Raw genomic sequence first — 57,671 nt, 5'->3', positions numbered from 1 at the left:
CGACGGCGGCGATGCAGATCGCTGCCACGGTGTACATTACGAGCAGGGTGCGAATGCCGCCGAATCGGTCGGCCAGGGCGCCGCCCAAAGGACGCATCAAGCTGCCGCCGAACACGCAGGCAGCGGTGTAGTAACCGGCGGTGACCGGGCTCAAGCCATATTGGTCGTTGAAGTAGCCGGGCAGGGCGCTGGCCAGGCCGATGAAGCCGCCGAAGGTCACGCTGTAGAAAAACATGAACCACCAACTGTCGCGGTCACCCAGCGCCTTGAAGTAGTCAGCCATCGACTTGGCTTTTGGCCGCTCGGGCGCGTTCTTGGCCATCCAGGCGAACACGATCAGGGTCAAAATCAGCGGGATCACGGCGAAACCGAATACGTTGCTCCAGCCGAATGCGGCAGCCAGTACCGGCGCAATCAATGCAGCGAGCACGGTGCCCGAATTGCCGGCACCGGCGATGCCCATGGCTTTGCCTTGGTGCTGCGGCGGATACCATTGCGATGCCAGTGGCAGGGCCACGGCGAACGACGCGCCAGCCATGCCGAGGAACAACCCCAGCAGCAGCGCTTGCTCGTAGCTGTGAATGCCTAGTTTCCAGGCACCGAACAGTGCACAGATGACGATCACCTGGCCAATCAGGCCGGCAGTTTTCGGCGACAGGCGATCAGCCAGCATGCCCATGACAAAACGCAGAACGGCCCCGGCCAGGATCGGCGTGGCCACCACCAGCCCGCGTTGTTGGGTGGTCAGGTGCAGGTCGGCGGCGATCTGCACCGCCAAGGGGCCCAGCAGGTACCAAACCATGAAGCTCAGGTCGAAATAGAGGAAGGCCGCGAACAGGGTCGGGGTATGGCCGGATTTCCAGAAGCTTGAATTCATCGCGCACCTCAGCTGATAGGAGTCTCGAACGGGAGCCAAAACAAAAAAACGCCGCCACCTGATTCGCCTTGAGGCAAACGAGGTGAGCGACGTCTTTGTCGTAGATTGGGCAACCGCCGTTGGTTACCTGTGGTGATTACTTAGCCAGATTTGTGCCACATGCGGATTTTTGTGGCGCTGGGGAAAAGATCGCAGCCTTCGGCAGCTCCTACAGGGTGTACACATGCCAACGGTAGGAGCTGCCGAAGGCTGCGATCTTTTTGGGTCAACCCAGCAACTCGCTCATGGCAATAATCTGCTCCGCCACCTGGATCAGCTTCTGCTGACGGCTCATGGCCTGGCGGCGCATCAGGGTGTAGGCCTCTTCCTCGTTGCAGTCTTTCAGCTTCATCAGCAGCCCCTTGGCCAGCTCAATGCGCTTGCGTTCGGCCAGTTGCTGGTCGCGGGCATTCAATTGCGCACGCAGGGCCTGATCGCTTTCAAAGCGCGCCATGGCGACGTCGAGAATCGGCTGCAGGCGTTGTGCGTGAATGCCTTCGACGATGTAGGCACTGACCCCGGACTTGATCGCCTGGCGCATCACGACCGGGTCGTGTTCGTCGGTAAACATCACGATCGGTCGTGGCTGGTCGCGGCTGACCAGCACCACTTGTTCCATGACATCGCGGCTCGGTGACTCGGTATCGATCAAAATCACGTCCGGGCGCACCGTTTCGACGCGCTCGGGCAGGTCGATGGTCAGGCCCGATTCATCGATGACCTCAAACCCGGCTTCGGTGAGGGCCGCTTTCAGGCGTCCAACTTTCTTCGCGGTGTCGTTGATCAGCAGGATTCGCAACATGTTCGCAGTCTCCTGTCAGCGGCTGGCGAGAAGGGGCGAGTGATCGCTCATGGCGTGCAGCTTGAAGCTACGGGCATAGCCGGCCGGGTCTGAACCGTCCCAGACCTTGCCGTCGATCAACTGGCTGCTGCGCATTTCCTTGTCCGGGTACGCGACATCGACCGCGGTGGCAGCGTCCCGGTACAAATCCAGTTGCTGGACCTGACGGGCGACTGCCAGGTAGTCCGGGTCGTCGCGCAACAAACCCCAGCGACGGAACTGGGTCATGAACCACATGCCATCGGACAGGTACGGCACATTGACCAGCCCCTTGCCATGGAAACGCAGCGCGTGCGGGTCTTGCCACTGATTACCCTGTCCGTCGGTGTAGTCGCCGAGCAATCGCGGTTCGATGAAGTCCACCGGCGTGTCGAGATACTGCGGCGCGCTCAACAACTGCGCGGTACTGCGGCGGTTCTCGGTGCTGTCTTCGATAAAGCGGCTGGCTTGCAAAATCGCCATCACCAATGCCCGGGCGGTGTTGGGGTATTGCTCGACAAACGCGCGGGTGCAGCCGAGGACTTTTTCCGGATGATCGGGCCAGAGGGTCTGCGTCGTCGCCAGGGTAAAGCCCAGCCCCTGTTGAACGGCAGCGGCGGACCAAGGTTCGCCGACGCAAAAGCCATCGATGCGCCCGGCCTGCAGGTGCGCGACCATTTGCGGCGGTGGCACCACGACGCTGTCGACGTCCTGTAACGGATGAATTCCCTGACTGGCGAGCCAGTAATACAACCACATGGCATGGGTGCCGGTGGGAAAGGTCTGCGCGAAGGTCAGTTTTGGGCGAGTTTGGTGCACATGCCGTTCCAGTGCCTCAGGACCGGTCACGCCCAGCGCCTGCAAGCCATGGGAAAGGTTGATGCTCTGACCGTTCTGGTTCAGGCCCATCAGCACTGCCATGTCGGTCGCTGCGATACCGCCGATGCCCAGGTGCACGGCGTAGATCAAACCGTACAGGCTGTGGGCGGCATCCAGTTCGCCGCTGACCAGCTTGTCCCGCAGATTGGCCCACGACGACTGGCGTTTGAGGTTCAGGGTCAGGCCGTAGGGTTGAGCAAAGCCCTGAGTGGCGGCGACCACGACCGAGGCGCAATCGCTGAGGGCCATGAAGCCGAGATTGATTTCAGTCTTTTCCGGGGCGTCGCTGCCATTGACCCAGGCCAGAGGGTCGGCTGATGGTTCGTTCATCGATTTCGCACCTTCAAAAAAAGCGTCGTCCCCAGCCTCTACTGATAAGGCCGGGTGACGACGCCATTGTCCTTGCACGCATTCCGCCGTCGGCATGCGTGCTGATGGCTGAACCGGTGCAAGGCATATGCCATCCCCGTCTGATTTCACTGCGCGCCTCGCTTGCGACCCACATGCCCGGCTATAATCGCCTCCTCATTTCGCCGCCAATCGAGTCAACCCGCCCATGTACACCCTGGCCCGTCAGCTGTTGTTCAAACTTTCCCCGGAAACCTCCCACGATCTGTCCCTGGACTTGATCGGCGCAGGCGGGCGTCTGGGGCTCAACGGCTTGCTGTGCAAGGCGCCGGCGAAGGTGCCGGTGAATGTCATGGGCCTGGACTTCCCGAACCCGGTGGGTCTGGCCGCCGGTCTGGACAAGAACGGCGCGGCCATCGACGGTTTTGCTCAACTGGGTTTCGGCTTTGTCGAAATCGGTACCATCACCCCGCGTCCGCAGCCGGGCAACCCGAAACCACGCCTGTTCCGTCTGCCGGAAGCCGAGGCGATCATCAATCGCATGGGGTTCAACAACCTCGGCGTCGATCACCTGCTGGCTCGCGTGGCTGCGGCCAAGTACAAGGGCGTGCTGGGCATCAACATCGGCAAGAACTTCGATACACCGGTCGAGCGTGCGGTCGATGACTACCTGATTTGCCTGGACAAGGTTTACGCGCATGCCAGCTATGTGACGGTCAACGTCAGTTCGCCGAATACCCCGGGCCTGCGCAGCCTGCAGTTCGGCGATTCGCTCAAGCAGTTGCTGGCCGATCTGGCCGAGCGCCGGGCGGAACTGGCGCTGCGTCATGGCAAGCATGTGCCGCTGGCGATCAAGATCGCACCGGACATGACCGACGAAGAAACCGCGCAGGTTGCACAAGCGCTGATCGAAACCGGTATGGACGCGGTCATTGCCACCAACACCACCCTGAGCCGCGTGGGCGTCGAAGGCATGGAGCACGGTGACGAGGCGGGCGGTCTGTCCGGCGCACCGGTTCGCGACAAGAGCACCCACACGGTGAGCGTGCTGGCATCGGAACTGGGTGGTCGCCTGCCGATTATTGCGGCGGGCGGGATTACCGAAGGCAAACATGCGGCAGAGAAAATTACTGCGGGTGCGAGCCTGGTGCAGATCTACTCAGGCTTCATCTACAAAGGCCCGGCGCTGATTCGCGAGTCTGTCGACGCCATCGCGGCACTCCGTTGATCCCTGGTAGGCGCAGCCTTCGGCAGAATTGGGTTTCTGGCAGGCATAAAAAAGGGCTCCTTTAAAGGAGCCCCTGGGCCGGAGCCCGCCGTCCGGATGGGACGTGCGTGGTTAATTCAGTACAAATCAGATTGTCGTGTCGGAGTGTTGTGCCCTGTAATTAGCCGACGGCGTGAAGTTCGTTGAGTCTGTGGATTCCCGCAGTGCCGGTCATACCGTCCCAGTTGTCGCCGCGTCCTTCTCGCCAGCCGTTAATCCAGGCTTGACGTACCGACGGTAGAGTAAATGGGCAAAGCTCACGGGATTTGCCACCAACGCCATATTGATATCCGCGCAAAAATGCTCTTTCCAACGGATCACGCTTAAGTCTTCTCATAGGGTGTTGCCCTCACTTGTTGACTGTATGTATCGCGTCGACCTCTATCGAGGTCAGGCAGAAAAACTCTGCCGTTGGGGCTCGTTGCCGGCGTGACGAGCCAAGGTGTTGGCGTCATTGCGGCGCCAACCTGAGTTGAGTTCTAACCAATGCGTCACATCGAGGGAATGATCGTTTTGTCATAAGGACGTAACCGTTAATGTGGTATGGCACTAAGTAACACGATGTTTGTGCCATTTTTATTCGTCAAACCCCGGTATGATCGGCCCTGCGTTAGATGATTGAGTTAATCCTTCGGTGAGAATGCCTCCCGTTGTCGGGAAGGATTATTCGACGAAGGGTCGGTTTATGACATTTTGTTGCTTCAACTTTTTTATCTGTCCTTGCATCTAAGCTCATTTAACCCGGGCAGCAAGGGTGGAACGGCACACCTTCGTGCCACGCGGGCGCTCTTCGAGAAAAGCGCCTGATTGAAACCCGGACCGGCAATGCGTTGCCCGGTCACTCAGCTAAAGGTTCTGGAATTCCCATGTCCGATCGTTTCGAACTCTTCCTCACTTGCCCCAAAGGCCTTGAAGGCCTGCTCATCGAGGAAGCCGTCGGGCTTGGCCTTGAGGAGGCGCGTGAGCACACGTCTGCCGTGCGCGGCATGGCGACCATGGAAACCGCTTACCGCCTGTGCCTGTGGTCGCGTCTGGCCAACCGCGTGCTGCTGGTGCTCAAGCGTTTCCAGATGAAGGACGCCGAAGACCTCTATCACGGCGTGCTGGACATCGAGTGGCAAGACCACATGCTCAACGACGGCACCCTGGCCGTCGAATTCAGCGGCCACGGCTCTGGCATCGACAACACCCACTTCGGTGCGTTGAAGGTCAAGGATGCCATCGTCGACAAACTGCGCACCCCGCAGGGCGACCGTCCATCCATCGACAAGCTCAACCCGGACCTGCGCATTCACCTGCGTCTGGACCGTGGCGAAGCCATTCTCTCCCTCGACCTGTCCGGCCATAGCCTGCACCAGCGTGGCTATCGCCTGCAGCAAGGCGCGGCGCCACTGAAGGAAAACCTCGCGGCAGCGATCCTGATCCGTTCCGGCTGGCCTCGCATTGCGGCCGAAGGCGGTGCACTGGCCGACCCGATGTGCGGTGTCGGTACATTCCTGGTGGAAGCGGCGATGATCGCCGCCGATATCGCGCCAAACCTGCGCCGCGAGCAGTGGGGCTTCACCGCCTGGCTCGGTCACGTGCCAGCGCTGTGGAAGAAGCTGCACGAGGAAGCGTCCGAGCGCGCTGCCGCCGGTCTGGCCAAGCCACCGCTGTGGATTCGCGGTTACGAAGCCGACCCGCGCCTGATTCAACCGGGTCGCAACAACGTCGAGCGTGCCGGTCTGAGCGAGTGGATCAAGATCTACCAGGGCGAAGTCGCGACCTTCGAGCCGCGTCCGGACCAGAACCAGAAAGGCCTGGTGATCTGCAACCCTCCGTACGGCGAGCGTCTGGGCGATGAGGCGAGCCTGCTCTACCTCTATCAGAACCTCGGCGAGCGCCTGCGTCAGGCCTGCCTGAACTGGGAAGCGGCGGTGTTCACCGGCGCGCCGGACCTGGGCAAGCGCATGGGCATCCGCAGCCACAAGCAGTATTCGTTCTGGAACGGCGCGTTGCCGTGCAAGCTGCTGCTGATCAAGGTACTGCCGGATCAATTCGTCACGGGCGAGCGTCGCACGCCGGAACAGCGTCAGGCCGAGCGTGAACAGGCGGCTTACGATGAGGCACCGAGCGAGCCGCAAGAGCGCCAGTACAACAAAAACGGCAACCCGATCAAGCCGGCTCCAGCCCCGGCCCCGGTGATCGAGCAGCCGCGCCTGAGCGAAGGCGGGCAGATGTTTGCCAACCGCCTGCAAAAGAACCTCAAGGCGTTGGGCAAGTGGGTCAAGCGTGAGGGCATTGATTGCTATCGCGTCTACGATGCCGACATGCCGGAATACTCCATGGCCATCGACCTGTATCACGATTGGGTCCACGTCCAGGAATACGTCGCACCGAAATCCATCGATCCGGAAAAAGCCTCGGCGCGCATGTTCGATGCCCTGGCGGCGATTCCGCAGGCGTTGAACATCGACAAGAGCCGCGTGGTGGTCAAGCGCCGCGAGCGTCAGAGCGGCACCAAGCAGTACGAGCGCCAGGCGGCACAGGGCAAGTTCGTCGAGGTCAATGAGGGCGGGATCAAACTGCTAGTGAATCTCACCGACTACCTCGATACCGGTCTGTTCCTCGACCATCGTCCGATGCGCATGCGCATTCAGAAAGAGGCGGCCGGCAAGCGTTTCCTCAATCTGTACTGCTACACCGCCACTGCCAGCGTACATGCAGCCAAGGGCGGCGCGCGCAGCACCACCAGTGTCGACCTGTCGAAAACCTACCTGGACTGGGCACGTCGCAACCTGGCGCTGAACGGTTTCTCTGACAAGAACCGTCTGGAGCAGGGCGATGTGATGGCCTGGCTTGACGCCAGCCGTGACGAGTACGACCTGATCTTCATCGATCCGCCGACGTTCTCCAACTCCAAGCGCATGGAAGGCATCTTCGACGTGCAACGCGATCAGGTGCAGTTGATCGACCTGGCGATGGCACGACTGGCGCCAGGTGGGGTGTTGTACTTCTCCAACAACTTCCGCAAGTTCGAACTGGAGCCGAACCTCAGCGAGCGTTACGCCGTCGAGGAAATCACCGCCCAGACCATCGACCCGGATTTTGCGCGCAACGCCAAGATCCACCGTGCCTGGAAAATCATGGCACGTTGATACGCAGACGCTGTAGGCGCGAGCAGAGCTCGCGCCTACAGCGCTGGTCAAATTAGTGGCTAATAGCTATAACTCAACTCATGGCCAAAGGGCTTTCCCGCACCTGGCGTTGTGAGTTGCGTTTTATGTCGTTGCACGCCGTGCGTCCCAAGATCCTGGGCATTATCAGTGAAGACGTTTCGGCCTGGCTGGTCGCGATGCTGGTTTTGCTGATCGGCGGGATTCTCACGGGGTTGCTGGCGTGGTCGACGCAGAACCTGTTCCACCAACAATTGCGGCAACGTTTCCAACTGCTGGCCAGTGAACGTTACAGCCGTATCGAAGAACGTTTTGAAGATCAGGAACAGCGCCTCGATGGCCTGCGCCGATTTTTTTCCAACTCCGATTCGGTGTCCCGAGCGGAATTCGATGGCTACACCCAACCTTTATTGCATCGCACCCAGAGGTACTTCTACGCCGAGCGGGTCAGCCGTGCCGAGCGGTCCGCGTTCGAGCAGCGTGTAGGGGATGAGGGTTTGAGTCATTTCTCTGTGCGCGAACTCAATGCTGACGGCCAGTTGCAATTGGCGGCCGAGCGGGATGAGTACGTGGCGGTGCTTTACAGCCAGACCCAAAGCACGCTCGCTTCGCCCCTCGGTTACGATTTGCTGTCGGAGTCGATGCGTCGCGCGACGCTTGAACGGGCCGATCAACATGGCGGCATGGCGGTGTCGCAACCGATACATTTGGTGAACGTCGAAGCAGCTTATGCGCGAGGTGTGTTGCTGGTCGCACCGGTCACGCAGCGCAATCGCCGGGATACGGCAGCGACGAAACCTTATGGTTATGTGGTGGCGGTGATCAGCATGCGGCAATTGCTGGCGGACGGGTTGCCAGAGGCGAGCCGTGATTATCTCTCGGTCCGCATTCTCGATTTGTCGATCGACGATCAGCACGAAGTCCTGTTCGAATCGCCCAATCCACCGGCCGTCAGCGAGCTGTCGTCCACCCGTTTGCTGCGCCTTGCCGACCATGAATACCAGGTCGATATCCAGCCCAGCGATGCCTTCGTGCAGGCCAATCATTCGTCGGTGAGCAGTCTGGTGGTGCTGGGCGGTTTGCTCAGCGCGTTACTCAGCGTGTTGCTTTATGTGTTGGTGAGTCAGCGGCAACGGGCAGTGAAACTGGTCGAGCAGCGCACCCAGGAGTTGCGAGATCGCGAGCAGGAACTGCGCCGCACCCATGGTCAGTTGCGCAGCGTGCTGAACGCCGCGACTCAGGTGGCGATCATTGCTACCGACCTGCGCGGCGTCATCAGCACCTTCAACGCCGGCGCCGAGCAAATGCTCGGCTATGCCAGCGCCGAGGTGGTGGGCCGCATGACCCTGGAAAGCCTGCACCTGCCTCGGGAGTTGGTGGCCCGTTCGGCAGAACTGAGCGTGCGCTACGGTAAACCGGTGCCGACCTGTCAGGCGATGCTGGTGGAGGGCGAAGACGAAGGCGGACACGAGGCGCGGGAATGGACACTGGTTCGTGGCGATGGCAGCCATTTGACGGTCAACATGCTGGCCACGCCGGTGCTTGACGAACAGGGGCTGTGGGTCGGGCACCTGGCGGTTTGCATCGACATCACTGAGCGCAAACGGGTGCATGAGGCACTGGCCGCTCGGGACTTGCTGTTGAAGAAACTCAGCGCCCATGTGCCCGGTGGCATCTATCAGTTCAAGATGGAGTTCGACGGACGCTTCAGCGTGATTTATGCCAGCGACGGTATTCGCGAGATCTTCGAACTCGCCCCGGACGTTCTGTTGCTCGATGCCGAAGCGATTTTCAGCCGGATACATCCTCAGGACACCACCCGAGTCCGCGCTTCGATCCGGGCCTCGGCCGACACCCTCAGCCCTTGGCGCGAGGAGTATCGCGTGCAACTGCCTTCGCGTGGTCTGCGCTGGGTGCGCGGCGAAGCGACGCCGGAGGAACTGCCCGGTGGCGGCGTGCTCTGGCATGGCTACATCTCGGACATTTCCGACATGAAGCGCGTGGAAGAGGAATTGCGTGCGCTGTCGATCACCGACTCCTTGACCGGTATCCACAATCGCCGCTACTTCCAGGAGCGTCTCATCACTGAAATGGCGCGGGTGGAGCGTGGTGGAGGGGCGTTGTCGGTGATCATGCTCGAAATCGACCACTTCAAGCGCATCAACGACCAGCATGGTCATGCCGTCGGTGACCGTGTCTTGCAGGTGGTGTGTGAGCGGATCGGTCATCGGTTACGTCGCACGGACGTGTTCTGTCGTCTGGGCGGTGAAGAGTTCATGGTGCTGTGCCCGGACATCAGCGGCGAGCAAGCCTATATGTTGGCCCAGCAGTTATGGCAAGGGTTGCGCAGTTCACCGATCGACGGCGTCGGAACGGTCACCGCCAGTTTCGGCATTGCCAGTTGGCGGGTCGGGGAGGGCGTGGATGCCTTGCTGCTGCGCGCAGACTCGGGGGTTTACGCGGCGAAGCAGGCAGGAAGGGATCGGGTTGAGGCGGAGATAAACTAAGAATTGCCCGCAATCCCTGTAGGAGCGAGCTTGCTCGCGATAGCTGTTTTACATTCAACAGTGATGTTGACTGTCATACCGCTATCGCGAGCAAGCTTGCTCCTACGGAAGGCAATGCCGTGTTTAGAGCGTCGAAGCCGTCTGTGGCAGTTTCGGCTGGCGATACAGGTCCAGCAGCACCTGATCCAGCACTGACGAAGCGCCGAACGGAGCCTTGTCGTTGAGGATCGCCACCACCGCCCAGGTGTTGCCGTTGACGTCGCGGCTGAAACCGGCGATGGCGCGGACGGTGTTCAGGGTGCCGGTCTTGACGTGGGCTTCACCGCGCATCGCGGTGGTCTTCAGGCGTTTGCGCATGGTGCCGTCGGTCCCGGCAATCGGCATCGAGCTGATGTACTCGGCGGCATACGGGCTGTGCCATGCCGCTTCCAGCATCGAAGCCATTTCCCGGGCGCTGACGCGTTCGGCACGGGACAGGCCAGAGCCGTTCTCCATCACCAGATGCGGCGCCGTGATGCCTTTTTTCGCCAGCCACTGACGCACGACACGCTGGGCTGCCTTGGCGTCATCCCCATCGGCGTCGGTACGGAAACGTTGCCCAAGGCTCAAGAACAGCTGTTGGGCCATGGTGTTGTTACTGTATTTGTTGATGTCGCGGATGATTTCCGCCAGGTCTGGTGAAAAGGCCCGAGCCAGTACCTTGGCATTTTTAGGCGTTGGCGCCAGAACGTCCTTGCCCTGAATGCTGCCCCCCAGCTCCTTCCAGATGGCGCGCACGGCGCCGGCGGTGTAGGTCGCGTGGTCGAGCAGCGACAGGTAAGTCTGCGAGCTGCAACCTTCGGCCAATTGGCCGCCGACCGTCACGGTCACGCTGCCATCGGGCTGAGTCACCGGGTTGTAACGCACGCCACCGGTGCATTGCTTGCCGTTGATGGCCTTGACCTGGTTGTCGATGCGGATGCTGGCAATCGGCGGCTCTACCGATACCAGGACCTTGCCCGAGTCGTTGCGCGCGACAAAGCGCAGGGCCTTGAGGTTGACCAGCAGCGAATCGGGTTTGACCAGGAACGGTTTGTTATCGTCGTTGCCGTCGTCGTTGAACTCGGGCAGTTGCGGTTGCACGAAGAAGTTTTTATCCAGCACCAGGTCTCCGGTGACCTGGGTCACGCCGTTGGCGCGCAGGTCGCGCATCAGCAGCCAGAGTTTTTCCATGTTCAGCTTGGGATCGCCGCCGCCCTTGAGGTAGAGGTTGCCGTTGAGGATGCCGCCGCTGAGCGTGCCATCGGTGTAGAACTCGGTTTTCCACTGGTGATTGGGGCCGAGCATTTCCAGGGCCGCATACGTGGTGACCAGTTTCATGGTGGAGGCCGGGTTGACCGACACATCAGCGTTGTACACCGTCGCATTGCCGGGACCGGTGAGGGGAATCATCACCAGCGACAGGGCGTTGTCCTGCAACTTGCTGGCCTTGAGGGCCTTTTCGACATTGGGCGTGAGGGCGGTGTTGATGGTTGCAGCGGATACCGGGAAGGCCAGGGGCAGAAGAAGACCGGCCAGAAACAAGGAGCGCAAAGATTTGATCATCTGTAATAAAACCCTACAGCCGAGGGAAAATAAGGTGAGGGCATGAAGATAAATTCCCTCAATGGTCATGAAAGTGTCGGCATTATGCCCCAAGGTGTCATGACTTGTGCCGTGCCTTGGTCCTCTTACCCGCTATTTTTTTACCGACGGTAGACGTCGCGGCCCAGAGAGTCGGGCAATCGCCGGCTTAAAATGCTAAAGTGCGGCCCGTTATTACTTATGAGGATTGTTCCAATGGCGACTAACCGTTCCCAGCGTCTGCGCAAAAAATTGTGCGTCGATGAATTTCAAGAGCTGGGTTTCGAACTGAACCTGGATTTCAAGGAAGATTTGTCCGAAGAAGCCATTGACGCTTTCCTCGAAGCCTTCATCAAAGAAGCCATGGAAGCCAATGGTCTGGGTTATGTTGGCGGCGACGACTTCGGTCTGGTATGCCTGCAGAAGCGTGGCTCGGTCTCCGAAGAGCAGCGCGCTGCTGTTGAAGCCTGGCTGAAAAACCGTTCCGAGCTGACCAAGGCTGAAATCAGCCCGCTGCTGGACGTTTGGTATCCGGAAAAGCCGATCAACGCGGCTAAGTGATACTGAAAAAAACGGCGACCTTCGGGTCGCCGTTTTTTTTCGTGGATCAAAAGATCGCAGCCTTCGGGGCGGTGTAATCCTGTAGGAGCTGTCGAGTGGAACGAGGCTGCGATCTTTCAGGCTTTACGCCAATTCAAAATCAATAATGTAATAACCCCCGCGACAATTCCCCAGAACGCCGAACCGATGGAAAACAGCGTCAGCCCCGATGCCGTGACCATGAAGGTGATCAGCGCCGCTTCACGTTCCTTCGCCTCGCTCATGGCGACGCTCAAGCCGTTGATGATCGACCCGAACAACGCCAGTGCCGCTATCGACAGCACCAGTTCTTTGGGCAGCGCGGCAAACAACGCCGCGAGTGTTGCGCCGAACACCCCGGCGATCCCGTAGAAAACCCCGCACCACACCGCCGCCGTGTAGCGCTTGTTGCGATCCTCATGGGCGTGGGGCCCGGTGCAGATCGCCGCGCTGATGGCCGCCAGGTTGATCCCGTGGGAGCCGAACGGCGCCAGCAGCAACGACGCGATGCCGGTGGTGGTGATCAGCGGCGAGGCTGGCACGGTGTAGCCGTCGGCGCGCAATACGGCAATACCGGGCATGTTTTGCGAGGTCATGGCCACCACGAACAGCGGGATGCCGATGCTGATGGTCGCGGCCAGGGAGAAATGCGGCGTGGTCCAGACGGGCGTGGCCACTTCCAGGTGGAATCCGCTGAAGTCCAGCAGGCCCATGAGACCGGACAGGGCCGTGCCGATCAACAATGCCGCCAGCACGGCATAGCGTGGCGACAGGCGCTTGACCAACAGGTAAGTGAAGAACATACCCAGCACCAAGGCGGTGCGATGCTGAGCCGCGACGAAAATTTCGCTGCCGATCTTGAACAGAATCCCGGCCAGCAACGCGGCAGCCAATGAGGCCGGGATCTTTTTCACCAGGCGCTCGAAACTGCCGGTCAGGCCGCAGAGGGTTACCAGCACGGCGCAAGTGATGTAGGCGCCGATGGCTTCGCCATAAGTGACACCGCCCAGGCTGGTAATCAGCAACGCCGCGCCCGGGGTCGACCAGGCGATGGTGATGGGGGTGCGGTAACGCAGGGACAAGCCGATGGAACATACCGCCATGCCGATTGAAATCGCCCAGATCCACGAAGAAATCTGCCCGCTCGTCAGTCCGGCAGCTTGCCCGGCCTGGAACATCAGCACCAGGGAACTGGTATAGCCCGTCATCATGGCGATGAATCCGGCGACAATCGCGGAAGGCGAGGTATCGGCGAGTGGGCGCAATTGCGTGTGCGTGGCGTCATTCATGACGGCTATGTTCCTTAATACAGATGAAAATGTCTGCGATCCCCTGCGTAGGCGCAGCCTTCGGCAGCGCCTACAGAAATTGTGCGCAAATCACGGATTTCGGGTTTAAGCCTAAACTCAAAAGGAACTGGACGTTGCGATACAGCCAAGGCGACATTCAGCCGTACAGTCGTGTTGCCACCTTTCATTGTGTACAATCGCGGTGTTTTTTACGCGATACTTGCCAGCGACCCACTGTGCCGTATTACAGCCACCGCCAATTCGCCGCAGTTTTCCCGATTCGAGCGCCCATGAACGAACAGTTGCAACCCCTAAAGAAACAACCGCGAGCAGGCAAAGCAGGTCGCAGCGGTACTCAGGACGATATCGTCTACGCGCATATCTTCGAGGCTATCCTCGAACAGCGCCTGGCGCCCGGCACCAAGTTGAGCGAAGAAGCGCTGGGGGAAATTTTCGGGGTCAGTCGCACCATCATTCGCCGCGCCCTGTCGCGTCTTGCTCATGAAGGCGTGGTGTTGTTGCGTCCGAATCGTGGCGCGGTAGTCGCCAGCCCGAGCGTCGAAGAAGCCCGCCAGGTGTTCATGGCCCGGCGCCTGGTGGAGCGAGCGATCACCGAACTGGCCGTTGAGCACGCTACCGCCGAGCAGATCGCCGAGTTGCGCCAGATGGTCAACGATGAGCGCGACAGCTTCTCCCGTGGCGATCGCGGTGCCGGTATCCGTTTGTCGGGCGAATTCCACCTGAAATTGGCCGAGGCGGCGAAAAACACGCCGTTGATCAGTTTCCAGCGCAGCCTGGTATCCCAGACGTCGCTGATCATCGCCCAGTACGAAAGCGGCAACCGTTCTCACTGCTCTTACGACGAGCACACCCAGCTGATCGATGCCATCGAGGCTCGCAACGCTGAGTTGGCCGTGAATCTGATGATGCATCACATGGATCACATCGACAGCAAACTCAACCTCGACGAAGAAAGTGCGTCGGATGATTTGCACGCGGTGTTCTCGCACTTGTTGCAGACCAAGAAGCCTGGGCGTTCGACTGCCAAGCTCTGAAAGATCACGTCGCGCCCCATCGCTGGCAAGCCAGCTCCTACAAGAGCGGCGTGAATCATTGTAGGAGCCGGCTTGCTGGCGATGACGTTAGGGCAGGCAATAAAAATCCCCCGGGCTGCAAAGCGCCGGGGGATTTTTTATGCCCGGGAAAACTTAGCGCTGATGCACCAGATTCCCCGCCGCATACGTCTGTTGCACCGTCCGGTCATCGCCCAGCGTCATCAGCACAAACAACGTCTCGGCAATGTTGTTGGCCTGTTTCAGGCGATAGCTCAGCAGCGGTGTGGCGTTGTAGTCCAGCACCAGGAAGTCGGCGTCGGTGCCCGGTTGCAGGTTGCCGATCTTGTCTTCCAGGCGCAGTGCGCGAGCACCGCCGAGGGTCGCCAGATACAGCGACTTGAACGGGCTCAGGCGTGCACCTTGCAGTTGCATGACCTTGTAGGCTTCGTTCAGGGTTTGCAGCAGCGAGAAACTGGTGCCGCCGCCGACGTCGGTCCCGATGCCGACATTGAGGTTGTGCTTTTCGGCCATCGGCAGGTTGAACAGACCGCTGCCGAGGAAGAAGTTCGAGGTCGGGCAGAATGAGATGGCCGAACCGGTTTCCGCCAGGCGCGCGCATTCGTCATCGCACAGGTGCACGCCGTGGGCGAACACCGAGCGCTCGCCGAGCAACTGGTAATGGTCGTAGACGTCGAGGTAACCCTTGCGCTCCGGGAACAGCTCCTTGACCCACTCGATTTCCTTGAGGTTTTCGCTGATGTGGGTCTGCATGTACAGATCCGGGTATTCGGTCAGCAATTGGCCCGCGAGAGTCAGTTGTTCCGGGGTGCTGGTCGGTGCGAAGCGCGGCGTGACCGCATAGTGCAAGCGGCCCTTGCCGTGCCAGCGCTCGATCAGCGCCTTGCTTTCGACGTAGCTGGATTCGGCGGTGTCGGTCAGGTAGTCCGGCGCGTTGCGGTCCATCATCACCTTGCCGGCGATCATCCGCAGGTCGAGCTGTTCAGCGGCTTCGAAGAACGATTCCACCGACTGCGGATGCACACTGCCGAACACCAGCGCCGTGGTCGTGCCGTTACGCAGCAGTTCCTTGATGAAAATGTCCGCGACCTGGTCGGCATGGGCCTTGTCGGCGAACTGGCGTTCACAAGGGAAGGTGTACGTGTTGAGCCAGTCCAGCAGTTGCTCGCCATACGCGCCGACCATGCCGGTTTGTGGCAGGTGGATGTGGGTATCGATGAAACCAGGCGTGATCAGTGCGTCCTGGTAATGGGTGATCTCGATATCGGTTGGCAAGGTCGGCAGCAAGTCGCTGGCGTGGCCAATGGCACTGATTTTGCCGTTTTCGACCACCAGCAGGCCGTCGTCGAAATACTCGTAAGAGGCTTCGATACCAACGATGGCCGGGTCGGCGATGCTGTGCAAAATGGCGGCGCGGTAGGCTTTGCGAGTCAGAGGCATGGGGGTTCTCTAGTGTCGTTCTTGTCAGTTCGAGGCAGCTTGCTTCGACGCGTGGCTGCGGCGTGACGCGGGCAGCAGTTTGGCGATCGGTTCGGCGCTGGACGTCTGCTGGCCGAAATTCGCGTTATAGGTGGCGATGATTTCGCCGGCGATGGAGATGGCGATTTCCACAGGCAGTTTGCCTTTGACTTCGCCGATGCCCATCGGGCAGCGCATGCGTTGCACGACGCTGCTGTCGAAACCGCGATCACGCAGACGGTGTTCGAACTTCACCCGTTTGGTCTTCGAGCCGATCAGGCCGAAGTAGGAAAAGTCGTTGCGCTTGAGGATTGCGGCGGTGAGTTCGAGGTCGAGCTGGTGGTTGTGGGTCATGACAATGCAGTAGCTGCCGGGGGGCAGATCGTCGATTTCATCCACCGGTTCTTCGCTGACAATCTTGCGCACGCCGTGGGGGATCTGCTCGGGGAATTCATCTTCCCGCGAATCGATCCAGCGCACCCGGCAGGGCAGGCTGGCCAGCAACGGCACCAAGGCGCGGCCGACATGGCCGGCGCCGAACACAGCGATCTGTGCTTGCACCTGCCCCATCGGTTCGAACAGCAACACTGTCGCGCCACCGCAGCACTGACCGAGGCTGGCGCCGAGGCTGAAGCGCTCCAGATGTGTGTCCTGCTTGCCGCTGACGAGCATTTCGCGGGCGATTTTCATCGCCTTGTATTCCAGGTGTCCGCCACCGATGGTGTCGAAGGACTGGCTCGCACTGATGACCATCTTCGAGCCAGCGTTGCGCGGCGTAGAGCCAAGCTCTTCGATGATGGTCACCAACACGCAGGGCTCACCCCGGTTTTGCAGGTCGGCGAGGGCGTCGATCCAGTTGTACATAAACACCTCAACATCTCTGTTGTCTGTTCGGCCGTCTTCGCCAGCAAGCCAGCTCCTACAGGTTTCGTGTCGGTCGCAGAATCGCGATGCACCGCCTATCTGTAGGAGCCGGCTTGCTGGCGATACAGGCGCCTCGGTCTTAGAGCGAAGCCAACTCGGTTTCAGCCTCGACAGCCTTCGCCACCTTCAGCTGGCGCATTTGCTCACAGCCCCACAACACCCGCTCCGGGGTCGCCGGTGCGTCGATTTTCGGTTGATGCCTGTAGTCACCCAGGCTCGCCACGGCGTCCTTGATCGCACACCACGCGGCGATGCCGAGCATGAATGGCGGTTCACCGACAGCCTTGGAATGGAACACCGTGTCTTCCGGGTTCTTGCGGTTTTCCACCAGTTTCACCCGCAGGTCCAGCGGCATGTCCGCCACGGCCGGGATCTTGTAGCTGGCCGGGCCGTTGGTCATCAGCTTGCCTTTGTTGTTCCACACCAGTTCTTCCATGGTCAGCCACCCCATGCCCTGGATGAAACCACCTTCGACCTGACCAATGTCGATGACCGGGTTCAGCGAGGCACCGACGTCGTGGAGGATGTCGGTGCGCAGCATCTTGTACTCGCCGGTCAGGGTGTCGACCAGTACTTCGCAGCACGCCGCACCAAAGGCGAAGTAGTAGAACGGACGACCACGGGCCTGGCTACGGTCGTAGTGGATTTTCGGGGTCTTGTAGAACCCGGTGCTCGACAGCGACACTTGGGCGAAATACGCCTGCTGGATCAGCGCTTCGAAGGTCAGGATGTGATCGCGAACGCGCACATGACCGTTGTGGAATTCCACGTCTTCTTCGCTGACCTTGTAGTGACGGGCAGCGAACTCCACCAGGCGTTGCTTGATGGTTTCTGCCGCGTTCTGCGCCGCTTTGCCGTTCAGGTCGGCACCGCTGGAAGCGGCGGTCGGCGAGGTGTTTGGTACTTTGTCGGTGTTGGTCGCGGTGATCTGCACGCGGTCCATTTCCACCTGGAACACTTCGGCCACGACCTGCGCGACCTTGGTGTTCAGGCCCTGGCCCATTTCCGTGCCGCCGTGGTTCAGGTGGATGCTGCCGTCGGTGTAGACGTGCACCAGGGCACCGGCCTGGTTGAGGAAGCTGGCGGTGAAGGAAATACCGAATTTGACCGGCGTCAGCGCCAGACCTTTTTTCAGGATCGGGCTGTTCGCGTTGTAGTGACGGATCGCTTCGCGGCGCTCGGCGTACTGGCTGCTTTCTTCCAGTTCGGCGGTCATCTCCTCGAGCATGTTGTGCTCGACGGTCTGGTAGTAATGGGTGACGTTACGCTCGGTCTTGCCGTAGTAGTTGGCCTTGCGCACGGCCAGCGGATCGAGGGCCAGATGGCGAGAGATGGCGTCCATCACTTCTTCGATGGCGACCATGCCTTGCGGGCCGCCGAAGCCACGGTAAGCGGTGTTCGACGCGGTGTTGGTCTTGCAGCGATGACCGTTGATGGTCGCATCGCCCAGGTAGTACGAGTTGTCGGAGTGGAACATCGCGCGGTCGACGATCGACGCTGACAGGTCAGGTGAGTAACCGCAGTTGCCGGCCAGTTCCAGATTGATGCCGTGCAGGCGGCCAGTGCTGTCGAAACCCACGTCGTACTCGACGTAGAAGGGGTGACGCTTGCCGGTCATCAGCATGTCTTCGACACGCGGCAGGCGCATCTTGGTCGGCTGGCCGGTGAGGTGCGCGATCACGGCGCACAGGCACGCCGGGCTCGCTGCCTGGGTTTCCTTGCCGCCGAAACCGCCACCCATGCGCCGCATGTCGACGACGATTTTGTTCATCGACACGTCCAGCACTTCGGCCACCAGTTTCTGCACTTCGGTGGGGTTCTGCGTGGAGCAGTAAACGATCATGCCGCCGTCTTCGGTCGGCATCACCGAAGAGATCTGGGTTTCCAGGTAAAAGTGTTCCTGGCCGCCGATGTGCAGTGAGCCCTGGATGCGGTGTTCGGCAGACGCCAAAGCAGTGGCCGAATCGCCGCGCTGATGGGTGTGGCTGTCGAGCACGAAGTGGCGTTTGCGCAGGGCCTCGACCACGTCCAGAACCGGTTCGAGATCTTCGTATTCAATGATTGCGGCCATGGCCGCCTTGCGTGCGGTTTCCAGGTCTTTCGCGGCAACGGCGATCACCGGTTGACCGACGAACTCCACGGTATCAATCGCCAGCAGCGGATCGCCCGGCAGCAACGCGCCGATGTCTTTCAGGCCCGGCAAGTCTTCGTGGGTGATGGCGATGCGCACGCCTTCGAAGGCGTAGCAGGGCGAGGTGTCGATGCTGATGATTTTCGCGTGGGCGCGGTCCGACAGGCGTGCATAGACGTGCAACTGATTCGGAAACTCCAGGCGGTCGTCGATGTACTGCGCTTCACCGGACACATGCTTGGCGGCGCTGTCGTGCTTGACGCTGCGGCCGACACCGGTGGTCAGGTCCTTGGCGAACAGTTCAGCCAGTTCGGCCTGGGTCTTCTCTACGGCGTGATGATTAGACATAAGCGGTCACCCGAGTCTCGATGTGCGGTGTTTGCAGTTCGATGAAGTATTTGCGCAGCAGGTTTTGCGCGCTCAGCAGGCGGTATTCCTTGCTTGCACGGAAGTCCGAGAGCGGCGTGAAATCTTCGGCCAGGGCGGCGCAGGCGCGTTCGATGGTGGCGTTGTTGAACGGCGCACCGACCAGCGCGGCTTCGCAGGTGGCGGCGCGTTTCGGGATGGCGGCCATGCCGCCGAAGGCGACGCGGGCTTCAGCCACTACGCCGTTTTCCAGGCGAATGTTGAAGGCGGCGCACACGGCAGAAATGTCATCGTCCAGACGCTTGGAAACTTTGTAGGCGCGGAACAGTTTTTCGACGCTGGCACGCGGCACGATGATCTTCTCGATGAACTCGCTCTCCTGACGCGCCGTGACGCGGTAGTCGATGAAGTAGTCTTCGAGCGCCATGGTGCGGCGGGTTTCGCCTTTGCACAGCACAATTTGTGCGCCAAGGGCGATCAGCAGGGGCGGTGAGTCACCAATCGGCGAAGCGTTACCGATGTTGCCGCCAAGGGTGCCCTGGTTGCGGATCTGCAAGGACGCAAAGCGATGCAGCAATTCACCAAAATCCGGGTACTCGGCGTTCAACGCCTCGTAGCAATCGGACAGCGAAGTGGCGGCGCCGATTTCCAGGCGATCGTCGAAACGTTCGATGCGCTTCATCTCGGCGACGTTGCCGACGTAGATCATCACCGGCAGCGTGCGGTGGAACTGGGTGACTTCCAGCGCCAGGTCGGTGCCGCCAGCCAGCAGGCGGGCTTGTGGGTAGGCATCGTAAAGGTCGGCCAGGTCAGCCACGGTCAGGGGCACCAGGCAGCGTTTGTCGCCGCTGTTGAGTTCACCGATGTCGGTGGGCGCGATGGCTTTCAGGCGAGCGATGGTGTCGGCTTCGCGGGCATCGAACTGATCCGGTTGTTTGCCGCAGCAGGATTGCTCGGCAGCTTCCAGGATCGGCCGGTAGCCAGTGCAACGGCAGAGGTTGCCGGCGAGCGCTTCGTGGGCCTTGGCCTGATCCGGTGCATCGCTGTTCTTTTGCAGTGCAAACAGCGACATCACGAAACCGGGAGTGCAGAAGCCGCACTGCGAGCCGTGGCATTCGACCATGGCTTTCTGCACGCTGTGCAGCTCACCTTTGTGCTTGAGGTCTTCAACGCTGATCAACTGCTTGCCGTGCAAGGACGAGACGAATGTCAGGCACGAGTTGAGGCTGCGATAGCGAATGTGTTCGCGGCCATCGTCATCCGTTTGCAACTCGCCGACCACCACGGTGCAGGCGCCGCAGTCACCGCTGGCGCAGCCTTCTTTGGTGCCGGGTTTGCCCACATGATCGCGCAGATAGTTGAGCACAGTCAGGTTCGGGTCCAGGGCGTGCTCGCTACGGAGTTCCTGGTTGAGTAAAAACTGGATCACGGAAGACCTCGCAGACTCATTATTGTTGTTAGCCGATTGGAGCTGAATTTAGCAGGTCTGACTTTTCGGTCAATGGTTTTCTGACTTAAAGGTCAGGAATGTGCATTTTGATGGTCAATGACTCCTTTGTTCATTATTGACCCTCCTTCAATTGCCTGCTTTGTGCTTGAATCGTGCCAAAACCACCGGGCAGGCCCTGCGCCATGACGTACCAATTGCGCTACACTGCGCCGCTTGTGCAGATCGAAGAGTTTGAAGGACAACCATGACGTTCAAGGCGCCGGACAGCCTCGCCGAGCAAATTGCTCACCACCTCGCCGAACGCATCATTCGCGGCGAAATGAAGCCCGGGGAGCGCATCCAGGAACAGAAGGTCACGCTGGCTCTCAACGTCAGTCGCGGATCGGTCCGCGAGGCGTTGCTGATCCTTGAGCGTCGGCACCTGATCGCCATCCTGCCGCGACGTGGCGCCCACGTGACGGAGCTCACTGCGCATAAAGTGCAAAGCCTGTGCACGCTGATGAGCGAGTTGTACATCCTGCTCGGCAACGCCGTGGCCAGTGGCTGGAAGACTCAAGCCGACATGGCTCCGTTCGTACAGATCCAGCAGCGCCTGACCGACAGTTTCGAGCGGCAGGACATCCGCACCTTCGTCGACGACAGTTTCAGTGTGATGCGCGCTGCGTATCCGTTCGCCGACAATCCGTATTTGCAGGAAACCGTCGAGAATCTGCAGCCGGCCATGAGCCGCGCGTATTTTCTCGCCCTGGATCAGCGCAAGGCGTCGATGAGCGAGTATCTGGAACTGTTCGAGCGTCTGCTTGCGGCCGTGCTGGCCCGTGATATTGCACAGATCCGCGAAGTGCTGACGGCGTACGCCCAGCGCAGCTGCGATCTGGTGATCTCTGCCCTGACGGATGCTTAAGCGTGCGGCTAAAGTGCATCAAGCTCGCGGGGTTCAAGTCCTTCGTCGATCCGACCACGGTGAACTTCCCCAGTAACATGGCGGCGGTTGTCGGCCCCAATGGCTGCGGCAAGTCGAACATCATCGACGCCGTTCGCTGGGTGATGGGCGAGAGTTCGGCGAAGAACCTCCGTGGCGAGTCGATGACCGACGTCATCTTCAACGGCTCCACCAGTCGCAAGCCGGTGAGTCAGGCGAGCATCGAACTGGTGTTCGATAACTCCGACGGCACATTGCTCGGCGAATACGCCGCCTACGCGGAAATTTCCATTCGCCGCAAAGTAACGCGCGACAGCCAGACCACTTACTACCTCAACGGCACCAAATGTCGCCGTCGCGACATCACCGACATCTTCCTCGGCACCGGCCTCGGCCCGCGCAGCTATTCGATCATCGAGCAGGGGATGATCTCCAAGCTGATCGAGTCCAAGCCTGAAGACCTGCGCAACTTTATTGAAGAAGCCGCAGGCATCTCCAAGTACAAGGAGCGCCGGCGCGAGACCGAAAACCGCATCCGCCGCACCCACGAAAACCTCGAGCGTCTGACCGACCTGCGCGAAGAACTGACGCGCCAGCTCGAACGCTTGCACCGTCAGGCCGAGGCCGCCAAGAAATATCAGGAATACAAAGCCGAGGAGCGACAGCTCAAGGCCCAGCTCTCGGCCCTGCGCTGGCAGGCGCTGAACGACCAGGTCGGGCAGCGTGAAGCAATCATCGGCACTCAGGAAGTTTCGTTCGAAGCGCTGGTGGCCGAGCAGCGCAATGCCGATGCGAGCATCGAACGCTTGCGCGATGGCCATCATGATCTGTCCGAGCGCTTCAATCTGGTCCAGGGGCGCTTCTATTCGGTCGGCGGCGACATCGCCCGGGTCGAGCAGAGCATCCAGCACGGTCAGCAGCGTTTGCGCCAGTTGCAGGACGATCTGAAAGAAGCCGAACGCGCGCGCCTGGAAACCGAATCTCACCTGGGCCACGACCGCACGCTGTTGCTGACCCTCGGCGAAGAGCTGGACATGCTCACGCCAGAGCAGGAAGTCACCAGCGCCGCTGCAGAAGAAGCCGCCGCTGCGCTGGAAGACTCCGAAACCACCATGCACGGCTGGCAAGAGCAGTGGGATACCTTCAATCTCACTGCCGCCGAGCCTCGGCGTCAGGCCGAAGTGCAGCAGTCGCGCATCCAGCAACTGGAAACCAGCCTGGAACGGCTGGCCGAACGGCAGAAGCGTCTCGGCGAAGAACGCGCCTTGCTTTCGGCCGATCCGGAAGACGCAGCGATCATGGAACTCAGCGAACAGCTCGCTGAATCCGAAGCGACGCTCGAGGATTTGCAGACCAGCGAAGAAGCACAGGTCGAAAAGCTTGAGCAATTGCGGCAGGAACTACAGCAAGCGCTGTCGGCGCAACAGCAGGCGCAGGGTGATTTGCAGCGGCTCAATGGTCGACTGGCCTCGCTGGAAGCCTTGCAGCAAGCCGCACTTGACCCTGGCACCGGCACCGCCGAATGGCTGCGCGAACAGAATCTTGCGAATCGCCCACGCCTGGCTGAAGGCCTGAAGGTTGAAGCAGGTTGGGAGCTGGCGGTGGAAACCGTGCTTGGCGCCGATCTGCAAGCGGTGCTGGTGGATGATTTCAAAGGTTTTGATCTGGCCGGGTTCACCCAGGGCGACCTGCGTTTGCTCAGTCCGGCTGGCGATGGCGTGCGGGTGGCGGGCAGTCTGCTCGACAAGGTCGAGGCTCAGATCGATCTGTCGCCGTGGCTGGGGCAGGTCAAACCGGTCGACAGTCTCGAGCAGGCCCTGGCGTTGCGCGCTCAATTGGCCGCCGGCCAGAGCCTGATCAGTCGCGATGGTTATTGGGTCGGTCGACATTTTCTGCGGGTGCGTCGAGCCAGTGAAGCCGAAAGCGGCGTGCTTGCCCGCGGTCAGGAAATCCAGCAGTTGGGGCTAGAGCGCGACGAGCGCGAAGCCACCGTCGAAGCCCTGGAAACCCAGCTTCAGAATCTCAGGGCGCAGCAGCGTCAGCAGGAAAACGGTCGCGAACATCTGCGTCGTCTGCTGCAGGACGAAGCGCGTCAGCAAGGCGAGCTCAAGGCGCAATTGTCTGCCGGTAAAACCAAGGCAGAACAGTTGACCTTGCGTCGCACACGCCTCGACGACGAGCTCGTCGAGCTGGACGAACAGCGCGCGCTGGAACACGAAAGCATCGGCGAAGCGCGCCTGCAATTGCAGGAGGCCCTCGACAGCATGGCGCTGGACACCGAGCAGCGCGAGTTGCTGCTGGCCCAGCGCGACAGCTTGCGCGAACGTCTTGACCGGGTGCGTCAGGAAGCGCGGCAGCACAAAGATCACGCGCATCAATTGGCGGTGCGCCTGGGCTCGCTCAAGGCCCAGCACGATTCGACGCGTCAGGCGCTGGAGCGCCTGGAGATGCAGTCCGAACGCCTGACCGAAAAGCGCGAACAGCTGAGCCTCAATCTGGAGGAGGGCGAGGCGCCACTCGAAGAGCTGCGCCTGAAACTCGAAGAGTTGCTCGACAAGCGCATGACCGTCGACGAAGAACTCAAGACTGCGCAGATCGCCATGGAAGACGCCGACCGCGAACTGCGCGACGCCGAGAAGCGCCGCAGCCAGGCCGAGCAACAATCCCAACTGATTCGCAGCCAGCTCGAAACCCAGCGCATGGAATGGCAGGCCCTGACCGTGCGCCGCAAGGCGTTGCAGGACCAGTTGCTGGAAGACGGCTACGACTTGCACGGCGTGCTCGCCACGCTGACCGCCGAGGCCAACGAGAAAGACGCCGAGGAAGAGCTCGAGCGCATCGCCGCGCGGATTGCGCGCCTTGGTGCGATCAACCTCGCGGCCATTGACGAGTACCAGCAACAATCAGAACGTAAACGTTATCTGGATGCACAGAACGACGATCTGGTGGAAGCCCTTGAAACGCTTGAGAACGTGATTCGCAAGATCGACAAGGAAACCCGTAACCGTTTCAAAGATACCTTTGATCAGATCAATGGCGGTTTACAGGCGCTTTTCCCAAAAGTTTTCGGTGGCGGGCGCGCGTATTTGGAACTGACGGGCGAAGATCTACTCGATACAGGGGTAACGATCATGGCGCAGCCGCCAGGTAAGAAGAACAGCACCATCCATTTGCTCTCCGGTGGCGAAAAAGCCCTGACCGCATTGGCACTGGTTTTTGCGATCTTCAAGTTGAACCCGGCGCCGTTCTGCATGCTCGATGAAGTTGACGCGCCACTGGATGACGCTAACGTTGGACGCTACGCACGGCTGGTAAAGGAAATGTCGCAAACGGTGCAGTTCATCTACATCACCCACAACAAGATCGCCATGGAAATGGCGGAGCAATTGATGGGGGTGACGATGCACGAACCGGGTTGTTCGCGATTGGTTGCCGTGGATGTGGAGGAGGCGATGGCGATGGTGGATGCCTGAGTCGAGGCTTGCAGGACGATTGTGTATGGTCTGTAGGACTTGTTTACGGGTATCGACTTGCTGGCCAATCGACATATTCGCGTAAGCCGGGGCTGTAGACGGTGTAAAGTTGCCTTTGGTCGTGCTAGTTTAATGTCAATTTTTCGTATACGTGGCACAAAACGCCTGTCAGAACATAGGGTTGGCGCCACGTTTTAAAGCGGTTTACAGGCTGTAAACCCCTTATTTTTCAGCATTTTTATAGAGGCACGGGATTACATGGAAATCGGTCTGCGCGAGTGGCTGATCGTCATCGGCATTATTGTCATTGCCGGTATTCTTTTCGATGGCTGGCGCCGTATGCGCGGTGGCAAGGGAAAATTGAAGTTCCGCCTTGATCGAAACCTGTCCAACCTGCCGGACGAGGACACCAGCGCTGAGCTGTTGGGCCCGCCGCGTGTGCTGGATACGCATAAAGAGCCGCAACTGGACGAGCACGATCTGCCGTCGGTGAGCATGCCTGCCCGTGAGCCTCGCGAGTCGGGTTCCAAGCGCGGCAAACGGGGTCACAGCGAACCTTCGCAGGGCGACATGAACCTCAGCCTGGATCTGGACGGCGGCCCGAGCTTCAGCAGCCGTGACGACGATTTCCCGGATGACACCAAGGCTTCGCCATCGGTCGGCGAAAAAGATCAGCCGCAAGCTGAAGAAGTCCTGGTGATCAGCGTGATCTGCCGTGACGCCGCCGGCTTCAAGGGCCCGGCGCTGTTGCAGAACATTCTGGAGAGTGGTTTGCGTTTCGGCGAGATGGACATTTTCCATCGGCACGAAAGCATGGCCGGCAACGGCGAAGTGCTGTTCTCCATGGCTAACGCGGTCAAGCCAGGCGTGTTTGACCTGGACGACATCGACCACTTCAGCACGCCGGCCGTGAGCTTCTTCCTCGGTCTGCCGGGTCCGCGTCATCCGAAGCAAGCGTTTGACGTGATGGTGGCAGCGGCGCGCAAATTGTCCCAGGAGCTGAATGGCGAACTGAAGGACGATCAGCGCAGCGTACTGACTGCCCAGACGATCGAGCACTACCGTCAGCGCATCGTCGAGTTCGAACGTCGTGCACTGACCCAGAAGCGTTGAATTTGGACGTGTGTGGGCATGACTGCCACGCGCTGTAGGAGCCGGCTTGCTGGCGATGCGGACTTGAAACCGCCATCGCCGGCAAGCCGGACTCCTACAATGAATCTGCGCCGCATCAACAGATTGAGCAGCCTCGGCTGCTCTTTTGCTTTATGAGAGAACACCCATGACTGCCGCCGAAAACCGCATTCTAGCGCTGCGCGCCGAGCTGGATCAGCACAACTACCGTTACCACGTTCTCGACGAGCCGAGCATTCCGGACGCCGAGTACGACCGTTTGTTCAACGAGCTCAAGGCCCTCGAAGCGGCCAATCCCGACTTGATCACCAGCGACTCGCCGACCCAGCGAGTGGGCAGCGCGGCGTTGTCGGCGTTTACCCAGGTGCGTCATGAAGTGCCGATGCTCAGCCTCGGCAACGCCTTCGAAGAAACCGACATGCGCGAGTTTGATCGCCGGGTGACCGAAGGTCTGGATCTGCCGGCCGGCGACCTGTTCGGTGGTGGCGCAACGGTTGAATACAGCTGCGAACCCAAGCTCGATGGCCTGGCGGTCAGCCTGTTGTATCAGAACGGCGTATTGGTTCGTGGCGCAACGCGGGGCGACGGCACGACCGGCGAAGACATCAGCGTCAACGTGCGCACCGTGCGCAATATTCCGCTCAAGCTGCATGGCACGGGCTGGCCGCAAACCCTGGAAGTGCGTGGCGAAGTCTTTATGTCCAAGGCCGGTTTCGAACGGCTCAATGCCACGCAACTGGAAGTTGGCGGCAAGACCTTCGCCAACCCGCGCAACGCGGCGGCAGGCAGCTTGCGTCAGCTGGACTCAAAGATCACCGCCAATCGTCCGCTGGAATTCTGCTGCTACGGCATCGGCCAGGTGTCGGCGGACATTGCCGATACGCACATCGGCAATTTGCAGCAGCTCCAGGCCTGGGGCATGCCGATCAGTCATGAGCTGAAACTGGCCAATGGCATCGATGAGTGCCTCGATTATTACCGTGACATCGGTGAGCGCCGCAATGCGCTGCCCTATGAAATCGATGGCGTGGTGTTCAAGGTCAACAGCATCGCTTCCCAGCGTGAGCTGGGCTTTCGCGCCCGTGAGCCGCGTTGGGCCATCGCCCACAAATTCCCGGCCATGGAAGAGCTTACCGAGCTGCTGGATGTGGAGTTTCAAGTCGGTCGCACCGGTGCGGTGACGCCCGTGGCACGCTTGAAGCCGGTCAAGGTTGCCGGTGTCACTGTGGCCAACGCCACGCTGCACAACATGGACGAAGTGGCGCGTCTCGGTCTGATGATCGGCGACACGGTGATCATCCGTCGTGCCGGTGACGTGATTCCGCAAGTGGTGCAGGTGGTCATGGATCGTCGTCCGGAAAATGCCCGGCCGGTGCAGATTCCCGAGCAATGCCCGGTGTGCGGTTCCCATGTCGAACGCACACAGTTGATCAAGCGCAGCAAGGGCCGCGAGACCGTCAGCGAAGGCGCGGTGTACCGCTGCGTCGGTCGTCTGGCCTGCGGCGCGCAGCTTAAGCAGGCGATCATCCATTTCGTCTCCCGTCGCGCCATGGACATTGAAGGCCTGGGCGACAAGAGCGTCGAGCAGTTGGTGGATGAAGGTCTGGTCAGTTCGCCAGCCGATCTGTATGCCCTGAAATTCGAAGACATTGTCGACCTGGAAGGCTTTGCCGAACTGTCGAGCAAGAAACTGCTCAGCGCCATCGAAGACAGCAAGAAACCGGGACTGGCGCGCTTCATCTATGCCCTCGGGATTCCCGATGTCGGTGAGGAGACGGCCAAGGTCCTGGCCCGCTCGCTGGGTTCGCTGGAGCGCGTGCAGCAGGCGCTACCGCAAGTGCTGACGTACTTGCCGGATGTCGGCCTGGAAGTCGCGCATGAGATCCACAGTTTCTTCGAAGACACGCACAACCAGCAGGTGATCGCGGAACTGCTCAAGCATGGTTTGCAGATTCAGGATCAGGGTGAGTTGGGTGCCGAGTTCGCGGCCAGTACCACCCTGGGTGGTTTCCTCGACAAGCTGCACATTCCATCGGTCGGGCCGGGCGGGGCTCAGAAACTGGCTGACCGCTTCGGCTCGCTGCAAGCAGTGATCGGCGCAGACTGGCTGGACATGCGTCAGGCGCTCCCGGAGAAGCAGGCCAATTCGGTGCGCGAGTTCTTTGCGGTCGAGGAAAATCGTCAATTGGCCGAAGCCGCCGAGAAGCAACTGGCCGATTTCGGCATGCACTGGCTGAGCGAAAAGAAAGTCGTCGAAGGCCTGCCGCTGGCCGGGCAGACCTGGGTGTTGACGGGTTCGCTGGAATTGATGAGTCGCGATGTCGCCAAGGACAAGCTCGAAAGCCTGGGAGCGAAAGTCGCCGGCTCGGTTTCTGCGAAAACCCATTGTGTTGTTGCCGGGCCGGGAGCGGGGTCGAAGTTGACCAAGGCCAGTGAGCTGGGGTTGAAGGTGCTGGATGAAGAGGCGTTTGTGGCGTTTTTGAGCACGCACGGTATTACCGTGTGATGCCCTACAGATCTACGCAACCCTTGTAGGCGCTGGCTTGCCAGCGAAGAGGCCCGAAAGATTGGTGCAAGGCTCATGACCGCCTTCGCCGGCAAGCCGGCTCCTACAAAAAAGGGGAACGTTCTTGAAGCGGGAATGATCTAGTCTCTGCAAGCCTCAGGGAGAGATCGCCATGTACCGTTTCTTCGAGCACCTCAGCTCGCGCATTGCCGCCCCGTTCATGGGCGAGCACTCGCGCAACAGCAAGGTCTGGCCCTGTCGTTGCGGGCAGTCGCTGTTCTTTCGCAACAGCCAGTGCCTGGCGTGTTCGGCAGCTTTGGGTTATCAGCCTGAACAGAGCCGTTTAACCTCGCTGCAACCGGGTGAGCTGGCGGATACCTGGGTGCTCGACGCCGACCCGCAGGCGGGTGTGTACCGCCGCTGCGCCAACCTCGATTCACCTGCTGCGTGCAACTGGCTGCTTCCTGCCGGTCTGCGCGAAACGCTGTGCATCGCCTGTCGCCTTAATCGCACCATTCCCGACCTGTCGATCACCGAAAACCACGAACGCTGGCGCAAGGTGGAAACCGCCAAGCGCCGGATGGTCGCGCAATTGATCACGCTGGGGCTGCCGGTCATTGCCAAAATCGATGACGAAGAAATCGGGCTGGCATTTGATTTCATCGGCGAAGACCTCGACGGAAAGCTACCGACCACCGGCCATGCCAACGGCTTGATCACCCTCGATATCAGGGAGGCCGACGACGCTCACCGCGAACAGGTGCGGGTGCAAATGCACGAACCGTATCGCACCTTGCTTGGGCATTTTCGCCATGAGGTCGGACACTATTACTGGGATCGGCTGATCGCCAACAGCCATTGGCTTGAGCCGTTTCGCGGCTTGTTCGGTGACGAGCGCGCCAGTTACGCCGACGCACTCGAACGGCATTATCAACAGGGTGCACCGCTGGACTGGCAACAGCGCTACGTCAGCGCCTACGCCACCATGCATCCGTGGGAAGACTGGGCGGAAACCTGGGCGCATTACCTGCACATGATGGATGCGGTGGACACCGCACTGGGGTTCGGCATGAGTGCCCGGGAAATGGACTTCGACTACCAGCCGTTTACGCTAGAGACCCTCTACGATCCGCAGCATCCTGGCGGTGCGGCGTTCCTGTCGTTCGTCAATGCATGGATCGAGTTGGCCGGAATGCTCAACGAATTGTCACGCAGCATGGGCCAGCCGGACTTCTATCCATTCGTCCTGCCATCGGCGGTGATCGCCAGGCTGCACTTTATCCACCTGGTGATCCAGCAACAGGGCGGCAGGGCGGACGAGGTGCTGCAAGACTCGTAGAAGCTGGCGCAGGCTGCGATCTTTCCAGGCTGCGCATGTCCTTGACCTGATTCATGTTTTTTAATCTGTCTGGACGGTTGTAACTTCGCTTCAGATAGGTACAATGGCGCGGCTCGCCGACAGGTGAGCGTCGTTATGGTGACCCCATCGGTCCCCCCGCAACGATTACCCGTGAACCTGGTCAGAGCCGGAAGGCAGCAGCCACAGCGGGAACATTGTGTGCCGGGGTGTGGCTGGTGGGGTTACCACCTTAACGCCTTGTGAGTCCTCACTCGCGTTTCTATCGAAACAATACTTTTAATCTGTCTGCCATGGATGATGTCCAGCGGCGGCGTTTTGCTGTGCGCGTTTTTTGGTCTGGGCCCTAATGTTGGCCAATGTACAGCCGAATAATATCGTCAATTTCCCCGGACGCTTTCATCTGCTCCAATGCCCGCAGAATGCGCTGTGCAGGGACCTTCGGGTCTTTGCGCATGTAGCAACCGAAGCTCTGTTCCTCCAGCACCACCACATGTTTGAGTTGCTGTTGTGGCAATAACCGCTGGTTGAACCAGTCCAGGGTCCATTGGTTGCTAACGGCATAGTGATTGCGTCCGGCCTGAAGTTTTTGCAGCACCTGTTCCTGGTTGCGCGCGTCGTCGCGACGCAGTTGATTGGCATCGAACAGCGGTTGCAGGGTGGGATAGTTGTAGCTGAGGACGGTGCCGATGGATTGGTGCGGCAAGTCCGCCGGGATGACCACGGTAGGCCCGGTAGGTCGGCTGATCAGCAGGTCGGGTTGGGTCCAGAGCTGGGAGCTCCAGATGTAATCGTCGGGCAGATTCGGCAGCCATGACCGGCTGGCATGGCAGCGAATGTCGACTTCGCCATGCTCCATGGCACTTTGCACGCGAGCCCGAGGCAGTACGTGAAACTCAACCGCCACGCCGACCTGGGTAGCCAGGCTGAGCATTACGTCATACAGGATGCCCTGGGTCGGCCTACCGTGTTCAAGTTGCATCATCGGCATTGCCCAACTGTCCGGCACGACGAAGCGCAATGGCGGCTCGGCGGCCGTGCAATCCAGGCTGATCAACAGCAGTGCCCCCAAGGCTGACCGCATAAACACTCCGTTAAAGGCCTGCAAAGTACAGCTTGACCAGAATAGACGAGCACACCGGATGCAATTTGTGCCTTGCTCCGCTAGCATTAGCCGCTTCTGCTTCCTTCGCTGCGACGGTTTTCGATGAGTTATCAGGTTCTTGCACGTAAATGGCGTCCGCGCTCGTTCCGCGAAATGGTCGGCCAGACCCATGTGCTCAAGGCTCTGATCAATGCCTTGGACAGCCAGCGGCTGCATCACGCCTACCTGTTTACCGGTACGCGTGGGGTCGGCAAGACCACCATCGCACGGATCATCGCCAAATGCCTGAACTGTGAAACGGGTATTACGTCCACGCCGTGTGGCGAATGTTCGGTTTGTCGCGAGATCGATGAAGGCCGCTTCGTCGACCTGATCGAGATCGACGCCGCGAGCCGCACCAAGGTCGAAGACACCCGTGAGTTGCTCGATAACGTGCAATATGCCCCGAGCCGTGGGCGCTTCAAGGTCTACCTGATCGACGAAGTGCACATGCTCTCGAGCCATTCCTTCAACGCGCTGCTCAAAACCCTTGAGGAGCCGCCACCCTACGTCAAGTTCATCCTGGCGACCACTGATCCGCAGAAACTTCCCGCAACGATTCTGTCGCGCTGTCTGCAGTTCTCCCTGAAGAACATGACGCCGGAACGGGTGGTCGAGCATTTGACCCATGTGCTGGGTGTCGAGAACGTGCCGTTCGAAGACGATGCACTGTGGCTGCTGGGTCGTGCCGCCGACGGTTCGATGCGCGATGCCATGAGCCTGACCGACCAGGCCATCGCTTTCGGTGAAGGCAAGGTCATGGCCGCCGACGTGCGGGCGATGCTCGGTACGCTCGATCACGGTCAGGTCTACGACGTTTTGCACGCGTTGATCGAAGGTGACGCCAAGGCGTTGCTCGAAGCTGTCCGTCATCTGGCCGAACAAGGCCCGGACTGGAGCGGCGTGCTCTCGGAAATTCTCAACGTGCTGCATCGTGTCGCCATCGCCCAGGCCTTGCCTGAAGGCGTCGACAATGGTCACGGCGATCGTGACCGGGTGCTGGCGCTGGCTCAGGCGTTGCCGGCCGAAGACGTGCAGTTCTATTACCAGATGGGCTTGATCGGCCGCCGCGATTTGCCGCTGGCGCCGGACCCTCGCGGTGGTTTCGAAATGGTCCTGCTGCGGATGCTTGCATTCCGGCCCGCCGATACCGCCGACGCACCGAGACAGCCACTAAAGCCAGTGGGGATCAGCCAGGCCACGGTTGATTCCGCCAAATCAGTGGCTGCCTCACCGGTGGTTGCGCCGGTGACCGCTGCACCGGTGGCACCGTCTCCAGCGCCTGTGGTTGCGCCCGCACCGGTCCCTGAACCTGTGCCTGTGCCCGTTGCGCCGCAGGTTGTTGCTGAGCCAGAACCCGTCGAGGTCGAAGAAGTCATCGATCTGCCATGGAATGACCCGGTAGAGACCGCGCCCGTTCAGCAACCCGCCATCGAACCGGTGCTGGAAACCGCCAGCGAGCAACCCGAGCTGCCGCCGATGCCGCTGCCGACGCCGGACAGCGTGGTGCCGGAGGCGCCTGAGTGGGCTGCCGCGCCGATTCCCGAGCCATCGGTGGCCGAGGTCGATGCCGCGACGCCGGGCGTGGATGCGGACGACGAGCCGCCGCTGGACGAGGACTACATCGAGCCGGACATGGATTCGGCTTACAGTTATCTGGATGACCTGGCCAGCGAACACGCCGCCGAGCCGGCACCGGAACCCGAGCCTGAACCTGCAGCGATGCCGGCCACCGGCCTGGCCCTGCAATGGCTGGAACTGTTTCCGAAACTGCCGATCTCTGGCATGACCGGCAGCATCGCCGCCAACTGCACGCTGATCTCGGTGGAAGGCGATAGCTGGCTGATGCACCTGGACCCGGCCCACAGCGCCTTGTTCAACGCCACTCAGCAGCGTCGCCTGAACGATGCGTTGAATCAGTATCATCAACGCACGCTGACCCTGAGCATCGAGCTGATCAAGCCTGAGCAGGAAACCCCGGCGCAAGCGGCTTCGCGCCGCCGCGCCAACCGTCAGCGCGAGGCGGAGGAATCGATCCACGGTGATCCGTTCATCCAGCAGATGATGCAGCAGTTCGGTGCGGTGGTCCGAAACGATACTATTGAACCTGTCGACGTCCTGGTCACTCAGGGCTAATAACTGAAGGCGCTCGGCCGAACAGGCCGGGCGCCGTTTTGATCCAAGTACTTTTGAGGTGATTCCCATGATGAAAGGTGGCATGGCCGGCCTGATGAAGCAGGCACAGCAGATGCAGGAAAAAATGGCCAAGATGCAGGAAGAACTGGCCAACGCCGAAGTCATCGGTAAGGCCGGTGGCGATATGGTCACTGTGGTCATGACCGGTCGTCACGACGTTAAAAGCGTGACCATCGACCCAAGCCTGGTAGAAGGCATGAGCGAAGACGACAAGGAAATGCTGGAAGCGGTCATCGCATCCGCCGTCAACGACGCCGTGCGCAAGATCGAAGCCAACAGCCAGGACAAAATGGGCAGCGTGACCGCTGGCATGCAACTGCCGCCAGGCATGAAACTGCCGTTCTGATTCGCTAAAACGCGTCGGATGGGCTACAAAAAAATGCCAGGCATTGCGCTTGGCATTTTTGTTTCTGGCGTTTGGTTTGCGGTGTCTGTGAGATAACTATCGCGAGCAGGCTCGCTCTCACAGAGAATTTGGTGCAGATCCCTTGTAGGAGCGAGCCTGCTCGCGATGGAGTCGACTGGTTCCAGAAGAAACATCGAACGCCACACCGCCACAAAGGTCTGCTCCCCTATAGTCACTCATCGATCAAAGGAGACGCCACCATGTCCGACCCCATGACCCTCAATCAACGCATCGTCCTTGCCTCGCGCCCGGCAGGCGCGCCGACGCCGGAGAATTTTCGTCTGGAGCGGGTGGCGTTGCCGGACCTGGCCGATGGCGAGGTGCTGCTCAAGACCGTCTACCTGTCGCTGGATCCCTACATGCGTGGACGCATGAGTGATGCGCCGTCCTACGCCGCCCCGGTGGAAATCGGCGGGGTGATGACCGGTGGCGCTGTCAGCCGGGTCGAGCGTTCGCTCAATCCCAAGTTTCAGGAAGGCGATCTGGTCGTGGGCGCCACAGGCTGGCAGAGCCATAGCATCAATGACGGTCGCAGTATCATTCCCGTTCCGAACGGATTGCCCAGCGCCTCATTGGCCTTGGGTGTGCTGGGCATGCCGGGCATGACCGCCTACATGGGCCTGATGGACATCGGGCAGCCCAAGTCCGGTGAGACGCTGGTGGTCGCGGCAGCTTCCGGTGCTGTGGGTTCTGTGGTCGGCCAGGTAGCGAAGATCAAAGGCCTGCGGGTAGTCGGCGTGGCGGGTGGTGTGGACAAGTGCCGCTATGTGGTTGAGGAACTGGGCTTCGATGCCTGCATCGACCACAAGAGCCCGGACTTCGCCGATGAACTGGCGCAGGCGTGCCCCAAGGGCATCGATATCTACTACGAAAACGTCGGCGGCAAGGTGTTCGATGCGGTGGTGCCATTGCTCAACCCCAAGGCACGGATTCCGCTGTGTGGTTTGATCGCTTCCTACAACGCCCATGAAGCGCCGAGCGGTCCGGATCGTCTGCCACTGTTGCAGCGCACGCTGTTGACCAAGCGTGTGCGAATCCAGGGTTTTATCGTGTTCGACGATTACGGTGACCGTCAGCCGGAGTTCATCAGCGCAATGGCGCCATGGGTGCGTGATGGCAAGGTGAAGTTCCGCGAAGACGTGGTCGACGGTCTGGAGAACGCTCCCGAGGCATTCATCGGCCTGCTGGAAGGACGCAACTTCGGCAAGCTGGTGGTGCGCGTCGCCCAGGACTGATTGACGCTCATTCGAGGCGCGGGTATAAACCGCGTCTCGTTGTTTTGTCGGACTTTTCCACCATGAGCTTCAGCCCTTTGATTCGCCAACTGATCGACGCCCTGCGAATTCTGCCTGGTGTGGGTCAGAAAACTGCCCAGCGCATGGCATTGCAGTTGCTCGAACGTGATCGCAGCGGTGGCTCGCGACTGGCGCTGGCGTTGAGCCAGGCCATGGAAGGGGTCGGTCACTGCCGATTGTGTCGCACGTTGACCGAAGATGACCTTTGCCCGCAATGCGCCGACACTCGTCGCGACGACACCGTGCTTTGCGTAGTGGAAGGCCCGATGGACGTCTATGCGGTCGAACAGACCGGTTTCCGTGGGCGCTACTTCGTGCTCAAGGGTCACCTGTCGCCACTGGACGGGCTGGGGCCGGACGCTATCGGTATCCCACAGCTGATGGCGCGGATCGAAGAGGCCGGTACATTTGCCGAAGTCATTCTCGCGACCAACCCGACTGTGGAAGGCGAGGCGACGGCGCATTACATCGCCCAATTGCTCAGCAGCAAAGGCCTGATTGCATCGCGCATCGCCCATGGCGTGCCGCTGGGTGGTGAGCTGGAGCTGGTGGATGGCGGGACGTTGGCGCATTCGTTTGCGGGGCGTAAGCCGATCAGTCTCTGACTAAAGCAAAAGATCGCAGCCTCCGATCTTTTGATGCTCGGATTCATTGCTTGAAACCAAGCAAGCGCTCGGTTAACTTCGCTGAACCCTTCAGTGGAGCTCGCCGATGCCTGCCTTTCAGGAATACTTCGATCCCAGCCACCAATTGGTCCGCGACAGCGTCAGGCGTTTCGTCGAGCGCGAAATTCTTCCGGACATCGACCAGTGGGAAGAAGCTGAAGGCTTCCCCCGTGAGCTCTACCTCAAGGCTGGCGCCGCAGGGATTCTCGGCATCGGCTACCCGGAGGCGCTGGGCGGCAGCCATGAAGGCGATCTGTTCGCCAAGGTCGCCGCCAGCGAAGAGCTGATGCGTTGTGGCTCTGGAGGCCTGGTGGCAGGCCTCGGATCGCTCGATATCGGTTTACCGCCGATTCTCAAATGGGCCAGGCCTGACGTTCGTGAGCGTGTGGTGCCACAGGTGCTGGCCGGCGAGAAGATCAGCGCCCTGGCGGTCACCGAGCCCGGTGGCGGCTCCGATGTCGCCAACCTGCAAACCCGTGCCGTGCGTGACGGCGATTTCTATCGGGTCAGTGGCAGTAAAACCTTTATTACCAGCGGCGTCCGTGCGGATTACTACACCGTCGCGGTGCGAACCGGTGAGCCGGGTTTTGCTGGCATCAGTCTGTTATTGATCGAGAAGGGCACTCCCGGATTCACCGTGGGGCGGCCGTTGAAGAAAATGGGCTGGTGGGCGTCGGACACGGCCGAACTGTTTTTCGACGATTGCCGGGTGTCCGTAGCAAACCTGATCGGTGCCGAGAACATGGGGTTCGCCTGCATCATGGGCAACTTTCAGAGTGAACGGCTGGCCTTGGCGCTGATGGCCAACATGACCGCGCAGCTTGCCCTGGAAGAAAGCCTGAAATGGGCCAGAGAGCGTGAAGCCTTCGGCAAACCCATCGGCAAGTTTCAAGTGATCAAGCATCGCCTTGCCGAAATGGCCACGGCGCTGGAGGTGTCCCGGGAGTTCACTTACCGGCAGGCGGCGAAAATGGCGGCAGGTCAGAGTGTGATCAAGGAAATTTCCATGGCCAAGAATTTCGCGACAGACACGGCGGACCGGATCGTCAACGATGCGGTACAGATTCTGGGTGGTTTGGGTTACATGCGTGAAAACCTGGTGGAGCGGCTGTATCGCGATAACCGGATTCTGTCGATCGGGGGCGGGACGCGGGAAGTGATGAACGAGATCATCAGCAAGCAGATGGGGCTTTGAGTTTTTGCAGTGCGGCGACCGACGCCATCGCTGGCAAGCCAGCTCCTACAGGACGCGCGGCTTGCCGGCGAGGCGTCAGTACAGGCGCCGCTTACTTGTCGGTAAGGGCAAACTGCGTCAGGCAGAACGTCGGAATGCCCATGTCTTCCAGACGCTGCGAACCACCCAGCTCTGGCAGATCAATGATTGCCGCCGCCTCATGCACCCGCGCGCCCATGCGGCGGATCAGGTTTGCCGCGGCAATCAGCGTGCCGCCGGTGGCGATCAGGTCATCGAACATCACTACCGAATCACCTTCGCACAGGCTGTCAGCGTGCACCTCCAGGAAGGCCTCACCGTATTCGGTCGCGTAACCCTCGGCCAGCACGTCGGCGGGCAGCTTGCCTTGTTTGCGGAACAGCACCAGCGGCTTGTTCAGTTGATAGGCCAATACCGAACCGATCAGGAAACCGCGGGCATCCATGGCGCCGATGTGGGTGAAGTCAGCCTCGACGTAACGATGGGCGAAACTGTCCATCACCAGGCGCAGGGCTTTCGGCGACTGGAACAGCGGGGTGATGTCGCGAAAGATCACGCCCGGTTTCGGGAAGTCGATGACAGGGCGGATGAGGGATTTGATGTCGAAGGAGTCGAAGACCATCGTCGAGGTGTCCTGGCAGGATGCAAACGACGCAGTATAACGGCGGCTGAGCCGTTTCGCTCAGCCGCAATGGCTTGTATCAGCTTTCCAGCGAACCACCGGCCAGCGCGCACAGCTGGATCGGGTCAAGGATGTGTATTTCCTTGCCTTCGGCCGCGATCAGTTCGTTCTGCTGGAATCGGGTAAAGACGCGGGACACCGTCTCGACGGCCAGGCCCAGGTAGTTGCCGATTTCGTTGCGCGACATGCTCAGGCGGAACTGATTGGCCGAAAACCCTCGAGCACGGAAGCGGGCCGAGAGATTGACCAGGAACGTGGCGATGCGTTCGTCGGCGGTTTTTTTCGACAGCAGCAGCATCATCTGCTGATCATCGCGGATTTCACGGCTCATCACGCGCATCAACTGACGACGCAGTTGCGGCAGTTGCAGGGCCAGTTCATCGAGGCGCTCGAACGGGATTTCACACACGGAAGTGGTTTCCAGCGCCTGGGCAGACACTGGATGTTTTTCCGTGTCCATGCCCGACAGACCGACCAGTTCGCTGGGCAGGTGGAAGCCGGTGAGCTGTTCTTCACCGGTGTCGCTCAGGCTGAAGGTTTTGAGCGCGCCGGAACGGACGGCGTAGACAGAATCGAAGGTATCGCCCTGACGAAACAGAAATTCGCCCTTTTTCAGCGGCCGGCCACGTTTGACGATTTCGTCCAGTGCATCCATGTCTTCCAGATTCAACGAAAGTGGCAGGCACAGAGGGGCCAGGCTGCAATCCTTGCAGTGGGCCTGATTGTGTGTGCGCAGTTTTACTGGCTCGGACATTTCTTCAATCCTTGTGGGAAATCACACATAAGGCGTAAGGGTAACCCACCCAAGGATATCGAGGCCAGTCTGTGGCGCTTGCTTGCAGAATTAGATTACCCGTGAAAAACGTTGGCGACTGTGTTGCTCCAGGTACGCGTCGAAGACCATGCACACCGATCGCGCCAACAGCCGGCCGGCGGGCAGGATGGTGATTCTGTCGCGATCCAGCTCGATCAACCCGTCCTTGGCCATTTCCTGCAACTGGGGCCAGAGTTGACCGAAATAACCCTGGAAGTCGATGTTGAACGCCTGCTCGATGTCGGAAAATTCCAGGTTGAAGTGGCACATCAGTTGCTGAATGACTGCGCGCCGCAAACGGTCGTCGGCATTGCACAGCAGGCCGCGGCTGGTGGCCAGCTGCGACGAGGCGAGGGCGTTCTGGTATTGGTTCAGGTCGCTGTTGTTCTGGCAATACAGGTCGCCGATCTGGCTGATCGCCGATACGCCGAGGCCGATCAGGTCGCAATGACCGTGGGTGGTGTAGCCCTGGAAGTTGCGTTGCAGGGTTGATTCTTCCTGGGCGATCGCCAGCTCATCGTCGGGCAGCGCGAAATGGTCCATGCCGATGTAGCGATAACCGGCAGCGGTCAGTTGTTCGATGGTGCGTTGCAGCATTTCCAGTTTCTGGCTGGGCGTCGGCAGCTCGTCGCTGTTGATGCGCCGTTGCGGCATGAAGCGTTCCGGCAGGTGCGCGTAGTTGAACACCGATAACCGGTCCGGTTGCAGATTGATCACTTCCTCGACGGTACGGGCAAAATTGTCCGGCGTCTGTCTCGGCAGGCCGTAGATCAAATCAATGTTGATCGAGCGAAACTGCAAGGTGCGAGCAGCGTCGATCACAGCGCGGGTTTCTTCCAGGCTTTGCAGGCGATTCACCGCTCGCTGCACGGCCGGATCAAGGTCTTGCACGCCGATGCTGACCCGGTTGAAACCCAGTTCGCGCAACAGGCCCATGGTCGACCAGTCGGCCTCGCGAGGGTCGATTTCGATGCCGTAGTCGCCGGAGTCGTCGTCCAGCAAGTTGAAGTGCTTGCGCAGGTGCGCCATCAACTGACGCAGTTCGTCGTGGCTGAGAAAGGTTGGCGTGCCGCCACCGAAGTGCAGTTGCTCGACTTTTTGCGTGGGGTCGAGGTGGCAGGCGATCAACTGGATTTCGTGCTCCAGACGTTGCAGGTAAGGCAGTGCGCGGCCGCGGTCCTTGGTGACGACTTTGTTGCAGCCGCAGTAGTAGCAAATGTTCGCGCAAAACGGCACGTGCACATACAGCGACAGCGGACGCAGGGCCTTGCGGCTGTCGCGCAAGGCGTGGAACAGATCGAAGGTGCCGACCTGGCTGTGGAATTGCACGGCAGTGGGGTATGAGGTGTAGCGGGGTCCCGCCAGGTCATAACGGCGGATCAGATCGGTGTCCCAACGAATGGCGTCGAGCATCATGCGGGCATTCCCCCGGATAGGCTGGCAATGCTGCTCACTTTATGCGCAGGCGGGTGAGGGCATCTTGATTTGCATCAAGAGTGGTTATTGGCTGTGATGGGTTTTTGTGGTGAGGGAGCTTGCTCCCGCTGGGGCGCGTAGCGGCCCCAAAGAGATGGGCCTGCTGCGCAGCCCAACGGGGACAAGCCCCCTCACCACAATCAGTGCCCCATCAACCAATGCTGATGTGGGCCTGGCAATGTCCAGATGCCGAACAGCATCACCAGCAACCCACCGGTCATGCGCACGCTGCGTTTGCGCAACAGTGCCGTCACCCTTTCGGCGGCAAGGCCTGTCGCCAGCAACACCGGCCACGTGCCGAGCCCGAACGCAAGCATCAACAACGCACTGTCCAGCGCATTGCCCTGGCTGGCTGACCACAACAGGGTGCTGTAAACCAGGCCGCAAGGCAGCCAGCCCCACAGAGCGCCCAGCAGCAAGGCGCGGGGAATGCTTGAGACCGGCAGCAACTTGTTGGCCACGGGCTGGATGTGTCGCCACAGCCCGCGACCAAGGCTTTCGATGCGGGTCAGTCCATTCCACCATCCGGCGAGGTACAGGCCCATGGCGATCAACAGCAGTCCGGCGAGAACGCGCAGGAACATCGCCGCCGGGCTGTTGGCGAGCGCCCAGCCTGCCAGGCCGATCAACAATCCGGCGGTGGCATAACTCAGAATTCGTCCCAGGTTGTAGGCCAGCAGCAGGCGAAAGCGCCGACTGCGCTGTTCCTTGGGGATCGCCAGAGTCAAGGCGCCCATCAAGCCGCCGCACATGCCAAGGCAATGGCCGCCGCCGAGCAAACCGAGGATCACCGCCGACACCAGCAGTGGCGCCAGTTCAAGCATGGGGCGGTGCCTTGTCGTCCGCTTTGGCCGGGTGACCGCTGGCCTCATCAACGGCAGCGGTGTGCTTCGGGTCCTGATCGTCGAACAGGATGCTGTGGGCCGGGCCGTCGAGGTCGTCGTACTGGCCGCTGTCGACCGCCCAGAAGAAGATGTAGACGGCGATGGCCACGATCAGCAGTGCGGCCGGGATCATCACGTAAAGAGCTGGCATCTGGACTCCATGCCCGCGCGGCTCAGGCCGGCAACGGACGGGTTTCTGGCGTGGCCTGGGTTACCGGCGCACTCGGCAGGCGAGTCAGGCGCAGGGCGTTCAGTACCACGGTCAACGAACTGATGGACATGCCGACCGCAGCCCACACTGGCGTGATCCAGCCGAGGGCCGCGAACGGCAACATGAGGCCATTGTACAGCGCGGCCCAAAGAAGGTTCTCGATGATGACCCGACGGGTGCGCCGTGCCAGGCTGAACGCTTGCACCAGGGCATCGAGACGGTTGGACAACAGCACGGCGTCGGCGCTGGTTTTCGCCAGGTCGGTGGCCGAACCCATGGCAACGCTGATGTCGGCAGCCGCCAGCACCGGCACATCGTTGACCCCGTCGCCGAGCATCAACACCTTGCGACCTTCCTTGTGCAGCTGTTGCAGGACTTGCAGTTTGTCGTCCGGGCGCAATCCGCCCCGAGCTTCATCAATGCCGAGCTCGGCGGCGACACTGGCGACCATCGGCGAACTGTCGCCAGAAAGCAGCAGCGTACGCCAGCCACGCGCCTTGCACGCCGCCAGCAGTGCGGGGGCGTCGGCACGCAAGCGGTCATCGAGAACGAACCACGCCAGTGGACCGTGGCTATCGCCGAGCAGCAGCCATTGGCCCGCTTCGTCCGGCATCGCTGGTTCGTCGGCGCCGCTGAGTTTGCAGACAAAACCGGGTTGGCCGATACGCAGGCGTTGCCCGTCCACCAGGCCTTCGAGGCCAAGTCCCGGTGTGCTGTGGACTTCTTCGGCGGCCGTTGGCGCGCGGCCGAACGCACGGGCAATCGGGTGTTCTGAGCGGTTTTCCAGCGCGGCGGCCAGACTCAGGCACTGATCGCTGTCGAGTGCGCCGAGTGGCCGGATGGCGCGCAGTGCCAGGCGACCTTCGGTGAGGGTGCCGGTCTTGTCGAAAATTACCGTGTCGATCTGGTTCAAGCCTTCGAGCACATGGCCGCGAGTCAGCAATAAACCGAGTTTGTGCAGGGTGCCGGTAGCGGCTGTGAGGGCGGTCGGCGTGGCCAGCGACAACGCGCACGGACAGGTCGCGACCAGCATGGCCAACACAATCCAGAATGCCCGCGAGGCATCCAGTTCCCACCACAACAGGCCAATGGCGGCAGCGGCAATCAGCGACAACAACAGAAACCATTGCGCGGCGCGGTCGGCGATTTCCGCCAGTCGTGGTTTTTCCGCTTGAGCGCGATCCAGCAAGCGGACGATGGCCGACAGGCGTGTGTCCTGGCCGAGCGCCTGGACCTCGACCGTCAGAGCGCCTTCTACGTTCAGGGTGCCGGCAGTGACAGAGTCACCGAGGGTCCGAGGCTGCGGCAGGTATTCGCCAGTCAGCAGTGACTCGTCGACACTGGATTGGCCATCGATGATCTTGCCGTCGGCCGGCAGAATGGCGCCCGGATGCACCAGCACCTGATCTCCCACGCGCAATTCGCTGAGCAGGATGCGCTCGCTCTGGCCGTCGGAGCTCAGGCGCAGGCACGAGGCGGGCAGCAGATTCACCAGTTGCGCCGTGGCGGCGGCGGTGCGTTCACGGGCGCGACGCTCCAGGTATCGCCCGGCCAGCAGGAACAGCGCGAACATGCCCACGGCGTCGAAATACAGCTCGCCGACCCCGGTGATCGAGGTCCAGATCCCCGCAATGTAGGCGCTGCCGATGGCCAGCGACACCGAAACGTCCATCGTGAGATGGCGGGTGCGCAAGTCGCGCATGGCGCCCTTGAAGAACGGCGCGCAGCTGTAGAACACAATCGGCGTGGTGAGGAACAGCGCGACCCAGCGCAGGATCGTGTGCAATTCCGGGCTGAGGTCGATGTTGAATTCCGGCCAGGTGGCCATGGTCGCCATCATCGCCTGGAACCACAACAACCCGGCCACCCCGAGTTGACGCAGGGCCAGGCGGTTTTCGCTGGCCAGTTGTTCACTGGCGCGGTCGGCCTGGTAGGGGTGGGCGGCGTAACCGATGTGACGCAGCTCGCTGAGGATCTGGCTCAGGGGCAGTTGCGCGTCGGTCCAGCGTACATGCAGGCGATGGTTGGACAGGTTCAAGCGTGCTTCGGCGACGGCCGGCAAGGTGCGCAGGTGCTTCTCGATCAGCCAGCCGCAGGCGGCGCAACTGATGCCTTCCATCAGCAGGGTGGTTTCAGCGAGTTCGCCTTCGTGGCGGACAAAGGGCTTTTGCACGTCGGCGCGGTCGTACAGCGCCAGCTCGTCCACCAGTTGCACCGGCAATGCCTGTGGGTTGGCCGAGGCTTCGCTGCGGTGCTGGTAATAGCTTTCCAGGCCGCCGGCAACAATGGCTTCGGCCACGGCCTGGCAACCCGGGCAGCAGAATTCGCGGGCCTGCCCGAACACGACGGCGGTGAAGCGGCTGCCGGCCGGGACGGGCAGGGCGCAGTGGTAGCAGGGGGTTGGGGTGGTCATGAAGTGGAGTCTACATCGTTCAGGAGGGCCTCATCGCCGGCAAGCCGGCTCCTACAGAGTTCGCGTGATTCTGTAGGAGCCGGCTCGCCGGCGATGCGCGAAGCGCGGCTTTATTTCTTCAGATCTTCGGCGCCCTGAAGGGGTTCGTCACCGAGCAACAGATCCTTGTCATGGCTGACCAGCTCTTCTTCGAACATGCGCCAGATATGGTCGTCCTGGGTACCGAGCAATTCGATAAAGCGACGGCCTTCGATCTTGTCGCTCAACTGGCCGATGTAACGGCCCTGTTCGGTTTCACTGCGGGTCAGGATGATCTTGCGATCCTTCTCTGGCTGGGTCGGCGAAATCAGGTTGAGTTCCAGGGTTTTGGGCTGGCTGTTGCCGCTCAGGTGCAGGTCGACTTCGCCGGTCACGCCATCCAGGTGCACGCTGGCGCGCATCAGCAGGGTCTGTGCCAGCAGTTCACGGTCGAGGGAGCGGTTGATGCCTTTGCCGGCTTCGTAATAGTTGTCGTTGACCAGGTTGTCCGGGTTATTCACCGCAATGGTCACCATGGACAAGGTCAGGGTCACCGAGCAGGCCAGGATCCCGATGATGATCCACGGCCAGAGGTGCTTGTACCAGGGACTTGCGGCAGTTGCTGCGGGCATGATCAGTTCTCTTAACGATTTTGTGGGCCGATGAACCGGCTCTTGGCTTCAATGTGGACGCTGTCGTCATCGGCATCCTTGAGGATGAATTTCACCTCGTTGGTGCTCGACGGCAGTTTTTCCGGTGCGACCGACAACTCGGCAGGCTGGCTGACAATCTCGCCGGCCGCGACCTTGATCTCGCGCCGGCCCTGCATTTTGAGATCCGGCAGGCCCGAGGCTTCGAGGATGTAGGTGTGGTCGCGCTGGTCCTTGTTCATGATTTTCAGGCTGTAGACGTTTTCGATCCGGCCTTCGGCGTTCTCGCGGTACAGCACGCGGTCCTTGCTGACGTCGAAACCCACCAGCGAACGCATGACGAAGGCCGTGGCCAGCAAACTGATCATCGCCAGCAACACCACGGCATAGCCGATCAGGCGCGGACGCAGTTTATGGGTTTTCTGCCCGGACAGGTTGTGTTCGGTGGTGTAGCTGATGAGGCCGCGCGGGTATTCCATCTTGTCCATGATCGCGTCGCAGGCATCGATGCAGGCGGCGCAACCGATGCATTCGATTTGCAGGCCGTCACGGATGTCGATACCGGTCGGGCAGACCTGGACGCACATGGTGCAATCGATGCAATCACCCAGGCCCTGGGCCTTGTAGTCGATGCCTTTCTTGCGCGGGCCACGGCTTTCGCCACGGCGCGGGTCGTAGGACACGATCAGGGTGTCCTTGTCGAACATCACGCTCTGGAAGCGTGCGTACGGACACATGTAGATGCACACCTGCTCACGCAGCCAGCCCGCGTTGCCATAGGTGGCGAGGGTGAAGAAACCGACCCAGAAGTACGACCAGCCATCGGCCTGGCCGGTGAAGAATTCGATCACCAGTTCGCGGATCGGCGAGAAATAGCCGACGAAAGTCATGCCGGTCACGAAGCCGATCAGCAGCCACATTGTGTGCTTGCTGAGCTTGCGCACTATCTTGTTGGCGCTCATGGGCGCCTTGTCGAGTTTGATGCGCTGGTTGCGGTCGCCTTCGGTGACCTTTTCGCACCACATGAAGATCCAGGTCCACACACTTTGCGGGCAGGTGTAGCCGCACCAGACCCGCCCGGCGTACACCGTGATGAAGAACAGGCCAAACGCGGCGATGATCAGCATGCCAGACAGCAGGATGAAGTCCTGGGGCCAGAAGGTTGCACCGAAGATGAAGAACTTGCGCTCTGGCAGGTTCCACCAGACGGCTTGATGGCCACCCCAGTTCAGCCAGACCGTACCGAAATACAGCAGAAACAGCACGGCACCGCCCGTCATCCGCAGGTTGCGGAACAGGCCGGTGAAGGCGCGGGTGTAGATTTTTTCCCGAGAGGCGTAGAGATCGACGCTGTTGTTCGCGTTCTTGTTGGGTGGAGTGACGTCGTGTACCGGAATCTGGTTGCTCATCAGTTGCATCCCACGGCAGTGGAAAAATTGCCCCGGCCAGTACGTGCCAACCGCGGTCAAAAAGGGGGGTTACAGTGGCGCAATGATACGCCTGTCGCTCTAGCTCGAGGGTGCGACCTTTGGTCGCGTTGGGGAAAAACAATGGATGGTGTAGCAGATGTAACAAAACATGATGCAGGTCAATTGACTTGTCGAGTATAGCCGTCGAACCGCAGGTAACGACGCCAATCAGGTATCCATTGGCGTCGCTGGACGTCTTACCTGACGGCGATGGTATGGCGGGCGACAGGATTGCGCCAATCGTTGTCGGCGACGACATTGACCGTCAGTTGTGTTCTGTCGTCAGAGATCTTTGCGTACAACCAGGTTTTTCGGGCTGCCGAGCCACTCGTGAACAGCGGCACATCGCTGTAGATATAGTTGGGCGGGTACATTCCGTGCTGCTTGTTCGCATCGGAGGAGAACACGGCGGTGACGCCATAATCATCAATCAGCTTTTTGAAACGAATGATTTCAGTCTCCCTGGTTGGCCAGTGAAACGCCTGGTGCAAATTCAGCAGAATGATTTTTCCTTGTGAGCGCGCCTGCCGCAGATCACGTTCCAGCCAGTCTAGGGACGGAGTGATTTCGTAAGCTGTCGTGTTGAATAAGGACTGCGTGGAAAAATTCACCGAATAGGTTGGTTGGTTATGCAACTGAATCAGGTGAACATCACCGAAGTCCCGGGAGTAAGCCAGGCTTCCATACCAGGTTTTCGTCAGGCCGGAGGCCTGGGCCGCAAGGTCCATGTTCTGGATCTTTCCCCAGTAACGTTCCTTGAGGTCATCGACACTGCCGGCTGCGCAACTGGAACAAGTATCGGCATTAAAGCTGTAATCGTGATTGCCCAAGCCGTAGTCGTAGGCGTTGTTCAGTGTCTTCTGCAACACCGTTTTGATGTAGGCGCGCTCACTGGATTGGCCTGTGCTGGTCAGGTTGCCGTTGATCATGACGGGAACGGCGGCATGCCCGCCCGATTGCATGCGGAAATCGGCAATGCTGGTGTATTGCGCATCGATCAGCCATCGGGAGCGGGTCTCCGTATCGGCGGTGGATTCTGATTCGCCGTTGTCGGAAGTTTCACTGGAAGGGTATTTCGGGCTCGCAGCAAATACGATGTGGGCAGGAGGTGTATCTGCGGCAAATGAATGCATGATCGATACGCCGTAGGCAAACAACAAGACGGGTAAAAATTTCAAATTGATTGGGTTTTTCATGGAAATCCTTTTCTATGAATAATGGGTTTTTATTTCTGATATTCCGCGGATTTGACTGTAGGGGTGTGCGCTTGCAGGCGCTAGGGTGTGTTGTGTTTGTATTGATAGTGTTTGTTTCGGTGTGGCGTTCGATAAATGTTTTATTAATTGAAAGCCAGTTCCAGGTGGAAATGAAAACGGCCCCGTCAGTTACCTGGCGGGGCCGTTTTTTGTTGCTTCAAGCGTTTGCCTTATTTGGCATCTTCCGCCGCAGCTTTCTCACCGTGAGACAGGCTGTAGACGTAAGCGGCCAGCAGGTGAACCTTGTCGTTACCTTGCATGGCTTCTTGCGCAGGCATCTGGCCCTGACGGCCGTAACGGATGGTCTGCTGCAGTTGAGCGAAGCTCGAACCGTAGATGAACGCGCCCGGGTGAGTCAGGTCAGGTGCGCCCATGGCCGGAGTGCCTTTGCCTTGTGGGCCGTGGCACGCGACGCAGTTGGCAGCGAACAGCTTCTGGCCGGCAACCGGATCAGCCTTGGCGCCTTCAGGCAGCTTGCGCCCATCGAGGTTGGTCAGGACAAACGCAGACACGTCGGCAACGCCTTGCTCGCCGATCACTTCAGCCCACGCCGGCATGACCGCGTGGCGGCCACCCATGATGGTGGTCTTGATGGCTTGCGTGTCGCCGCCCCAGCGCCAGTCGGCGTCGGTCAGGTTAGGGAAGCCATAAGCGCCCTTGGCGTCGGAACCGTGGCAAACCGAGCAGTTGGAGGCGAACAGACGGCCACCCATCTTCAAGGCTTGCGGATCCTTGGCCACTTCTTCGATTGGCATGGCAGCGAATTTGGCGAAGATCGGACCGAACTTGGCGTCCGACTTGGCCATTTCCTTTTCCCACTCGTGAACGCCGGTCCAGCCGCTCTGGCCGTTGGCGAACGGGGTCTGCTTCTCGTTATCGAGGTAGCCGTAACCCGGCAGCAGGCCTTTCCAGTTACCCAGGCCCGGATACAGCGCCAGGTAGCCCAGTGCGAAGATGATGGTGCCGACGAACAGCATGAACCACCATTTCGGCAGCGGGTTGTCGTACTCCTCGATACCGTCGAAGGAGTGGCCAACCGTCTCATCTGTCTGTTCGCTGCGTTGCCCCTTGCGGGTCGACAACAGCAGCCAGGTCAGGGCGAAGATGGTACCCAGACTGAGGACTGTGACGTACAGACTCCAGAACGTAGTCATTCTTTGTTACTCCTAGAAGCTTGCTCGACGTGCTTGATGGCTTCGGGATCATCCGCGAAAGGCAGCAAGGTCGCGTCTTCAAACTCCGACTTGCGCTTGGGGCTGAATACCCACAACGCCAGACCGATGAAGGCCACCATCACAACAACGGTGCCCAGGCCACGAATCATCCCGATATCCATCTAAATCACCGTTTGCTTTTGATGATGGTGCCCAGGCCTTGCAGATAGGCCACCAGCGCGTCCATTTCGGTTTTGCCCTTCACAGCATCCTTGGCACCGGCGATGTCTTCGTCGGTGTAAGGGACGCCGAGCGTGCGCAAGACTTCCATTTTCTTGGCGGTGTCTTTGCCGTCGAGCTTGTTTTCCACGAGGAACGGGTACGCCGGCATTTTCGACTCAGGCACCACGTTGCGCGGGTTGTACAAGTGCGCACGCTGCCAGTCATCGGAGTAACGACCGCCGACACGGGCCAGGTCCGGACCGGTACGCTTGGAACCCCACAGGAACGGGTGGTCCCAGACGCTTTCACCGGCGACCGAGTAGTGGCCGTAGCGTTCGGTTTCAGCACGGAACGGACGGATCATCTGCGAGTGGCAGCCGACACAACCGTTGGCGATGTAAACGTCCCGGCCTTCCAGTTCAAGGGCGGTGCGAGGCTTCATGCCTTCGACCGGCTTGTTGGTGACATCCTGGAAAAACAGCGGAACGATCTGGGTCAGGCCGCCGATGCTGACGGCGATGACCATGAAGAAGGCCAGCAGGCCAATATTCTTCTCGACTGCTTCATGCTTCATCAGTGAGCTCCAACTACGGCAATCTGTTCGGCGGCTTTGGCATCAGCCGGGTTCGAGGCACGTACGGTGCGGAATACGTTGTAGGCCATGAACAGCATGCCGGCGGCAAAGAACGCACCACCCAGGGCGCGAACGATGAAACCAGGGTGGCTGGCTTGCAGCGCTTCGACGAACGAGTAGGTGAGGGTGCCGTCATCGTTGATTGCACGCCACATCAGGCCCTGGGTAATGCCGTTGACCCACATCGAAGCGATGTAGAGCACGGTACCGATGGTCGCGAGCCAGAAGTGGGTGTTGATCAGGCCGGTGCTGTGCATCTGCGCACGACCGAACAGTTTCGGGATCATGTGGTAGACCGCGCCGATCGAGATCATCGCAACCCAGCCCAAGGCACCGGCGTGTACGTGGCCGATGGTCCAGTCGGTGTAGTGCGACAGGGAGTTCACGGTCTTGATCGCCATCATCGGACCTTCGAAGGTCGACATGCCGTAGAACGCCAGGGACACCACCAGGAAGCGCAGGATCGGGTCGGTGCGCAGCTTATGCCAGGCGCCCGACAGGGTCATCATGCCGTTGATCATGCCGCCCCAGCTCGGAGCCAGCAGGATGATCGACATCGCCATGCCCAGGGACTGAGCCCAATCCGGCAGAGCGGTGTAGTGCAGGTGGTGCGGACCGGCCCAGATGTACAGGGTGATCAGCGCCCAGAAGTGCACGATGGACAGGCGATAGGAGTAGATCGGACGCTCGGCCTGTTTCGGCACGAAGTAGTACATCATCCCCAGGAAGCCGGTGGTCAGGAAGAAGCCCACGGCGTTGTGGCCGTACCACCACTGGATCATCGCGTCAGTCGCACCGGCGTAGGCCGAGTAGGACTTGAACAGGCTGACCGGCAGCGATATGTGGTTGACGATGTGCAGCATCGCCGTCACGAGGATGAAGGCACCGTAGAACCAGTTACCGACATAAATGTGCTTGGTCTTGCGCTTGACGATGGTGCCGAAGAACACCAAAGCGTAGGTAACCCAGACAATGGCCAGCAGGATAGCCAGGGGCCATTCCAGTTCGGCGTATTCCTTGCTGGTGGTGTAACCCAGCGGCAAGGAGATACCAGCACCGACGATCACCGCTTGCCATCCCCAGAAGGTGAAGGCCGCGAGGCTGTCGGAAATCAGTCGCGTTTGGCAGGTTCGCTGCACGACGTAATAAGAAGTGGCAAACAGTGCACATCCACCGAAGGCGAAAATCACCAGGTTGGTGTGCAACGGGCGCAGGCGTCCAAAGCTCGTCCATGGCAGACCGAAGTTCAACTCCGGCCAGACCAGTTGCGAGGCGATGAAGACACCGAGCCCCATGCCAAGGATCCCCCAGACCACCGTCATGATGGCGAACTGGCGGACTACCTTATAGTTATAAGCAGTCGGACTGATTGCTGTGCTCATTCTAAGGTTCCACGGTTTGGGTGTTTTATTAGGATTAAAAATCGGCCGCAAGTATGGAGAAAGCAGGGGGTCATTGCAACGCGCCATGACGTGGGTCAATGCTTTCAAATGCTGATTCTGCGGCCTTTCCATGCGCCGCGTAAGGACAAAATTGCCCAAGGGCAAAATGTCTTCGCGGAGGAAATAGGCGAGGGGTTCAGGTCGCATGTAACGGGGTGTGTTCAAACGCAACGGCCGGTTGACCGACGGCAATTGGCGCGATAGCCGGTATTCCCGGCCTTTGCGGCCTGTCATCGGGCAGAAGCATTGAACACATCGGTTAAGGTCGACCTGCAACCGGTGCTCGCCGGTCCGCATCGGAGCAAGCTTAGACCCGAATCCGGTGAACCGAAAGGAAGATGCAATGAGGGTGCGACAATGCGTCGCAAAGGGAGGCGGAGCTGCCGCATCCGGATGAATGCGGCAGTAGAGCGGTCAGGATTTATTCGGCTTTGTCCTCCGCCAGCAAATGCTCGGAACCGGCAGCATGAGACAAGCTGTAAACGTAGGCGGCCAGCAACTGCACCTTATCGTTGCCGAGCAGTTCGTTCTGCGCCGGCATATGGCCCTGACGGCCATGACGAATCGTTTGTTCAAGCTGCGTCAGGCCGGTGCCGTAGATGAAACCGCCGGGGTGCGTCAGTTTTGGCGCGCCCATCGCTTCAGTGCCCTGGCCTTTGGCCCCGTGACAAGCGACGCACGTGGTGTTGAACGCCTGCTGGCCTGCTTGCAGGTCAGCCTTGCTGTCGGCAGGCAGCGGCAGGCCGGCCAGGTCATGGCGAACATAGGCGGCAACGTTCTTGACGCCGTCTTCACCGAGGATTTCACCCCAGGCCGGCATGGCGGCCACCCGCCCACCCATAATGGTGGTCTTGATGGTTTCCGGACTACCGCCCCAGCGCCAGTCGCTGTCGGTCAGGTTGGGGAAGCCGTATGCACCCTTGGCATCCGAGCCGTGGCACACCGAGCAGTTGGAGGCGAACAGGCGGCCGCCCATTTTCAGCGCTTGCGGGTCTTTGGCGACTTCTTCCAGGGGCATGGCGGAGAATTTGGCGAAGATCGGCCCGAACTTCGCGTCGGCCTTGGCCATTTCCTTTTCCCACTCGTGCACGCCGGTCCAGCCGTTTTCATAACCGGGGAGGATGCCTTTCCAGTTGCCCAGGCCCGGATAAAGGATCAGGTAACCGACGGCAAACACCAGGGTGCCCACGAACAGCATGAACCACCATTGCGGCAATGGATTGTCGTACTCCTCGATGCCGTCGAAGCTGTGGCCCATGGTCTGGTCGACACTGCCCTTGGTTTCGCCCTTGCGGGTGCTGAGCAGCAGCCAGGTCAGGCCGATCAGGCTGCCGATGGTCAGTACGCAGATCCACGTACTCCAGAAGGTGGTCATGACCGGGTACTCCTTGTCGCAGGTTGTTCAGTGGTGTCGGGTTGCGGCTCGTCGGCGAAGGGCAGCAGGCGTGCTTCGGCGAATTCCGGGCCGCGCTTGCCGTTGAACACCCAAAGGGTCAGGCCGATGAACGCGACGAACACGACGACGGTGCCAAGGCCGCGGATCATGCCGGTGCTCAATTCAAACATTGCTCACCTCTTGCTCTTGATGGCAGTGCCGAGCACTTGCAGGTAGGCGACCAGGGCATCCATCTCGCTTTTGCCCTTGAGCGAAGCGACGGCGCCGCTGATGTCTTCGTCGGTGTACGGCACGCCCAAAGTGCGCATGGCCTTGATCTTGGTTTCGGTATGACTGCTGTCGACCGGGTTGGCCACCAGCCATGGGTAGGCCGGCATCTTCGACTCGGGCACGACGTTGCGCGGGTTGTACAAGTGCGCGCGGTGCCAGTCATCGGAGTAGCGCGCGCCGACACGGGCCAGGTCCGGACCGGTGCGTTTCGAGCCCCACAGGAACGGGTGATCCCAGACGCTTTCGCCGGCCACCGAGTAGTGGCCGTAGCGCTCGGTCTCGGCGCGGAACGGGCGGATCATCTGCGAGTGACAGCCGACGCAGCCTTCGCGGATATAGATATCGCGACCTTCCAATTGCAGCGCGGTGTAGGGCTTCATGCCTTCCACTGGTTTATTGGTCACGTCCTGGAAGAACAGCGGGACGATCTGGGTCAGACCGCCAATGCTCACCGCCAGGATCATCAGCAGCAGCAACAGGCCGACGTTTTTCTCGATAGTTTCGTGTTTCATGGCGGACTCCTCAGACCATCTGCGCGGCAGCGGCGGCTTCGGCAGGCTGCGAGGCCCGCACGGTGCGCCAGGTGTTGTAGGCCATCAGGAACATGCCGCTGAGGAAGATCGCGCCGCCCACCAGTCGCACGACGAAGCCAGGGTGACTGGCCACCAGCGTCTCGACGAAGGAGTAGGTCAGCGTGCCGTCTTCGTTCACTGCACGCCACATCAGGCCCTGGGCGATGCCGTTGACCCACATCGAGGCGATGTACAGAACGGTGCCGATGGTGGCGAGCCAGAAGTGCGCGTTGATCAGGCCGATGCTGTGCATCTGCTCGCGACCGAAGACTTTCGGGATCATGTGATACAGCGCGCCGATGGAAATCATCGCCACCCAGCCGAGCGCACCGGCGTGTACGTGGCCGATGGTCCAGTCGGTGTAGTGGGAGAGGGCGTTCACGGTCTTGATCGCCATCATCGGCCCTTCGAAGGTCGACATGCCGTAGAACGCCAGCGACACCACAAGGAAGCGCAGGATCGGGTCGCTGCGCAACTTATGCCAGGCGCCCGACAGGGTCATCATGCCGTTGATCATGCCGCCCCAGCTCGGTGCCAGCAGGACCAGCGACATCACCATGCCCAGCGATTGCGCCCAGTCTGGCAGCGCGGTGTAGTGCAAGTGGTGCGGACCGGCCCAGATGTACAGGGTGATCAGCGCCCAGAAGTGCACGATCGACAGGCGATAGGAGTACACCGGACGCTCGGCCTGTTTCGGCACGAAGTAGTACATCATCCCGAGGAAACCGGCGGTGAGGAAAAAGCCCACGGCGTTGTGCCCGTACCACCACTGCACCATCGCGTCGGTGGCGCCGGAGTAGAGCGAGTAGGACTTGGTGAAGCTGACCGGCAGTTCCATGTTGTTGACGATATGCAGGATCGCCACGGTGACGATGAACGCGCCAAAGAACCAGTTACCCACATAAATGTGCTTGGTCTTGCGCTTCATGATCGTGCCGAAGAACACGACGGCGTAGGCGACCCAGACGATGGTGATCAGGATGTCGATCGGCCATTCCAGCTCGGCGTATTCCTTGGAACTGGTGTAGCCCAGCGGCAGGCTGATCGCTGCCAATAGAATCACCAGTTGCCAGCCCCAGAAGCAGAACGCGGCGATTTTCGGCGCGAACAGTTGAGTCTGGCAGGTGCGTTGCACCGAATAAAACGAACTGGCGAAGAGTGCGCAGCCGCCAAAGGCGAAGATCACCGCATTGGTGTGCAGCGGGCGCAAGCGGCCGAAGCTGGTCCACGGCAAATTGAAGTTGAGTTCGGGCCAGACCAACTGGGCCGCGAGAAAAACCCCGAGCCCCATGCCGACGATGCCCCACACCACCGTCATAATGGCGAATTGGCGGACCACCTTGTAGTTGTAGGCGGTACTGATAGAAGTGTTCATGGTTCCCCATCCACGGTTCAGCCGAAGTGAGCGCAAACGGCGCATCCTTCGCCTGGAGTTATAGGCAGACTAAAAGCGAGGCAAGCATGGACAAACAGCACAAGGCCAGTATTGACGGGGATCAATGGGCGCAGTGCGTGCAGGATCATGGATGGCTGTGGAATGCCGCTGCCGGCAAGGCTTCGGCGACGCTGATTCTTGCCCACGGCGCCGGCGCACCGATGGACAGTAGCTGGATGAGCGACATGGCTGCACGCCTCGCGGCACAAGGCGTGAACGTGTTGCTCTTCGAGTTTCCGTACATGGCGCAGCGGCGTGTCGACGGCAGTAAACGCCCACCGAATCCGGCCCCGAAACTGCTGGAATGCTGGCGCGAGGTGTATGCCCAGGTGCGACGCCATGTCACTGGGTTGCTGGCCATTGGCGGCAAGTCCATGGGCGGGCGGATGGCCAGTTTGCTGGCCGATGAATTGAAGGCGGATGCGTTGGTGTGCCTGGGTTATCCGTTTTATGCCGTGGGCAAGCCGGAGAAACCGCGGGTCGAGCATTTGGCTTCCCTGAAAACCCGGACATTGATCGTGCAAGGCGAGCGGGATGCGCTGGGCAATCGCGAGGCGGTCGAGGGTTATGCGCTATCGCCGAGTATCGAGGTGTTCTGGCTGGTGGCGGGGGATCATGATTTGAAACCGTTGAAGGTTTCCGGGTTTACCCATGAGCAGCATTTGGCGGCTGCGGCGCAGAAGGTTGCAGCGTTTCTGAGCTGGCTTGCCAGCGAAGGCGGCCTTCCAGGCAGTATCGTGTTTTGGTCAGTGGCGGGGGAAGTCGCGGTGTTTATTCAGTAAAGTTTTCGCCAGCAGTCAGGGCCTCATCGCTGGCAAGCCAGCTCCTACAGGGGATTGCGGTCTCTGTAGGAGCTGGCTTGCCAGCGATGGCGGTATCAAGGCCTAGCGGTTAAACCGTTCCACCAACGAGTACTGGGTATTCGCCGTGCGGGTCAGTTCTTCACTCAACAACGCCGAGTTCTGCGCCTGTTCCGAGGTCTGGTCCGCCAGTTCCGAAATGTTGCTGATGTTGCGGCTGATCTCTTCGGCCACGGCACTTTGTTCTTCGGTCGCAGCGGCGATCTGGGTGGTCATGTCGGTGATGTTGGCCACCGCCTCGCTGATCCCCACCAGCGCCTGATCCGCTTCCAGCACCCGCGCCACACCTTCTTCCGCCTGGCGATGCCCGGCTTCCATGGTTTGTACGGCGGTGCCGGCGGTTTGCTGGAGTTTGGCGATCAGGGCGTGAATCTGCCCGGTGGATTCGGTGGTGCGTTGCGCCAGCTGACGAACTTCGTCGGCAACCACCGCAAAGCCGCGACCCATCTCACCGGCACGGGCAGCTTCGATGGCGGCGTTCAGCGCCAGCAGGTTGGTCTGGTCAGCGATGCCTTTGATCACATCGACCACGCCACCGATTTCGTTGCTGTCCTTGGCCAGTTGGGTCACGGTCTGGCCGGTTTCACCGACCACCACCGACAGGCGCTGGATGGCTTCGCGGGTTTCCCCGGCAATGTCACGACCACGGCCGGTCAGGCGATTGGCTTCCTGAGTGGCATCGGCGGTGCGCTGCACATGGCTGGCGACTTCCTGAGTGGTCGCGGCCATCTGATTGACGGCGGTCGCCACTTGCTCGGTCTCGACGCGTTGACGCTCCAGGCCGCTGGAGCTTTTGTGCGCCAGGGCGTCGGACTGTCTGGCCTGATCGGTCAGGTGTTCGGCGGTGTCCTGCAGACGGGTCAGGCAGGTCTTCAGACGTGCTTCCTGGCTGAGGATTGACATCTCCAGACGCGCCTGGGCGCCACGGCTGTCGGTGTACATCTGCGCAATCAGCGGGTCAGACGTGGTCTGCTCAGCCAGGCGCAACAACCGCTTGAGGCCACGCTGTTGCCAGCTCAGGCCCATCAGGCCCAGCGGCACCGAGAGGCCGGCCGCCAGGGCGAAGCCCCAGTGGGAGTTGAGCGACGCGCCAATCATGAAGCTCAGTTGGCTGACCAGAATGAACGGCAGCCAGTCCTGCAGAACCGGCAGCCATTTATCCGAGGAGGGAATGGCTGACTTGCCCTGGTTGATGCGTTGGTAGAGCGCTTCGGCACGGCGGATCTGTTCGGCGGTGGGCTTGACCCGGACCGACTCGTAACCGATTACCTGATTGCCATCGAAAACCGGCGTGACGTAGGCATTGACCCAGTAATGGTCGCCGGTCTTGCAGCGATTCTTGACGATGCCCATCCATGGCAAGCCTTGTTTGAGTGTGCCCCACATGTGCGCGAAGACCGCCGACGGGACGTCAGGGTGACGCACCAGGTTGTGCGGCGCACGGATCAGTTCCTCACGTGAAAACCCGCTGATTTCGACGAATGCGTCGTTACAGTAGGTGATCACACCCTTGGCATCGGTGGTGGAAATCAACCGCTGCTGAGCCGGGAAGGTCCGTTCGCGTTGTGTAATGGGCTGGTTGTTACGCATGGCATATTTAATCCGCAAGGCTTTCAAGCGCTGTATCGGCATCTCCCGGCATTTATTGAGGTTATTTTTTGATAATCGGCAGTGCGTCGCAAAATGACCCTTGCGTCAGCGAGCGAGCATCGGATAGGTGAACAGGCCGAAGTGCAGCAGGTTCAAGCCAAAATGAGTGGCAATGGCCGCAGCCAATCCGCCAAAACGGTAGGCCAGGCCGTAACCCACACCGGCCAGTGTTGCCAGCAGCACCCAATGCCATCCTGCCCCTGCATGGGCCAGGCCGAAGATCAATGCTGCCAGTAGCAAAGCAAGGTTTTCGCCCTGGGGCAGATGTTTCATGCACCGGCTTAATCCGCCCTGAATGTAGCCGCGGAACAGCGCTTCTTCGACCAGCGTTACCAAGAGCAGATTGTTCAGCAGCCATAACCAGGCGTGGTCCGGCCATTTAGGCGCCCAATTGATGACACCCAGCAACATCGCGCCCCCGAGCGCGAGGACGACGCTCAAGGAGAGCGCCACGACAGTTGCAGAGAGGGAAACCCGCAGTGAACGTCGGGAGACAATCCAGGGACAGGCGATCAACAACCAAAACCCGATCAGTGGCTTGTCCAGATTCAGTTGCATGGCAAACGTAACGGCATCTTCGGTAAAACGCTGGGGTGGGATCACGCGACCGTTATAGAAGCCCGGTAACCAGTGCATCGCCAAGGCCAGGGCCAGGAAGATGAACAGGCTGTGACCAAGATAGCGGCCAAACGGGAGTTTTTGCTGGCGAACGGCAAGGCCGGCAATGAGGAGCAATGCGACAGAGATTCCCGCGAATCCACTGAGGTGGCCGTAAGCCAGCGCCATGCCGTAACCGAGGGAAAGAAGGGCCAGAAGCGTCCATGGCAGGGCGAGCATTGAAAATCCTTGTGTCCGAGATTTTGCGGGCCTGCACCAGGCCCGTGCAGGAGCGAACCTGCTCGCGAAAAGACCATCACCTTCAACATTGATGTCGACTGATAAACCGCCATCGCGAGCAGGCTAGGGAAATTCTGAAGAAGACTTCCTGATTTTGGCAAAATACCAGGACTCCACCCGCCGAGTTTTCCGATGAAACAGATGACCTTCGCTGACGCCGAGTACGCAGGCAAGCGTAAGCAGACCCGCAAAGA

The 57,671-nt window shown here is 60.2% G+C and carries 46 protein-coding genes and 1 other RNA gene (1 of these 47 running past the window's edge); 17 read left to right on the top strand and 30 right to left on the bottom strand.

Annotated elements, in window-relative coordinates; translation table 11 throughout:
* The 3 genes from CKW15_RS21950 to CKW15_RS21940 form a co-directional block, all read right to left on the bottom strand.
* Window positions 1–877, bottom strand: partial view of a NarK/NasA family nitrate transporter gene (locus tag CKW15_RS21950; protein ID WP_095059387.1) — the 5' portion only. 335 nt of this gene lie to the left of the window's left edge; only the first 877 of its 1,212 coding nucleotides appear in the window; its start codon is at window positions 875–877; the stop codon falls past the left edge of the window.
* A 265-nt stretch (window positions 878–1,142) separates the two neighbouring features.
* Window positions 1,143–1,718 carry an ANTAR domain-containing response regulator gene (locus tag CKW15_RS21945; protein ID WP_095059388.1) on the bottom strand — a complete coding sequence of 192 codons (576 nt, stop codon included), beginning with the start codon at window positions 1,716–1,718 and terminating at the stop codon, window positions 1,143–1,145.
* Window positions 1,719–1,733: 15 nt separating this feature from the next.
* Window positions 1,734–2,945, bottom strand: a complete 1,212-nt coding sequence (locus tag CKW15_RS21940; protein WP_095152694.1) for a CmpA/NrtA family ABC transporter substrate-binding protein — start codon at window positions 2,943–2,945, stop codon at window positions 1,734–1,736.
* Window positions 2,946–3,171: 226 nt separating this feature from the next.
* On the opposite strand from CKW15_RS21940, the gene CKW15_RS21935 reads away from it, so the two are divergent.
* Window positions 3,172–4,191 carry a quinone-dependent dihydroorotate dehydrogenase gene (locus CKW15_RS21935; protein ID WP_095059390.1) on the top strand — a complete coding sequence of 340 codons (1,020 nt, stop codon included), beginning with the start codon at window positions 3,172–3,174 and terminating at the stop codon, window positions 4,189–4,191.
* 160 nt (window positions 4,192–4,351) lie between these two features.
* Here the strand turns inward: CKW15_RS21935 and rmf are convergent, their stop codons facing one another.
* Window positions 4,352–4,567, bottom strand: a complete 216-nt coding sequence (rmf, locus tag CKW15_RS21930) for a ribosome modulation factor (RefSeq protein ID WP_003223300.1) — start codon at window positions 4,565–4,567, stop codon at window positions 4,352–4,354.
* A gap of 529 nt (window positions 4,568–5,096) precedes the next feature.
* On the opposite strand from rmf, the gene rlmKL reads away from it, so the two are divergent.
* The gene (rlmKL, locus tag CKW15_RS21920) at window positions 5,097–7,367 is read left to right on the top strand and encodes a bifunctional 23S rRNA (guanine(2069)-N(7))-methyltransferase RlmK/23S rRNA (guanine(2445)-N(2))-methyltransferase RlmL (protein WP_095059391.1); all 2,271 of its coding nucleotides are present in this window, start codon (window positions 5,097–5,099) and stop codon (window positions 7,365–7,367) included.
* A gap of 125 nt (window positions 7,368–7,492) precedes the next feature.
* Window positions 7,493–9,892, top strand: a complete 2,400-nt coding sequence (locus tag CKW15_RS21915) for a diguanylate cyclase (RefSeq protein WP_095152693.1) — start codon at window positions 7,493–7,495, stop codon at window positions 9,890–9,892.
* Between the two features lie 123 nt (window positions 9,893–10,015).
* On the opposite strand, the gene dacB is transcribed toward CKW15_RS21915, so the two are convergent.
* Window positions 10,016–11,476: a D-alanyl-D-alanine carboxypeptidase/D-alanyl-D-alanine-endopeptidase gene (gene dacB / locus CKW15_RS21910; protein ID WP_095059393.1), complete on the bottom strand. Its 1,461-nt coding sequence runs from the start codon at window positions 11,474–11,476 to the stop codon at window positions 10,016–10,018.
* A 234-nt stretch (window positions 11,477–11,710) separates the two neighbouring features.
* Here dacB and CKW15_RS21905 point away from each other — a divergent pair, with 234 nt between their 5' ends.
* The gene (locus CKW15_RS21905; protein ID WP_053157451.1) at window positions 11,711–12,055 is read left to right on the top strand and encodes a YggL family protein; all 345 of its coding nucleotides are present in this window, start codon (window positions 11,711–11,713) and stop codon (window positions 12,053–12,055) included.
* Window positions 12,056–12,171: 116 nt separating this feature from the next.
* Here CKW15_RS21905 and CKW15_RS21900 read toward each other — a convergent pair whose 3' ends face one another.
* Complete coding sequence (locus tag CKW15_RS21900) at window positions 12,172–13,362, bottom strand: benzoate/H(+) symporter BenE family transporter (RefSeq protein ID WP_095152692.1); 1,191 nt, start codon at window positions 13,360–13,362, stop codon at window positions 12,172–12,174.
* Between the two features lie 290 nt (window positions 13,363–13,652).
* On the opposite strand from CKW15_RS21900, the gene CKW15_RS21895 reads away from it, so the two are divergent.
* Entirely contained in the window at window positions 13,653–14,417 is a 765-nt protein-coding gene (locus CKW15_RS21895) for a GntR family transcriptional regulator (RefSeq protein WP_095059395.1), read from the top strand.
* Window positions 14,418–14,570: 153 nt separating this feature from the next.
* Here CKW15_RS21895 and guaD read toward each other — a convergent pair whose 3' ends face one another.
* From guaD to xdhA, 4 genes are all read right to left on the bottom strand, one after another.
* Complete coding sequence (gene guaD / locus CKW15_RS21890; protein ID WP_095059396.1) at window positions 14,571–15,875, bottom strand: guanine deaminase; 1,305 nt, start codon at window positions 15,873–15,875, stop codon at window positions 14,571–14,573.
* A gap of 24 nt (window positions 15,876–15,899) precedes the next feature.
* Window positions 15,900–16,757, bottom strand: coding sequence for a xanthine dehydrogenase accessory protein XdhC (gene xdhC, locus CKW15_RS21885; RefSeq protein WP_095152691.1), 858 nt, complete (start codon window positions 16,755–16,757; stop codon window positions 15,900–15,902).
* A 139-nt stretch (window positions 16,758–16,896) separates the two neighbouring features.
* The gene (gene xdhB, locus CKW15_RS21880) at window positions 16,897–19,296 is read right to left on the bottom strand and encodes a xanthine dehydrogenase molybdopterin binding subunit (RefSeq protein ID WP_095152690.1); all 2,400 of its coding nucleotides are present in this window, start codon (window positions 19,294–19,296) and stop codon (window positions 16,897–16,899) included.
* Window positions 19,289–20,743 carry a xanthine dehydrogenase small subunit gene (gene xdhA / locus CKW15_RS21875; RefSeq protein WP_095152689.1) on the bottom strand — a complete coding sequence of 485 codons (1,455 nt, stop codon included), beginning with the start codon at window positions 20,741–20,743 and terminating at the stop codon, window positions 19,289–19,291. The genes xdhB and xdhA overlap by 8 nt, the downstream gene beginning before the upstream one ends.
* A 265-nt stretch (window positions 20,744–21,008) precedes the next feature.
* Between xdhA and CKW15_RS21870 the strand changes: the two genes are divergently transcribed.
* The 6 genes from CKW15_RS21870 (at window position 21,009) to ffs (ending at window position 30,377) form a co-directional block, all read left to right on the top strand.
* Window positions 21,009–21,668: a GntR family transcriptional regulator gene (locus CKW15_RS21870; RefSeq protein ID WP_095152688.1), complete on the top strand. Its 660-nt coding sequence runs from the start codon at window positions 21,009–21,011 to the stop codon at window positions 21,666–21,668.
* Between the two features lie 2 nt (window positions 21,669–21,670).
* Complete coding sequence (smc, locus tag CKW15_RS21865; protein WP_095152687.1) at window positions 21,671–25,159, top strand: chromosome segregation protein SMC; 3,489 nt, start codon at window positions 21,671–21,673, stop codon at window positions 25,157–25,159.
* Between the two features lie 258 nt (window positions 25,160–25,417).
* On the top strand, window positions 25,418–26,272 hold the full coding sequence (gene zipA, locus CKW15_RS21860) for a cell division protein ZipA (protein WP_095059402.1): 855 nt from the start codon (window positions 25,418–25,420) through the stop codon (window positions 26,270–26,272).
* A 166-nt stretch (window positions 26,273–26,438) separates the two neighbouring features.
* On the top strand, window positions 26,439–28,796 hold the full coding sequence (gene ligA, locus CKW15_RS21855) for an NAD-dependent DNA ligase LigA (protein WP_095152686.1): 2,358 nt from the start codon (window positions 26,439–26,441) through the stop codon (window positions 28,794–28,796).
* A 172-nt stretch (window positions 28,797–28,968) separates the two neighbouring features.
* Window positions 28,969–30,135, top strand: coding sequence for a putative zinc-binding metallopeptidase (locus CKW15_RS21850; RefSeq protein ID WP_095152685.1), 1,167 nt, complete (start codon window positions 28,969–28,971; stop codon window positions 30,133–30,135).
* A gap of 145 nt (window positions 30,136–30,280) precedes the next feature.
* Window positions 30,281–30,377: signal recognition particle sRNA small type (ffs, locus tag CKW15_RS21845), an RNA gene on the top strand.
* Window positions 30,378–30,499: 122 nt separating this feature from the next.
* On the opposite strand, the gene CKW15_RS21840 is transcribed toward ffs, so the two are convergent.
* Entirely contained in the window at window positions 30,500–31,237 is a 738-nt protein-coding gene (locus tag CKW15_RS21840) for an ABC transporter substrate-binding protein (protein ID WP_095152684.1), read from the bottom strand.
* 123 nt (window positions 31,238–31,360) lie between these two features.
* On the opposite strand from CKW15_RS21840, the gene dnaX reads away from it, so the two are divergent.
* From dnaX to CKW15_RS21815, 5 genes are all read left to right on the top strand, one after another.
* Window positions 31,361–33,433, top strand: coding sequence for a DNA polymerase III subunit gamma/tau (gene dnaX, locus CKW15_RS21835; protein WP_095152683.1), 2,073 nt, complete (start codon window positions 31,361–31,363; stop codon window positions 33,431–33,433).
* Between the two features lie 67 nt (window positions 33,434–33,500).
* Complete coding sequence (locus tag CKW15_RS21830) at window positions 33,501–33,839, top strand: YbaB/EbfC family nucleoid-associated protein (protein WP_095059406.1); 339 nt, start codon at window positions 33,501–33,503, stop codon at window positions 33,837–33,839.
* Window positions 33,840–34,099: 260 nt separating this feature from the next.
* Entirely contained in the window at window positions 34,100–35,134 is a 1,035-nt protein-coding gene (locus tag CKW15_RS21825) for an NADP-dependent oxidoreductase (RefSeq protein WP_095152682.1), read from the top strand.
* A gap of 62 nt (window positions 35,135–35,196) precedes the next feature.
* Window positions 35,197–35,799, top strand: coding sequence for a recombination mediator RecR (gene recR, locus CKW15_RS21820; RefSeq protein ID WP_095059408.1), 603 nt, complete (start codon window positions 35,197–35,199; stop codon window positions 35,797–35,799).
* Window positions 35,800–35,905: 106 nt separating this feature from the next.
* Window positions 35,906–37,054 (top strand): acyl-CoA dehydrogenase family protein, encoded by a 1,149-nt coding sequence (locus CKW15_RS21815; protein WP_095152681.1) that lies wholly within the window; start codon window positions 35,906–35,908, stop codon window positions 37,052–37,054.
* A 91-nt stretch (window positions 37,055–37,145) separates the two neighbouring features.
* On the opposite strand, the gene CKW15_RS21810 is transcribed toward CKW15_RS21815, so the two are convergent.
* From CKW15_RS21810 to ccoN (CKW15_RS21730), 17 genes are all read right to left on the bottom strand, one after another.
* A complete protein-coding gene (locus CKW15_RS21810; RefSeq protein ID WP_003223345.1) occupies window positions 37,146–37,694 on the bottom strand; it encodes an adenine phosphoribosyltransferase in 549 nt (182 codons plus the stop codon).
* Between the two features lie 79 nt (window positions 37,695–37,773).
* Window positions 37,774–38,508, bottom strand: a complete 735-nt coding sequence (gene fnr / locus CKW15_RS21805; protein ID WP_095059410.1) for a fumarate/nitrate reduction transcriptional regulator Fnr — start codon at window positions 38,506–38,508, stop codon at window positions 37,774–37,776.
* A 90-nt stretch (window positions 38,509–38,598) separates the two neighbouring features.
* A complete protein-coding gene (gene hemN, locus CKW15_RS21800) occupies window positions 38,599–39,981 on the bottom strand; it encodes an oxygen-independent coproporphyrinogen III oxidase (protein ID WP_095152707.1) in 1,383 nt (460 codons plus the stop codon).
* A gap of 203 nt (window positions 39,982–40,184) precedes the next feature.
* Complete coding sequence (locus CKW15_RS21795) at window positions 40,185–40,868, bottom strand: sulfite exporter TauE/SafE family protein (protein ID WP_095152680.1); 684 nt, start codon at window positions 40,866–40,868, stop codon at window positions 40,185–40,187.
* Complete coding sequence (gene ccoS / locus CKW15_RS21790; RefSeq protein WP_095152679.1) at window positions 40,861–41,079, bottom strand: cbb3-type cytochrome oxidase assembly protein CcoS; 219 nt, start codon at window positions 41,077–41,079, stop codon at window positions 40,861–40,863. Before ccoS ends, CKW15_RS21795 begins: the two co-directional genes overlap by 8 nt.
* Before the next feature lie 22 nt (window positions 41,080–41,101).
* A complete protein-coding gene (locus CKW15_RS21785) occupies window positions 41,102–43,552 on the bottom strand; it encodes a heavy metal translocating P-type ATPase (protein ID WP_095152678.1) in 2,451 nt (816 codons plus the stop codon).
* A 110-nt stretch (window positions 43,553–43,662) separates the two neighbouring features.
* A complete protein-coding gene (locus CKW15_RS21780) occupies window positions 43,663–44,202 on the bottom strand; it encodes a FixH family protein (RefSeq protein WP_095152677.1) in 540 nt (179 codons plus the stop codon).
* Between the two features lie 11 nt (window positions 44,203–44,213).
* Entirely contained in the window at window positions 44,214–45,629 is a 1,416-nt protein-coding gene (gene ccoG, locus CKW15_RS21775; protein WP_095059414.1) for a cytochrome c oxidase accessory protein CcoG, read from the bottom strand.
* 257 nt (window positions 45,630–45,886) lie between these two features.
* Window positions 45,887–46,885, bottom strand: coding sequence for a phosphoesterase (locus tag CKW15_RS21770; RefSeq protein WP_256583264.1), 999 nt, complete (start codon window positions 46,883–46,885; stop codon window positions 45,887–45,889).
* A 230-nt stretch (window positions 46,886–47,115) separates the two neighbouring features.
* Window positions 47,116–48,099, bottom strand: a complete 984-nt coding sequence (gene ccoP, locus CKW15_RS21765; RefSeq protein ID WP_095152676.1) for a cytochrome-c oxidase, cbb3-type subunit III — start codon at window positions 48,097–48,099, stop codon at window positions 47,116–47,118.
* On the bottom strand, window positions 48,096–48,281 hold the full coding sequence (locus CKW15_RS21760) for a CcoQ/FixQ family Cbb3-type cytochrome c oxidase assembly chaperone (RefSeq protein WP_003175465.1): 186 nt from the start codon (window positions 48,279–48,281) through the stop codon (window positions 48,096–48,098). Before CKW15_RS21760 ends, ccoP (CKW15_RS21765) begins: the two co-directional genes overlap by 4 nt.
* A 5-nt stretch (window positions 48,282–48,286) precedes the next feature.
* Window positions 48,287–48,895: a cytochrome-c oxidase, cbb3-type subunit II gene (gene ccoO, locus CKW15_RS21755; protein ID WP_009042961.1), complete on the bottom strand. Its 609-nt coding sequence runs from the start codon at window positions 48,893–48,895 to the stop codon at window positions 48,287–48,289.
* On the bottom strand, window positions 48,895–50,337 hold the full coding sequence (gene ccoN, locus CKW15_RS21750) for a cytochrome-c oxidase, cbb3-type subunit I (RefSeq protein WP_095059416.1): 1,443 nt from the start codon (window positions 50,335–50,337) through the stop codon (window positions 48,895–48,897). Before ccoN (CKW15_RS21750) ends, ccoO (CKW15_RS21755) begins: the two co-directional genes overlap by 1 nt.
* 481 nt (window positions 50,338–50,818) lie before the next feature.
* The gene (ccoP, locus tag CKW15_RS21745) at window positions 50,819–51,772 is read right to left on the bottom strand and encodes a cytochrome-c oxidase, cbb3-type subunit III (protein ID WP_095059417.1); all 954 of its coding nucleotides are present in this window, start codon (window positions 51,770–51,772) and stop codon (window positions 50,819–50,821) included.
* Window positions 51,769–51,963 carry a cbb3-type cytochrome c oxidase subunit 3 gene (locus tag CKW15_RS21740; RefSeq protein WP_095059418.1) on the bottom strand — a complete coding sequence of 65 codons (195 nt, stop codon included), beginning with the start codon at window positions 51,961–51,963 and terminating at the stop codon, window positions 51,769–51,771. The genes ccoP (CKW15_RS21745) and CKW15_RS21740 overlap by 4 nt, the downstream gene beginning before the upstream one ends.
* 3 nt (window positions 51,964–51,966) lie before the next feature.
* Window positions 51,967–52,575 (bottom strand): cytochrome-c oxidase, cbb3-type subunit II, encoded by a 609-nt coding sequence (ccoO, locus tag CKW15_RS21735; RefSeq protein WP_008050390.1) that lies wholly within the window; start codon window positions 52,573–52,575, stop codon window positions 51,967–51,969.
* Between the two features lie 10 nt (window positions 52,576–52,585).
* The gene (ccoN, locus tag CKW15_RS21730) at window positions 52,586–54,010 is read right to left on the bottom strand and encodes a cytochrome-c oxidase, cbb3-type subunit I (RefSeq protein WP_095059419.1); all 1,425 of its coding nucleotides are present in this window, start codon (window positions 54,008–54,010) and stop codon (window positions 52,586–52,588) included.
* 86 nt (window positions 54,011–54,096) lie between these two features.
* On the opposite strand from ccoN (CKW15_RS21730), the gene CKW15_RS21725 reads away from it, so the two are divergent.
* Window positions 54,097–54,852 carry an alpha/beta fold hydrolase gene (locus tag CKW15_RS21725; RefSeq protein ID WP_256583263.1) on the top strand — a complete coding sequence of 252 codons (756 nt, stop codon included), beginning with the start codon at window positions 54,097–54,099 and terminating at the stop codon, window positions 54,850–54,852.
* 102 nt (window positions 54,853–54,954) lie between these two features.
* Here the strand turns inward: CKW15_RS21725 and CKW15_RS21720 are convergent, their stop codons facing one another.
* On the bottom strand, window positions 54,955–56,520 hold the full coding sequence (locus tag CKW15_RS21720) for a PAS domain-containing methyl-accepting chemotaxis protein (RefSeq protein ID WP_095059443.1): 1,566 nt from the start codon (window positions 56,518–56,520) through the stop codon (window positions 54,955–54,957).
* Between the two features lie 105 nt (window positions 56,521–56,625).
* On the bottom strand, window positions 56,626–57,417 hold the full coding sequence (locus CKW15_RS21715) for a CPBP family intramembrane glutamic endopeptidase (protein WP_095152675.1): 792 nt from the start codon (window positions 57,415–57,417) through the stop codon (window positions 56,626–56,628).
* Window positions 57,418–57,671: the final 254 nt, after the last annotated feature.

The sequence above is a fragment of the Pseudomonas sp. Irchel s3b5 genome (genome assembly GCF_900187435.1).
Classification (GTDB): domain Bacteria; phylum Pseudomonadota; class Gammaproteobacteria; order Pseudomonadales; family Pseudomonadaceae; genus Aquipseudomonas.
This window is presented reverse-complemented; position numbering and strand designations above follow the sequence as displayed.

Excerpts from the sequence above, each read along its gene's own strand:
- ccoN (WP_095059419.1), bottom strand. The coding sequence starts at position 54,010 with ATGAACACTTCTATCAGTACCGCCTACAACTACAAGGTGGTCCGCCAA.
- CKW15_RS21785 (WP_095152678.1), bottom strand. The coding sequence starts at position 43,552 with ATGACCACCCCAACCCCCTGCTACCACTGCGCCCTGCCCGTCCCGGCC.
- CKW15_RS21715 (WP_095152675.1), bottom strand. The coding sequence starts at position 57,417 with ATGCTCGCCCTGCCATGGACGCTTCTGGCCCTTCTTTCCCTCGGTTAC.
- CKW15_RS21770 (WP_256583264.1), bottom strand. The coding sequence starts at position 46,885 with ATGAAAAACCCAATCAATTTGAAATTTTTACCCGTCTTGTTGTTTGCC.
- ligA (WP_095152686.1), top strand. The coding sequence starts at position 26,439 with ATGACTGCCGCCGAAAACCGCATTCTAGCGCTGCGCGCCGAGCTGGAT.
- ccoP (WP_095059417.1), bottom strand. The coding sequence starts at position 51,772 with ATGACCACCTTCTGGAGTACGTGGATCTGCGTACTGACCATCGGCAGC.
- ccoN (WP_095059416.1), bottom strand. The coding sequence starts at position 50,337 with ATGAGCACAGCAATCAGTCCGACTGCTTATAACTATAAGGTAGTCCGC.
- CKW15_RS21760 (WP_003175465.1), bottom strand. The coding sequence starts at position 48,281 with ATGGATATCGGGATGATTCGTGGCCTGGGCACCGTTGTTGTGATGGTG.
- CKW15_RS21945 (WP_095059388.1), bottom strand. The coding sequence starts at position 1,718 with ATGTTGCGAATCCTGCTGATCAACGACACCGCGAAGAAAGTTGGACGC.
- CKW15_RS21895 (WP_095059395.1), top strand. The coding sequence starts at position 13,653 with ATGAACGAACAGTTGCAACCCCTAAAGAAACAACCGCGAGCAGGCAAA.
- ccoO (WP_009042961.1), bottom strand. The coding sequence starts at position 48,895 with ATGAAGCATGAAGCAGTCGAGAAGAATATTGGCCTGCTGGCCTTCTTC.
- CKW15_RS21725 (WP_256583263.1), top strand. The coding sequence starts at position 54,097 with ATGGACAAACAGCACAAGGCCAGTATTGACGGGGATCAATGGGCGCAG.
- recR (WP_095059408.1), top strand. The coding sequence starts at position 35,197 with ATGAGCTTCAGCCCTTTGATTCGCCAACTGATCGACGCCCTGCGAATT.
- zipA (WP_095059402.1), top strand. The coding sequence starts at position 25,418 with ATGGAAATCGGTCTGCGCGAGTGGCTGATCGTCATCGGCATTATTGTC.
- ccoG (WP_095059414.1), bottom strand. The coding sequence starts at position 45,629 with ATGAGCAACCAGATTCCGGTACACGACGTCACTCCACCCAACAAGAAC.
- CKW15_RS21815 (WP_095152681.1), top strand. The coding sequence starts at position 35,906 with ATGCCTGCCTTTCAGGAATACTTCGATCCCAGCCACCAATTGGTCCGC.
- CKW15_RS21915 (WP_095152693.1), top strand. The coding sequence starts at position 7,493 with ATGTCGTTGCACGCCGTGCGTCCCAAGATCCTGGGCATTATCAGTGAA.
- CKW15_RS21810 (WP_003223345.1), bottom strand. The coding sequence starts at position 37,694 with ATGGTCTTCGACTCCTTCGACATCAAATCCCTCATCCGCCCTGTCATC.
- xdhC (WP_095152691.1), bottom strand. The coding sequence starts at position 16,757 with ATGTACAACTGGATCGACGCCCTCGCCGACCTGCAAAACCGGGGTGAG.
- dnaX (WP_095152683.1), top strand. The coding sequence starts at position 31,361 with ATGAGTTATCAGGTTCTTGCACGTAAATGGCGTCCGCGCTCGTTCCGC.
- CKW15_RS21850 (WP_095152685.1), top strand. The coding sequence starts at position 28,969 with ATGTACCGTTTCTTCGAGCACCTCAGCTCGCGCATTGCCGCCCCGTTC.
- CKW15_RS21740 (WP_095059418.1), bottom strand. The coding sequence starts at position 51,963 with ATGTTTGAATTGAGCACCGGCATGATCCGCGGCCTTGGCACCGTCGTC.
- guaD (WP_095059396.1), bottom strand. The coding sequence starts at position 15,875 with ATGCCTCTGACTCGCAAAGCCTACCGCGCCGCCATTTTGCACAGCATC.
- ccoO (WP_008050390.1), bottom strand. The coding sequence starts at position 52,575 with ATGAAACACGAAACTATCGAGAAAAACGTCGGCCTGTTGCTGCTGCTG.
- CKW15_RS21870 (WP_095152688.1), top strand. The coding sequence starts at position 21,009 with ATGACGTTCAAGGCGCCGGACAGCCTCGCCGAGCAAATTGCTCACCAC.
- CKW15_RS21905 (WP_053157451.1), top strand. The coding sequence starts at position 11,711 with ATGGCGACTAACCGTTCCCAGCGTCTGCGCAAAAAATTGTGCGTCGAT.
- rlmKL (WP_095059391.1), top strand. The coding sequence starts at position 5,097 with ATGTCCGATCGTTTCGAACTCTTCCTCACTTGCCCCAAAGGCCTTGAA.
- CKW15_RS21830 (WP_095059406.1), top strand. The coding sequence starts at position 33,501 with ATGATGAAAGGTGGCATGGCCGGCCTGATGAAGCAGGCACAGCAGATG.
- CKW15_RS21900 (WP_095152692.1), bottom strand. The coding sequence starts at position 13,362 with ATGAATGACGCCACGCACACGCAATTGCGCCCACTCGCCGATACCTCG.
- CKW15_RS21720 (WP_095059443.1), bottom strand. The coding sequence starts at position 56,520 with ATGCGTAACAACCAGCCCATTACACAACGCGAACGGACCTTCCCGGCT.
- fnr (WP_095059410.1), bottom strand. The coding sequence starts at position 38,508 with ATGTCCGAGCCAGTAAAACTGCGCACACACAATCAGGCCCACTGCAAG.
- dacB (WP_095059393.1), bottom strand. The coding sequence starts at position 11,476 with ATGATCAAATCTTTGCGCTCCTTGTTTCTGGCCGGTCTTCTTCTGCCC.
- CKW15_RS21795 (WP_095152680.1), bottom strand. The coding sequence starts at position 40,868 with ATGCTTGAACTGGCGCCACTGCTGGTGTCGGCGGTGATCCTCGGTTTG.
- ccoS (WP_095152679.1), bottom strand. The coding sequence starts at position 41,079 with ATGCCAGCTCTTTACGTGATGATCCCGGCCGCACTGCTGATCGTGGCC.
- CKW15_RS21825 (WP_095152682.1), top strand. The coding sequence starts at position 34,100 with ATGTCCGACCCCATGACCCTCAATCAACGCATCGTCCTTGCCTCGCGC.
- CKW15_RS21935 (WP_095059390.1), top strand. The coding sequence starts at position 3,172 with ATGTACACCCTGGCCCGTCAGCTGTTGTTCAAACTTTCCCCGGAAACC.
- rmf (WP_003223300.1), bottom strand. The coding sequence starts at position 4,567 with ATGAGAAGACTTAAGCGTGATCCGTTGGAAAGAGCATTTTTGCGCGGA.
- CKW15_RS21780 (WP_095152677.1), bottom strand. The coding sequence starts at position 44,202 with ATGCCCGCAGCAACTGCCGCAAGTCCCTGGTACAAGCACCTCTGGCCG.
- hemN (WP_095152707.1), bottom strand. The coding sequence starts at position 39,981 with ATGCTCGACGCCATTCGTTGGGACACCGATCTGATCCGCCGTTATGAC.
- ccoP (WP_095152676.1), bottom strand. The coding sequence starts at position 48,099 with ATGACTACGTTCTGGAGTCTGTACGTCACAGTCCTCAGTCTGGGTACC.
- CKW15_RS21840 (WP_095152684.1), bottom strand. The coding sequence starts at position 31,237 with ATGCGGTCAGCCTTGGGGGCACTGCTGTTGATCAGCCTGGATTGCACG.
- CKW15_RS21940 (WP_095152694.1), bottom strand. The coding sequence starts at position 2,945 with ATGAACGAACCATCAGCCGACCCTCTGGCCTGGGTCAATGGCAGCGAC.
- xdhB (WP_095152690.1), bottom strand. The coding sequence starts at position 19,296 with ATGTCTAATCATCACGCCGTAGAGAAGACCCAGGCCGAACTGGCTGAA.